The organism is Vibrio sp. Vb1337, assembly GCF_033338715.1.
Classification (GTDB): Bacteria; Pseudomonadota; Gammaproteobacteria; order Enterobacterales; family Vibrionaceae; genus Vibrio; species Vibrio alginolyticus.
The window spans coordinates 375352-432331 of the sequence record NZ_JAWOTD010000002.1; the positions used below are offsets into that span (position 1 = coordinate 375352).

Here is a 56980-nt window from a genome sequence, read left to right on the forward strand (position 1 = left end):
TAGCACTATGAGCAGTTCTGTCCTCTCCCCAAGCTCTAGCGAATCACGCTCAAATTTGGCAAGTACTTGGTTAAAGCGCTTTAAGCCAGCCGTTTGGTTGGCGCCTTTCGCGCTGTTTTTCTACCTATTTCAACTTGCACCTATGATTTGGGTATTGTTAAACAGCTTTATCTACGATGACGAGCTTGCCTTCGATAACTACATTGAAGTGCTCGACTCCGCCTTTATGATGCAGGCGTTTGGCAACAGTTTGTGGTTAGCTGTATGGTCGAGCATTTTTGGCTTAGCCATTGCGACTCTGTTGGTCTCTTCTCTACGCAGAGTCGATTCTAAAGTCCGCGACGGTGTGATTGCGTTTACGAACATGAGCAGCAACTTTGCAGGCGTACCTCTGTCATTCGCTTTTATTATTATTTTGGGCACCAATGGGGCGATTACCCTTTTGCTCAAGCAGTATGGCTTACTCGGTGATTTCGACCTTTATGGTAAATGGGGCCTGCTGGCCATTTACATCTACTTCCAAATCCCGCTGGCGGTGTTGTTGCTCTACCCTGCGTTCGACGCGTTGAGTGATGATTGGCAAGCAGCTGCTGCGCTACTGGGAGCCAAAACATCACAGTATTGGGCGAAAATCGCGCTGCCAGTGCTCTCACCGGCCTTATTCGGTACCTTTATTATCTTAATAGCCAACGCAATCGGCGCATATGCGAGTGTTTATGCGTTGACCTCCGGTAACTATAACGTCATCACAATTCGAATTGCGAGTCTGGTATCGGGAGACCTGTTCCTTGAACCTAATCTCGCCGCTGCAATTTCGGTGATTCTAATGGCGTTACTTGCCTTTATCACAGTGATTAACCAATGGCTCATTTCGAAAAGCTATGCAGGTAGGAAGTAGTCATGCACAACGTTAATACTCGATTCCATAAAACGGTGGTTTATTCCATTGTTGGGATCATGCTCATCCCGATTTTAGCGACCTTTGTCTATTCGCTTTCATCACGCTGGGGCGCCACGGTGCTTCCGGATGGCTTCACTTTTGATTGGTACGTTAAATTGCTGACCGACCCACGCTTTTTGCAAGCATTTGGGCGTTCGCTGTTTATTTGTATTGCTTCGCTAACCCTCAGTGTGATTCTGGTTCTGCCAGCGATATTCGTGGTGTTTTACTACTTTCCGAAGCTCGATAAGCTCATGAACGTACTAATTTTGCTACCATTCGCTGTACCACCAGTGGTGTCATCCGTCGGCTTGCTTCAACTTTATGCTGACAGTGAAATATCTCTTATCGGTACCCCTTGGATTTTAATAGGCACTTATTTCACCATCGCGTTACCGTTCATGTATCGTGCGATTTCCAATAGCTTCGAAGCAATTAACCTTAATGATTTAATGGACGCGGCACACTTGCTAGGGGCAAGCACAACCAAAGCGTTTTTGATGGTCATTTTACCTAACCTCAAAAAAGGGCTGATGGCATCGCTTTTCCTTTCATTTTCATTTCTATTGGGAGAGTTTGTGTTCGCCAATATTTTAGTCGGCACACGTTATGAAACCCTGCAAATCTACTTGTATAACATGCGTCAGACGAGCGGCCACTTTACGTCTGCCTTAGTGATGACCTACTTCCTATTTATTTTTTTACTGACTTGGTTGGCAAGTCGTTTCAGCCGAGGAGTCAAACAATGAGCTACGTAACAGCGAAAAATCTGACTAAACGTTTTGGTGATAACACCGTATTTGAGGACATTCACTTTAACATCGAGCAAGGTGAATTCATTACGCTTTTGGGCCCTAGCGGTTGTGGTAAATCGACGCTACTTCGCAGCCTTGCAGGGCTTAACCCTGTCGATGGCGGCGAGATTTGGGTAAACGGAGAAGATATCACACATCAAGTCCCGCAAGAGCGTGGTATTGGGATGGTCTTTCAATCGTATGCGCTGTTTCCCAATATGACCATTGAAGGCAACATTGCATTTGGCTTAAAAATGAAAAAGCTTGCGAATGATGATATTCGACGTGAAGTGGCTAAAGTCATTAAACTGGTGGATCTGGCAGGTAAAGAAAGACACTATCCGCATCAACTTTCTGGCGGTCAGCGCCAGCGTGTCGCACTCGCCCGAGCGTTGGTGGTGAAACCTCGCATATTATTGCTTGATGAGCCACTTTCTGCGCTTGATGCCAAAATCCGCAAACATCTTCGTCAGCAAATCCGAGATATTCAGAAAGAGATGAATCTCACCACTATCTTCGTAACTCATGACCAAGAAGAGGCGATGATTATGTCTGATCGTATCTTCCTAATGAGTAAAGGGGAAATTGTTCAAGCAGGAACACCTGAAGAAATTTATACTCATCCTGCTAACGAGTTTGTGGCCGGTTTCATGGGACACTACAACCTTGTAGAGGCCAATAAAGCCAAGCAACTCTTCAACATTGATACCGAATGGAAAGTAGCGATTCGCCCAGAGTCTATATATGTAAAAGAGCAAGGTCGTCAATATGATAGCCACATCTCAGCGCCACAAGTAGGTACGATCACCAACCACCAGCTTCTAGGTAATGTTATTCGCTATCAAGTGAACGTTGAAGAGTGTGAGCTCACTGTTGACTTGCTTAACCGCTCTTCAGAACGCTTACTAGCGAATGGCAGCCAACTAGAGCTACTCTTTAACCTAAACGAAATTCAACCAGTGAGAGCCTAAACATGTCCAAGCCTTTGTATGTTTTTGATATGGATGAAACCCTAATAAACGCTGACTGCGCAATGATTTGGAACGAGTTTATGGTTGAGAGAGGCATCGCGACTGATCCTTTATTTATTAAGGAAGATCAGCGTCTAATGGCCTTGTACTCTGAAGGCAAAATGGACATGGAAGATTACCTAGCGTTCTCCATGAAGCCACTAGAAAACATGCCGATTGAAGAAGTAAACGCCTTGGTTGAAGAATGTGTTGAAAGCCATATTCTGGCTAAACAGTTTCCTCAAGCCAAAACCCTGATTGAGCAACTGTCTCGTGATGGTATAGATATGGTTATCATCTCTGCCAGCGTCACTTTTTTGGTGGAAGCCGTTGGTCGCCGTCTTAATATTCCAACCGCACTCGGAATTGATTTAATCGAGAAAGACAACTGTTATACCGCTGAAATCGAGGGTATCCCGAGTTATCGTGAAGGCAAAGTCACGCGATTAAAACAGTGGCTAGAAAATCAGCCTGAGCCTTATTCCGAAATCCATTTCTATACTGATTCAATCAACGATTTACCGCTTTGTGAATACGCGAACTACGCTTGTCTAGTAAATCCATGCCCACAACTAAAAGAACACGCCAACAGACCGAATTGGAGTGTGTTAAGTTGGGGGTGATCTAGCCTCACAAGACCGTTCTTCCTAAGTAAATACTTTTCTATTTGTTCAAAGAGCAGTTCTTTCTGCTCTTTTTTACTTCTCTTCATCACAAATTAATCACTTGATTAAATACTGATTAATTTTTCACATGTCGCATGAGAAATCAGCGTCTTATAATTAATCAAATGTTTAATATTTTGAGAGAAGATTGTGACGGAAGCGCATCGAAGGGCGGGAAGACCCACAGATAATATCGACGCACGGGAAAAACTGATTTTCCACGCGCGCGAACTCTTCACCATTATGGCTTATGACAAGGTCTCTACTCGCCTAGTCGCGCAGAAAGCAGGCGTGAACGTGGCGATGATTCGTTACTACTTTGGCAACAAAGAAGGCTTGTTCGAGACCATGTTGCGCGAAACACTGTCACCGATGCAAAAGCAGATGCAGACGTTGGTATCCAACAGTAACGAGCAAAACTTTCTCGATCTAATGCGCACCTACTACCGCGAAATGATCAAGGTACCACAGTTCCCACGCTTAGTTGCCCAAGTTATGAATATGCCCCCATCGGAAACCCAACGCAAACTGCTCGAAAAAGTCTTCGCAGATATCAGCAAACCAATGCAAGGCGTGATCTTTGATAAGTTGATCGACAGTGGCGTTTTACGAAAAGAAGCCGACCCTCAACTTTGTCGCGTCTCTTACATCAGCTTGATGGTGTTTCCTTTTATGGCACCACCAGCACTGCTCGCCATTCATGGCATTGAACTTTCAGAAGCCTTCTTGAACCGATTATTCGAACACAACATACAACTGATGAAACATGGATTTTTAGACTCGGGCGACCAATATGAAGATAAATAAAAAGCTGCTGTTCTTTCCTGCTCTTGCGGTGGGGGTCGTCATTCTGTTTTTGGCGATTAGCCTCAAACCAGATTTGCCCGTAAAACCCGCAGGAGATCGTGCACGGTTGGTCGAGACGATTCCACTTGAGCTCAAAGCCATTGCTCCAGTAGCCATAGGGTTTGGCAAGATCGCCCCAAAAGTGGAATGGAAAGCGATAGCCGAAGTGACGGGTAAAGTGGTCTACCGCCATCCGCAACTGGAAAAAGGACAAGTGCTGCAAGCAGGGACAGAAATCTTGCGAATCGACCCACTCGATTACGAACTGAAACTGGTTCAAGCTCAAGCCGATCTCAAATCTGCTCAAACCTCTCTGGCTAAGCTGAACCAAGAAGAAGCGAATCTCAAAAGCACACTCAAGATAGAAGCCAACCGTCTGGTTATCGCCAACAAAGAGTTAGACCGTAAACAAAACCTACGTAAGAAAGGCTTAACCTCGCAATCGGATGTAGATCAGCAAGAGCAAAGCGCGCTCTCTCAACGTAAGTTAGTACTGGATATTGAAAATCAAATTGGTTTGATGCCGGATGAGAAACGAGTCGCGGAAGCTCTAGTTAAAGTTAATGCATCAAAAGTGGACGAAGCGAAACGCTCACTTGATAAAACCATTATCACCCTTCCTTACGACTTGCGTATTGCAGAAGTCGAAATTGAGCAAAACCAAGTGGTTAATCTACAACAGACCATGGTGACAGGACATGGTATTGATGTCATGGAAGTGGAAGCTCAGCTTTCCATTCATGACATGCAAACTTTGGCGGCGAGCATCGGTGAGTTTGTCCGCGATGAATCTGGTATTCCACAACCTGATATGAATGCGATTCATGCCAACATTGAACTCAGCAGCGGTAACCTCTCTGCAAGCTGGCCTGCGAAAGTTGCACGCATCAGTGAAACGGTTGATCCAAGCCAAGCGACTGCCGGTGTGATTCTGGAAATTGAACAAGACTACCGTGCATTAAACCCAACGTCTGCGCCTCCATTGGTGAACGGCATGTTTGTGCGAGCCTTAATTGAGGGGCAAGAGAACCCGAGTTGGGTCATCCCAGAGCGTGCGCTTCATGGCGATAAGATTTACCTGATGGGAGATGACAATCGTCTGCAAGTCGTGACGGTTGAAGTGTTATATCGTCGCAATAACCAAGTGGTGATCGATGGTGAACTAGAGCAAGGTCAGAAGCTGATTATCAACGATTTGCTGCCTGCGATTAACGGCATGCTATTGAAAGAGTCACCTGAACAGTCAGAAACGGCTATTGAGGAGTCTGATTCATGATCCGATTCTTCGCCAAGCATCCAACAGCAGCCAACTTGCTGATGCTAACGCTGCTGATATTGGGGATTTCTTCACTTTCCACGATTAAGCGTGAAACTTTTCCTGAGTTTGATCCGCCCTACATCCTAGCTGGTGTGGTTTACCCCGGCGCTTCCCCTCAAGAGGTAGAAGAGAGCATCTGTATCCGAATGGAAGATGCTGTCGATGGCCTTGCCAACATTAAAGAAACTCAGTGTGAAGCGATTGAAGGCTCTGCGCGTCTTATCTTAAAACTGAATGAAGAAGCCGACATCGGCCGCATGCTGGTTGATGTTCAAACTCAGATCAATTCGATAAACGACTTCCCACAAGAGATTGAATCTCCTGTGGTCCAAGAGCTCGATTGGAACGAGCCAGTTGTGGATGTCGCGATCACCGCAGATACCACATGGCCAGCGCTAAAAGCGTATGCCGAACAGCTTAAACGCACGTTAAAAATCGATTACGATGTCTCTTTGGTTGAAGTTGCAGGCTTCTCTGACCACCAATACCGAGTAGAGTTAGATACTCAAGCCATTCGCCAACTTGGCTTGAGTGTGGGTGATATTGCGGAGCAGATTGGCCGTCAAAACGTCAAGTTGCCAAGTGGTAATGTCGAAACGCCAGATAAGAACTTTCTGATCCGCTTTGACGAACGACGCGTGACGCCGGAAGAGCTTGAGACTATCGTCGTGGGCTCTGGTACAAATGGCTCAATCATCCGTCTAAGAGATATTGCGACGATTACCGACCGGTTTGAATTGGACGAACAGAAAGTCCTCTTCGACGGTCATCCGTCTGCCTTATTAAAAGTCAGCAAAAACAAAGAAGATGACGCACTGCGTATCAAGGAACGTGTTGCTCAATTTGTCGAAGAACAACAAGCTATCGCGCCAGACGGTGTGATGCTACAAATGACCAATGACCTTTCATCTGTGCTTTGGGATCGCCTGAACATGATGGTCAAAAACGGTTGGCAAGGTATCATTCTGGTTTTCGCCACCATGTGGTTGTTCTTTAGTTTTCGCTACTCTTTTTGGGTCGCAGCTGGTTTGCCCGTAGCCTTCTTAGGTGGCTTATTTTTGATGGCGCAACTTGGCCTGTCCATCAACATCATGTCTTTGGTCGGGTTACTCATGGCCATCGGTATCATGATGGATGATGCCATCGTTATTGCCGAATCGATTGCCGCTCACCTCGACCGAGGAGAAGAGATCGATGATGCCGTAACTAAAGGGGTGAAAAAGGTACTGCCGGGGGTGATTTCTTCCTTCCTAACCACGGTGTGTATTTTCGGTAGCTTGTTATTCCTGCAAGGTGAAATGGGGGCGGTACTTAAAGCGGTTCCTCAAGTTCTGATCCTCGTTTTGAGTTTGAGTTTGGTGGAAGCCTTCTTGATCCTACCTAACCACCTTTCTCATTCACTGCATAAACAAAAGCAAGAGCGAAAGACACCGAAGTTCAAACAAAAGCTGCTCGCTTCTTTTGAAAACTTCCGCAACACCACCTTGGTCAACGCAGTAGATAAAGTGGTCGAGTATCGCTATGCCTTTATGGGTGGCGTGGTTGCCTTGCTTCTTATCTCCGCGGCCACGTTAGTAGGTGGTTTACTCAAGTTCCAACCCTTCCCTGAATTGGATGGCGACATTGCAGAAGCGCGTATTATTCTTCCTCCGGGTTCTTCTCTGTCTCAAACGGAAGCTGTCGTCGATAAGATCGTCGCTTCCGCTCAAAAGCTAGATAAAGAATGGACAGAGAAAGTGGAAGACGGCAATCCATTGGTTCTACACATCACCAGTCAATTCAACGCTAACGCCGACGCGAATGAATCTGGCCCTCACATTGCCACGGTACGTCTGGATTTGCTGGGTGCAGAGAGTCGTAACACACTCATCGATGAATTTGTCGATGCATGGCGTGAAGACATTGGTGAACTTGCCGATCCTATCTCGCTGGTATTTAAACAACCGACCATGGGGCCGGGTGGACGAGCGATTGAAATTCGAGCGAAGCATGATGAACTGGATGCTCTCAAAGCCGCCTCTATCGACATTCAACAATACTTAAATGAGTTTGACGGTGTCCATGGCGTGTTGGATGACATGCGTATGGGTAAAGAAGAAGTCTTGGTAAAACTGCGTCCGGGCGCAGAAGCTTACGGGATTAACGGCCAACTCATCGCCAATCAATTGCGTGCAGCTTTCTTTGGCCAAACCGCAGACGAGATCCAAGTTGGGGTAGAAAACATTTCCATCGAAGTTCGCCTTGATAAAGCGCAAGCTGGTGACTTACAGCAATTGGCAAACTTCCCAATTATCTTGTCCGATGGAAGTCAAATTCCGCTCGCGACCATTGCTACTTTGGATTTCCAACGTAATTACGTAAGAATCCAGCGCATTGATGGCTTGCGCACCGTGAGCGTATTCGGCGATATCGACAATACGAAAGCCAACTCAACCACCATTATTCGTCAGTTCCAACAGGATGAGGCGCCAAAGCTTATGCAAAAGTATCCTGGTCTTCGCTTTGATTTTGAAGGTGAAGCCAAAGATACCGCTGAAACTGGCGCATCAATGGGTAAAGGCTTCTTGCTTGGTTTGTTTGGCGTGTTTGCGATTCTGAGTTACCAATTCCGCAGTTATTTGGAACCATTCGTCGTCATGCTTGCGATTCCCCTCGCTTTTATTGGCGTGGTATGGGGACACATCCTACTCGGTCACTCATTAAGTATGCCAAGTATGATGGGCTTCGTCTCATTAGCAGGGATTGTGGTGAATGACTCGATTCTGTTAGTTCAGTACATACGCCATCATGTGGATGAAGGGGATAATGTGCATGACTCGGTAGTCAAAGCCAGTCGGGAACGCTTTAGAGCAGTATTCCTAACATCAATGACCACTGCAGCAGGTTTGCTTCCGTTACTGACTGAAACCAGTTTGCAAGCACAGGTTATCCAACCACTGGTTATCTCCATCGTGTTTGGTATTTTCGCATCCACTCTGCTGGTGTTGTTTATGATCCCTGCTGCGTATGCCATTTTAGCTGACTTCGGCCTAGTCCATAAGCACGAAGAAATCTAAAACGACTGATAAGTAAACTTATCAAAATGAACAAGAGCGGCTTAGGTCGCTTTTTGTTCAATACCAATGCGTTAAAAAACACACAATCACTTAACAAACAGAGGGTTATTGTGTCTCATTAAGTGTGAATATGAACAGTTAAGGATTAAGTATGTTGAGTTTTATATAACCAAATCAAATAACCAACACAAGATTTATAATATGTTTTATTGTCAAAAACGGCATTTCACAGAGTAAAAATACACGTAGGCAACACATTCACAATTTAAACTCACGATAATGAAAACATTGATTGAAGAATTAACATTTTAACAATCATTACAACAATGTTAACTTTAGCCTCGTTGGTCGCGCTGGTGGTAAGCCTCTCACCAAGCCTATTGTCAGTTTTATATGGACGTTCGACCACCTCCAAAATGAATAGACACCCAATTTGGTGCCCTTTTTTCGCCCGTGAAGGTATTCTTCGCGGGCTTTTTTCTTTAAGTTAAGTATGAACGCTCTGGATCAACTTTTTTTGCCAACCTTTCGGATTTGGAGGTAGTATGCGAATCAATAAGCGGAGACAGTGCTAGCAACTCTAAAACATTTTTTTCAAAGATTTCATCCGCGTGTCTTACCCAATCTAAAAACTTTTTTTGAGCAAACATAGGCTCGATTTCATATAAAAATTCAATACTAAAGTAAAACTCATTTTTGATAGGCAAATTGTACACTCTTCGATAGTCTTTTTTATACTCCAAATTTCCTTCTACATATTTTGAAAATGTATTTTCACCAATCTTGATATCTTGGCATTTGATTGGAGGATAACCACGAAGAAACTCTCCTACAAGGAACTCTTCTTTCGCTCTCTTTTTTTCTTCGTTTATCGGGTCCATTCCCCAACGATGATTTGCATACGCAATGGCATCATTCATCAACTCTGTATGATCACCTTTTTGAGAACCGTCAGGTGACTCTACAGCATGATAAAAATCCACGTACTCTTTCTCTATAAATGAAGATAGTTGATTAACACTAGTAATATATTTATCTGAAGATTTAATCCTTAACCGAATATATAAGCTACCTTGTTTATTGATTGGTAATAGTGGATTTATTATTTTATTTTGAAAAGAGAAATAAATCGTGGCCAAGTTTATAAACTTTTCATGCCGCTCTACTTTTGAATCAATATTGAATCGTTGTAATTCAATAAAATCTTGGTATACATGACCTTCATATATATTGTTCGGACATTCAAATGATAGTACTAAGTCATCTATCTGGAACGCATTATGTAATAAATTAGAGAAATCCGGCTTTCCTCTAAAACCATCTTTACACATTTTAATAAAACTCATATGTCTATCTCTTATTCTTCAAATATGCATCAATACCTTTAAACGAGAGCCTGCAATATGAGTTCTAATTCAAGTAAAGGTAAGCCACATACTAAGGTATTATGAAGGTCAAAAAGGAGATCGGATCTTTTCAAAATTTTAAATATCTAACATCACCTCCACTTTACTGAAATCTACACTTTTAAAAGTTACATCCGCTCCATCCAGCAATAGCTCATCAAACACGCCAACTATTGATAATAGGCTTGAGGATCTGATCTCCACCCATGAAATGAGAAACAAAAAAGCCAGCCTTAAAAGGCTGGCAAGTAGAGCAACAAGGTCAGTGCTTACTGCTAACTAACACCGAACTCGTATTGGATTCATTTTCGTCTGTTAGTCTCTTTTATCGGCGTTTATGACTTGCTTGCTTTCTCTTTGTGGCACGTTACCTTTACTAACTGTTCTTGCTCATCTTTAATGTTTTTCACGATACGCTCATCACGTGCGTGAATGGCATCCATGTTCATTTGCTGAATATCTGCTATAGCTTCATGTTTCATTTCAGAAAAGTCCTGACGTAAATCTGAGCTCCACTCCTCTTTGTCTAAAGTGTTAGCAGCAGCGATTGGTGATGACATTACAGCAATAAGACTTAGAGTAGATAGAAATACGCTTTTCATAATAAGCTCCTTGAGGATTAGCAGTTAATTTTAATTACAATTCATATATTGCACATACGATGCCAACTTTTATTTTGTTATTTTTCAACAACTTAAATAAAACCTCATATTCAACGTTATCTTCGTCTGGTAAATTTCGCTAACCAAGTGTCAAATTAACCATGCGAATTTAAACATTAGAAACATACATATTAGAAATGCTTTGTCAGGCAGTTTTCTCATCAGATAATTACGTAACTGCCCACTAAAAAATCACTTTGAATCAAAATGCGGAAACAAAAAAGCAGCCCGAAGGCTGCTCCTAATCGTTAACATCAAGCTTGTTAACTCGATACGCTTGCTTCAACGCTCGACGTCACTGGCGACTTTCTGAAACGATTAATCAAACGATGGATAAACCTCTTAATCGATCTGAAAATATTTTTAATATCTTCAAGCATTAAATACAAACAAGGCACCAACACTAAAGTCAGAACCGTTGCGTACAACACCGCAAAGCCCAAAGCGACAGCCATCGGTATGACAAAACGCGCCTGCAAACTCGTTTCAAACATTATCGGCAATACACCCGCAAACGTCGTTATTGAGGTGAGCGTGATAGCTCGAAAACGAGCACAACCCGCCTCAACAACCGCTTGTTTGATGTTCATACCCTTTTCTCTCACTTGGTTTACGTAATCTGTCATAACCAGAGAGTCGTTGATAACCACGCCAGCAGCGGCGATCAAACCAAATGTCGACATCATACTGATGTCTAAACCTAGCCAGAAATGGCCCCAAATCGCCCCCGTCAGACTAAACGGAATGACGGACATTACAATCAAAGGTTGGGTATAACTTTTTAACGGTACAGCTAACAAGATGTAGACGATGATCATGCCTGCAATAAAGAACAAAATCTGTTCATTACGCTGCGCAGCCTGCTCTTCAATATCACCGCCCAATTCTGTTTTCACAGTTGGGAAGGCTTGCTTCATGTCCGGTAAGATATTGTCGTCGATAACTTTCACGACTTCTTGAGGTTCAACCAACTCTTCATCTATAGAGCCATAGACATAAACGGTTTGATAACCGCCTTCACGTCGAATGGTACTCACACCCGGTTGCTCGTTGATCTTCACCACATCACCAAGCATGACCTTTTTGCCTGCTGGTGTGGTAATCACAGCGTAACGCAGTGATGAGAAGGCTTCACGCGTCAGTTGCGGGTAACGCACCATAACCTTAATTTCTTCGCCATCACGAATAATGCGCTGCGCTTCACCACCGTAGAAACTGCCACCTACTTGCTCTGCGATCATCGTGAGATCCAAGCCCAAATCATAAGCAACAGGGGCAAGCGATAGCAGTACCTCTTTACTACCGGAATCAATAGACGAAGAAATATCGTACAAACCTTCTTCTTGCTGTAAACGCTCTATCAAGTAACGCCCAGCCTCGTTGAGCTCATTGATGTTAGAACCAAACAACAAGTAACCAAACTCATCTCTGTCACCACCACCCGCACTCTGCTCGCGGATTTTGATGCTCTTCATACCTGGAATAACAGGCATAGCTTCACGCCAACGTCGAGCCAGTTCAAATGTATTGAACGGGCGTAACTCTTCATCAACCAGAGGTACTAATACACGACCTTCGGTGCGGCTTCTGTTGTACGACAGCACATCACGAATCATTCCTTGACCATGTTCCGCAATGGTCTCAGATTCGATCTTTTGCATGACACGTTCAATAGTCTTGAGTGCACTGATTGTCTGCTCACTTGAAACGGTATCATTCATTTCAATAGTGATCGCAGGATAGTCGGTCGGCACTTTAGGGTTAGGGATCACCCGAACATAATTCGCGTTGATCAAAGCCGCGCTGATCAGCAGTAAACCACAGAACACCGCAAACACTGTCCAGCGCCAATGGGTGCATGTTGTTACAAAGTTACGATATGGACCATTTACAAAACCAAAAAAACGTTGGTTAAATCGGTCACGCCAGCCACCTGGTTTAACTGGCTTAAAATGAGTATGCGCAAGGTGTGCAGGAAGGATCAGCTTCGATTCAATCAAACTGAAGATCAAACAAAGAATCACGACCCCCGCGATACCATAAAAGAAGGCACTATCAATACCGCTAGACAACAAGAAAGGGGCAAACACAGCAATTGTGGTTAACACACCGAAAGTGGCTGGTGTGGCAACACGTTTTACACCACGAACCACGTTTTCGACGCCACCACCTTTTTCTTCAATTTCGCTGTAAGCGCTCTCTCCCATCACGATGGCGTCATCAACTACAATACCGAGCACCATAATGAAAGCGAACAGCGAGACGATGTTCACTGTAATACCCAAAGCTGGCATCATCATCACCGCACCAAGGAAACACACTGGTAAGCCGATCATTACCCACATAGCCAAGCGGAAACGTAGGAAAATGGTCAGCATAATCGCGACTAATGCAGCGCCTTGCAGCAAGTTTTTCAACATCATGTCGAGACGCCCATTTAAATAATAAGTCGTATCAACTAAGACTTTGAGCTTAACATCCTGCGGCAATGTCTTGTTTTTTGCTTCAATATAGTTACGAACGGACTGTGCAACAGGGATAATGTTCTGGTCACGAGTTGCTTCAACAGACATGTAGATCGCATTTTGCCCTGAGTATTCAAAATAGCGCTCTTCTTCCGTAAAGCCATCTTTTATCGTGGCAATATCTTGCAACAGAACCTTTGCTCCATTTGCGCCAAGCTTTACTGGAATATTTCTAAACTCATCACCACGGTAGTATTGGTTTTCAATCCTTACTGCAATCATCCCTGAATTTGTTTTTACTTCGCCCGCAGAAAAGTTAGCTGAATAACGGCTGATCGCGCTGCTGATATCGCTCAACGTAAGGTCGTATTTACGAAGAACAAGTGGGTCAACTTCGATCGCTATTTCTTCTTCTGGCGCACTCAGATACACCAGCATGACGTTTTCTAACTGAAGTAATTCATCTTCGATTTGCTTAGCAAGCGGTTTAAGCTCCTCGAGCGGTCGGTCCCCAACTAACCCCATTTCGATTACATCTTGGCGCCATTCAACTTGGTAGACATTGATTGGTTCCATACCCGCTGGTAAGTTAGACAAGGTATCAATACGTTGGTTTACATCATCTAAGACACGCTTGATATCGGCATTAACGTCTACCTCGATGGAAACATACGCGCTACCTCTAGAGGCCGTTGAGACTGCTTTTTTAATCCCGGTGACGTCTTTAATCGATTCCTCGACCTTAACGAGAATACTCTCTTCTATCTCTTGAGGAGAAGCGCCAGGATAAGTCGCACGAACATCAATGTAGTTCACCTCAATATTCGGAAACATCTGCCTTTGAATAAAGAGAAAACTCACCACACCCATGATAATGATGAACACCATCAAAAGGTTGGCAGCGACGGGGTTATTCGCAAAATAGGCAATCAAGCCCTTTTGTTTAATATCTTCCATGACAAACTCCTACTTACTGTACGACGGTTTCGGAGTCGTCACTCTTTTTTGCGATTTGTACCGCCATGCCTTTTTGAGGGTACTCGGGCAAGGTCAGTACCAACTTATCACTTTGCTCTAAACCTTCGCCCACCAGCAAAAACTCACCTTCTGCTCTCAAAACCGTGACAGTTCTGGGTTGAAGTTGATTATCGCCATTCACTACCCACACGGTACGATTTTTTACTAATTCCTGTGGTAAGCGGTAGATATGCTTAAGTTCCTTACCAGTGAAGCTCACTTCAACGTAGGAGCCGAATTTAATTGGAGGCTGCTGGTTATCGACACCGTATGGGTCCACGATTTGAATGACCATGTTAATCATTCGGGTAGCGCTATCAATCATGCCTAAATCACGAACTACTCGACCTTCTCTAGTGGTAGAAAACACACCTTGCTGCGTCACTGTCGCAGTGAGTTCACCAATGGATTCGGGTAAAAATGCACTATCAAAACCGGCAATGGGTACGTGCACCTCTGCCACTTCGATGTTGTTTAACGTGGCAACTCGAGAACCAGATGTAACAAATTGACCAACACCAATATCACGCTCAACAACCAGCGCATCGTAAGGTGCAACGACTTTGCAATTTTCTAACTCTCTTTTTGCTCGTTTGAGTGCCGCTTGAGCCGACTTCACTTGGGCTTGTGCGCTCAAAACGTGAGGTTTGCGTAAATACAGATCCGTCACTTGCTTATCGCTCAGTCTCTTTGCCTGACGTTTTGCCACTTCGGCTTTCGCTTGTTCCTCAATCAAGTTTGCGCGTGCACTAGCTAAATCGGCTTCAGCTTGTAGAACCGACGCTTCATAGTTGTCACTTTCAATTGTGAAAAGAACCTCTCCTCGTTTCACGATGCCACCCGTTACAAAATTCGGGTGCCAACTTATCACTTCACCACTGACTTGCGCGGAAAGGTGTGTTTTTTCAAAAGGGACTAATTCACCGTGACTGGTAATCACCACTTTGTGATCAGTAGGAAAAAGAGAAGAAGCCTGAACAGTAGGTTCTGTAATTGCATCTTTGGTTGACTCTTTTTCCGGCGCAGTTGCGGCAATTGCAGCATATCCTGCATAAGAGCCTCCAACGACGACGAAGGGTAAAAGCCAACGTAATATGGGTTTTGCTAACATCGAAAATCCTTTTTTATTGTTGTTTTCAACACCACACTTTTATTCAGTCCATTGCTCCCGGTAAGCATGGTGGTGAGAGAATTGAATTTGAATAAACATCAAAGCGGCGCTTGCCTAGTCTTTTAAGCAGCTAACTAGATAGTTATTGCCAATTCAAAGTTAATAAAATTAACAAAAAATTAACCAACTGCGCAAGTTGCTCTGACTTAACTTTTATTCTAAACAGCAAATGACATGCCAAGCATTTATTTATTAAAAATCATATGGTTATATAAAAATCATTATTTTATCCAGTGTGCTATTGGTCATAATCACCAGATATTAGTGATTATGACCAATACGGCCATAATGATAATTAAAATAAATGATTATCTGCGCTCTAAAAGTTGAACTTAGTGCAGGCTCTATGGCAATTCATTGATTAATCGCTCGTTATCAAACGGTTCTGGGTGCATGTGGCGTCAGCTTAAGTCTATAATTTGGAGTAGGTAACACTCTGTAAGACAAGGAAATGTGCTTTGTTACAAACGCTCGCCAAGTTGCTCTTCCCCTCGCTGCTCACTATTTTATCGGCATGCTCATCCGTATCGTTGAATGACGCCAGTGAAAAGTCCACCAGCTTTCAGCTCGGTTATCAAAAGGATTCTGTTCTTGCGAAGTACTTTGAAGCTTATGGGAGAGACCCTAAGTCCATTACTGGCTTTGCACCGTTAAATCAGGGACACGATGCCCTTCTTGCTCGAACCTCTTTGATCGAGTCCGCCCAGAAAAGCCTTGATCTTCAATACTATATTTACCGTGGTGACGAAACGAGTCAGCTAATAACGTGGCGCTTGTATGAAGCGGCAAAGCGTGGTGTTCGAGTAAGGCTGTTGCTTGACGATATGCAAAAGCGAAACGACGATGTGATGGCTGCCCTCAATGCACATCCTAATATAGAAATCCGCTTATTTAACCCGCATCAGTATCGCGACTCCCGTTGGTTCGCTCTTGCTAGCGATTTTGAACGCCTTAATCGTCGTATGCACAATAAGTCTCTGATTGCAGACAGTGTTTCCGCCATTGTCGGAGGTAGAAATATCGGCAATGAATACTTCTCTTTTGAATCGCAAGTTGAGTTTGGTGATTTTGATCTTCTGCTCTATGGTGAGGCGGTACAACAAACTGCCGATCAGTTCGACCTCTACTGGAATAGCGCCTATTCGATACCAATGGAATGGATTACACCGAATTCACAGCAAATTACCGACCAAGCGATTCAAAAGCAGGTCAATAAACTCCGGTTAGAGGAAAAGTTTTCAACCGGCCGCTATGACTTCACTCAACTGGATATGTACCAAGATCTAAAACAAGGCAAACTCAAGCTCTACTGGGGAGAAGCGAAAGTATGGTTTGATCTGCCCGATAAAGTCGCGACCCGAGAGAGCCAACTTATTGATAATTTAACGGAGCTGGTTAAAAGTGTTGAGGATTCATTTGTGCTCATCTCTCCCTATTTCGTTCCAACTGAAGTAGGTACTCAAGCATTAAGTAACGCGGCCAAGCGAGGCGTTGATATCACGATTGTGACCAATAGCCTCGCGTCTAACGATGTGTTTGCCGTGCATGGTTGGTACGCAAAATATCGAAAAGATCTACTCGAAGCTGGAATAAAGCTTTGGGAAGTAAAAGCGAGCGCGAAACTCAAAAGTAAGTGGAGCCTCACGGGGAGTAGCAGAGCAAGTTTACACGCTAAAGCAATGACGATTGATAACAAAACACTTTTCGTTGGTTCGATGAACTGGGACCCACGTTCGGCCGCTTTGAATACCGAAATGGCCGTTGTTATCGAACAGCCAGAATATGTGCAAATGTTTCTAGAACAACTGCCGAGTCAACTGTCGAGTAACGCCTATGCCTTAACTCTGCGCGACGGGGACATTGTCTGGACCGACGTAAAAACAGGCGAAGAATACGACTCCGAACCAGAAGCAGGAGTATGGCGAAAAATGGGCGCTTGGTTCTCCGGAATATTACCGATTGAAGATCAGCTATAACAGCTGCCAATACTGCAAACCTCCCCAGTCAAGCAAAACAAAATGGACGCTAGTTTTGGGCAGGGGACACAACCAACATAAGGAAGTTCAATGCCAGCGCAATGGAATGAATACTATCAGAAAATTTTAAGCCAACCTCACCGCCCAAACGTGGAAAATGCCGTAAACCAACTTAAGATAGAAGGCAAAGTCGCTCTTGATATTGGCTGCGGAATAGGTCGAGACAGCCACTTTCTACTCGAACAGGGATTTAAGGTTCACGCATGTGATAGCAATGAAGATGCAGTAAAAACTTGTTTAACACGCTTTGAAGGTAATAAACGATTTTCGGTTTCGCAGTGCTGTTTTACTGAATTTAATTACCCTCAGTGCAGCTTGGTTATCGCAAATGCCAGTTTGTTCTTTTGCCCTGACACAGGCTTCAAACAAGTCTGGACAAAAATAGACAGCGCATTACAACCGGGCGGTATCTTCTGCGGCGATTTCTTGGGAGTGAAAGACTCCTGGGTTACCTCCGAAATGCACCCAAACATTACCGCATTAACAAAAAAGGAAGTGGAAAGCTTATTCGAAGGTTACGACCTCATTTCATTGCATGAAAGAGATGAAGACGGGACCACTGTAGTCGGAAGCCAAAAACATTGGCACATGTTTAGTGTGACCGCTCGAAAGCGCTAAAAATGGTCTCTCAGTAAAGAAAGCAGCACTTCAAATCAGTGCTGCTATCAGAGATTAATTGACGGGATACACCACTTCAAAACGCTCTAAAACCAGCGTACGTTTCTCATGCCAATCGATGTTCAACTCATCGCATTCAGCTTTAAAAAATGCAGTATGAGCATCACGCCACCAGTTTAAGGTTCTATCACCTTCGCCTTCTGCGTAGGCAAACTCTGCGGTTACATTCTCATATTTGCATGTACTTACGTCAGTAATTCGTATCACGCAAACCGGGTCCCCATCCCAATTCGTCACTACTTGTAAATGACCGACTTGGGGCATGGTTTCACCATGTTCTCGATACCAAAGCTCCAAACTGCACGATGCAGTTTTCTGTCCAATACGAACCAAGTCTGCGCATACATTCGCGTTGTATTCATCGGCACAATAATAGTCAGCACTGACTGATGGTACAGCTTCCCTTTGTTCTGGTGATAATAATTCTAGGAATTGTTCTAAGTAATCCTTAGCTCGCGCGTCCATGCTCACTCCATTAATCATAAATTCGCAAGGAGGATAAAAGATATCACAACAAATAACCACCAGGAACAAACTGAAAAACAACAAGAATATGACTTCTACGAAGACGACTGTTATTTCTTTTGTAATAACTTTGCTAAACGTTTGTGCTATTTGCTATTGTTGCATGGTCTATCTGTACTCTTCTCGTGAAAGGACGTTATATGCGCTTATTTATTGGTATTTTTTTCTCGCTGATACTTGCCTTGCCAACAATGGCATCGGAGGAAAAGTATTCAGAATCGGATCTGTTAGATAGACCATTAATGGAACGCTATATTTTAGATGAACTAAAAGCGCTACGTCAGGACTATCAAAGCCTAGAAAAGCGAATGATCACAGAGATCACCGATCGCGAGCTAACGGTCGCAGATAAATCGTTGAACTATGCCAACGTGACCGTTACATACTTCTTCTACATCATTGCTGGTGTCGCATCGCTGATTGCCTTTGTCGGATGGCAATCTCTGCGCGAGTTTAAACACAACACCAAAGAGATGGCTGATAAACGATTGGAGAAGATCGCCCAAGAATACGAGAAAAAGTTTGTCGCCCTTGAGCGAGATTTAAAACGCAAAACTCGCATTATCAGCGAAAACAACAAAGAGATTGAGAAAATCAACGAGATCCATAACTTATGGCTACGTGCACAAAGCTCTCAAACTCCAGAACAACGTATTGAAATCTATGATGAAATCTTATTAATTCGTCCAGGTGATTTAGAAGCGTTGACTTACAAAGCCGACGCAGCGATGGAAATCAACGAATACCATTGGGCACTTAGCATTTGTAACCGCGTACTTGAAGTCGATTACACCAACGGCCCTGCACTGTATCAACGCGCGTGTGCATACTCTCGCCTTGGTATCGAAGAGCAAGCTATTGAAGACTTGGAACGCGCAATTGAATACAGCCCATCCATTCGTGATTTACTTGCCGAAGAACGAGACCTCGAATTGCTGCACGGTAATGAGCGTTTTGAAAAGCTCTTACATCTAGCAAGCGAATAATGGAATAAACAGCATGAGCAGCCACTTTAATCTAGAAGACGCTAGCCAAGTATTGGTTGGTGCTTTTGCCCTAGCAGTCCCGATCTCATTTTCGGAGGAGGCGTGGCGATTGGGTGAGAGCCTACCAATGGCAAACTTGCTCATGCTGTTAAGTCTTTCTGTCATTTTCCTCAGTTTTTTCGCGTATCAAAGCGTGTTTCAAAGCCACATCAAGAATCGCGTATCCATCTTTATTTTTCGTGTGGTTATCGCGTACCTCATTGCGGCCGTTGTGGTAGCGTTAGTTCTTTTCTGTCTTGATAAGCTGCCACTCATGAATGAGCCTTTGGTTGCGATAAAACGCGTTATCGTCATCACAATGCCTGCTTCGATGGGCGCGATCGTAGTCGACAGTTTCGACAAAGAATAGAGATAATCGCTACTCTTCTTCTAACGTTAAGTTCGACCCCGAGTGGTCTTTCCCTAATACATCTTCTGGGTTTCGCAGTGCGCAGGTTTCTAACGACAAGCACCCGCAGCCAATGCATCCGCCTAAATCGTTTTGCAACGCTTTAAGTTTTTGAATCTTTTGTTCTAACTGTTCATGCCAATGGCTTGCCATTTCTTCCCATTGCGCTTTGTTAGGGGCTTGGTGTTTCGGCAGTTCATCTAACGCATGTTTAATTTCTTCTAACGACAACCCAACTTGCTGCGCTGCTTTGATCACCGCAACACGGCGCAACACACTACGATGGTAGCGACGCTGATTACCTTGATTTCTCCAACTCGAAATCAGTCCTTTTTGCTCGTAAAAATGTAGGGCAGATACTTTCACTCCAGAACGTTTTGCCACTTCTCCTACGCTGATTTCCATCCTTGACTCCCTGTATATCAATTTTGTTAAAAAAACGCTTTACCTCAAGTTTACTTGAGGTTTTAAAGTTGCACCATCTTAATTAACGCTAAACCCCGGCGAGCTCAAGATAATGTGTTCAGCGCGAACGACTTGGTTGTTAAACACAAGACAGTTGGACATCAACCTTTTGAAAGCCATCGGGAGTTAGAGGCAAACATAATGAAAAATAAAACTCAGCCGTACTTAGCTGGCCGCTTCTTCGACAGCATTTCCTCTGGCTTATTCATGATGGCGCTGCCATGGGTCATGCTTTCCGAACCTAACATGGGCACTTTCGTCGCTTTAGTTTCTCTGAGCTGCACCGCGATTTCTTTTCTAGCAACGCCTTTCTTTTCCACTTTAATTGACCGACATTCACGCAAAGTACTACTCGTGCTCAATCAATGGATTCAATCGGGTATGGCTTTGGTGGTGTTCATTGCTTATTGGTTAGGGTTTGAGTCACACTGGTTGCTGGCTTTTGCGCAATTGGTGTATTGGGTTTCGAGTAATTTTGCATGGACGACCAACAACGCCTTCACCCAAGAAAATTATCAGCACCATGAGTATGCGAAAATTTCGGGTCAGCAAGAAATTGTAATGCAATCCACAACCCTCGGAGCTGGCGCGTTGGGTATTGTTTTGCTTGAAATGTGGGGTATGAAAGAGTTTGCTTTGTTTGCGGCCAGCGCCTCTGCGTTAGCAGCGATGTTCTATATTCTGACGCCTTATACCCAACAATTAAGGGCATCAAAATCCGTTGCTTTCATCGCGCAACTCAAAGAGAGCAAACAAATATTCCGTCTCGAACCCCGATTTTATGGCTTTATTCTGCTCTCTTGCCTCTCTTATCCTGCATTGACGTATTTGAGCAAACTGGTGCCGATTTGGTTTTCTGAACAAGGCATCTCTGGCGATTGGTTTGCAGGGTTCAACATCAGTTTTGGCCTCGGCTCGTTGCTAACCGGCTTTATTGTCACCAAAGTGCTAAGCCGTGCCTCCCATAGCCACATTATGTTCGCTTCGATGGTTATGGTCTCTTTTGCGCTTATCGGGATGAGTTTTGCGATGAGCCCGCTGACCATCTTATTGTTTACGGCGCTGTTCGGCGTATTTAACGCGCTAAATCGCATTGCGAGAGTCAACTGGATGCATCACACCGTAGCGGTTCATCAACGAGGTCGCGTCGATGGCGGCATCAGCATGTTTGCCACCACCATTCAATCTCTCAGTTACGTCCTGATTGCAATATTGAGTCATTACGAACTAACACAATACGGTTTTGCAATCGCAGCCGCTGTCATGGTATTAGCAGTGATTTTGATGGGATTACTCAGCCGAGACGTCGAGCCGTTTAACGACCTGCCCCTTCATGCAGCAGCAAAGTGAAGCATAGAAATTGAGAAGTTGAGAAATTGAAAAAGCGAGATAGGAAGGCAACCAACATCGTCTTCCTATTTTTTACGCCAGCACTTTTGCCTCTATCGCTTATCAGCAAGGTTGGGTATTCTGAGGTGACCAACATGAGCAGAGGGAAATCGCAGTGAACTTAAGGCAATTAGAAGTCTTTTACGCCATTATGCAAGCAGGAACGGTGTCAGGCGCGGCTCGCTTACTGCACGTTTCCCAACCTAATGTCACTCGAGTTCTCGCCCATACAGAACAACAACTGAGCTTCGCTTTATTTGAGCGTGTAAAGGGCCGTCTCGTTCCCACTCAAGAAGCCAAAGCCTTATTGCCAGAGGCTGAAAAAGTCTATCAACAACTCGGACAATTTCGCTCTCTGACCAACAAAGTCAAACAGGGAACTCAACATTTACGAGTCGGTGCTCCGCCTGTTTTGGCCGCACACTTGTTAGCGCCGACTGTCGCGTTGCTGTCGAAAGAGCACGGCATCTCCTTTGAGCTCTTAACGGCCAATCGCGATGAGCTGTGCTCAGGTTTACTGAAACATGAACTGGATGTCGCCATTGCGTTCGGTGAAGAAACACCACCAGCGATCATGGGGCACGTGTTATTGAAAGAAAACTTAGCACTGATCGCTCCTAAAAGCGCAGCGATACCCGCAGAAAAAACCGTCATTTTAGAAGAACTCATCAGTCACGATTTACCCATTATCGGTTTAGATAGCCGAGACCCTCTGGGCTTGCTGTTACATCAAACCTTGTCAGCGCGTGACGAGCATTATCAACATGCCATTACCGTCCGCAGCTACTCCGCGGCGGCTGAACTGGTGAAAAACGAAGCAGGATTCGCGATTGTAGACCCTTGGACTGCAAAACAATATCGCCAAGATAATGCCGTTTCCGTGCATGCTTTGGAGCCAAATATGTCCTTCTCTGTCTCTATTTTATTCGCAGAGCACACACCTCAATCCATTGCGACAAAGCAATTTATCACCGCCCTAAAACAACAGATGGTTTAAAGGTATAACCTGAAGTTATACCTGCCTAACAAATAAGCATTCGGTTTCCTAAATCAGTCTGGCTACATTAATGAGCAATAACGATGACGAAGGGAACCATCATGCAAATTGCTCAACCTTACCTACTTTTTCTTGGCGATGTAACCGATCCACTCGCAGCAAAAACCGCGCGTGGCATATATCAATGGCGACCTGAGATTTGTCTTGGCCAAATCCGCCTGACGCCAGAAACCGTATCGCTTAGTTTAACCGACATGACACTACAACAAGCGCAGCAGCAAGGAGCAAAAACGCTGGTGCTTGGCACTGCAAATCCAGGAGGCGTCATTCCCGAAGCTTGGCAAGCAACCTTACTTGAAGCGGCAGAGATGGGATTTGAAATTGCATCGGGCATGCACCAACGTTTGGCGGAACTTTCTCCTCTTGCCGATCTAGAACAACGCGGATTAACCAAACTGTATGATGTTCGTCATTATGATGCCCCGCTCAAGGTCGGCAATGGCAAAGCTCGCGCAGGCAAGCGAGTACTTACTGTAGGGACAGATTGCTCCGTTGGAAAAATGTACTCTGCCCTTGCCATTGAGCATGCATTGAAGCGTAAAAACTGTCGTGCAGAGTTCAAAGCAACGGGTCAAACCGGAATTCTCATCGCAGGCAGTGGCATTTCGATTGATGCTGTAGTTGCCGATTTTATCTCCGGCGCAGTAGAAGCGATCAGCCCTGAGTTCACCGATCACGATTGGGACATCATCGAAGGGCAAGGTTCATTGTTTAACCCTTCATTTGCTGGCGTAAGTTTGGGCTTACTTCACGGCGCACAAGCTGACGCTCTGATACTGTGCCATGAGATTGGTCGCCCGCACATCCGCAACTTACCACATGCGAACTTACCAACCATTGAACAAACGATAGAAGCGAATCTGGCCGCTGCTCGCCTAACAAATCCAAACGCTCAATTAGTGGGTATTTGCTTAAACACTTCGGCGCTCAGCGAAGAAGATGCTGCCCAGTTATGCCAGGATTGGAGCGACAAATACCAAGTGCCCGTCACCGACCCTGTACGTTTTGGCGTTGATGCGGTTGCAGATAGGCTCCTTACGATTTAAGAAACATTTACGGTTTAGAAAATAACTGCGGTTTAGGGAAAACTAGTGAGATGAAAATTCATGTAGAACCTGTCACGATTGCCATGGCGACACCATTTCGCATCTCTCGCGGCAGTCGGACAGAGTGCCACGTAGTCCGAGTGACAATTGAACATCGAGGCATGACCGCCCAAGGTGAATGCACGCCATACCCTCGTTATGGTGAATCGGTTGAATCGGTGATTAAGGCGATTTCTCACGCCGCACATGAACTGCAAAGTTTGTATGCCAAAGGCGAAGCTGATGTCATGGTTCTCAAAAGCCAGCTTCAATCGTTATTGCCCACGGGGGCGGCAAGAAATGCATTGGATTGCGCCCTTTGGCATCTTCACGCGCTTTTGAGCCACAAGCAACAGGTTCACGACCTCTTTACGTTACCAGAGGCGATTGTGACGGCGATGACGGTTTCTATCGACACGCCGCAAGCGATGGCAAAACAGGCACAAGCTTACCTTAGCCAAGGCGCAAAACTGCTTAAGGTAAAACTGGATGGTGAACACGTGCTTGAGCGCGTTGCAGCAGTACGCGATGCTGCGCCGCACGCGCAAATTGTTTTAGATGCGAATGAAGCGTGGCAAGGCCTCGACCTCGCGACGGTATTTGCTCAACTCGAACCGCTAGACATCACCATGATCGAACAACCGTTGCCACAAGACTGCGATGACGTACTCGCCAGCATTCCGCACCCCATTCCACTTTGCGCCGATGAAAGTTGTCACACCAGAGAGCAATTACATCAGCTGGTTGGAAAATATGAAATGGTGAATATTAAGCTAGATAAAACTGGCGGGCTCACTGAAGCACTATTATTAGCCGACGACGCCCAAAAACTCGGTTTTAGCCTCATGTCCGGTTGTATGTTGGGGACGTCGCTTGCGATGCGTGCTGCCTTACCCATTGCTGCTCAGGCAAGCGTTGTCGATCTTGATGGCCCGGTGTTGCTCGGACAAGATGTAACGCCAAGCTTGGTTTATCGCGACGGCGAAATCGTTCTTTCCAAATAGCCTAAACAATCCAGAGGTTTTGCTCCAAAAGTCAGAACCTCTGAGTTTATGATCTCGATTAAAAAACAATCAGCCCCATCATGAAATAAGTCACATAAATTATATGGTTATTGAGGCATGCTAAGATTCCAGTAGTCCAAGAAGGTGGTCTTATGTATCGAGTCATCCGGAAAATGACGTGGAAAACGAATAGGCGGTAATCCCGCCCTACTCCAATGCAGTGCGTGGGTTTCTATAACAACCCACTTCCTAGCAATTCGTAGGTTTTTCACGCCATCTTGCAAGGAGGCTTTATGCCTATCAATAAAATACGCAATATCGCTTTTGTCGGTCAAACCGGGACCGGTAAAACCACGCTGATAGAAAAACTGCTCTTCACCTGCGATGCCACGCACCATTTAGGCAGCGTAGAAAAAGGCGATACCGTTACCGACTTCGACCCTCAATCCATCCAATATCAACACAGTATTGAAGCAACGCCAGTCGCACTGCGCTGGAATAAACACCGGCTCAATATCATCGACACTCCGGGACAAAACGAGTTACTTGGCCGTACTATCAGCGTTTTTCCTGCCGTTGAAACATCTGCCCTTGTCATCGACCCTCAAACCCCACTTAACCAAACTTCCGATCGCTTATTCACCTTTGCTAAAGAGCAGCAAAAATGTCAGATGATCATCATCAATAAGCTCGATAACCACGGTAATCAGTTAGAAAGATTGATGGGGAACATCGTTGAGCATTTTGGTGACCACTGCTTGCCGATCAACTTACCTTCGGCTGACGGAGAATCTGTAGTTGACTGCTATTTCGAACCAGAATTGGGACGAGAAACCTTACTTGCAACAGTAGATGAAGCTCATGAGACCTTAATTGACCAAGTCATCGAAGTCGATGAAGAACTGATGGAACTGTATCTGGAACAAGGCTCCGAACTCACCGCAGAGCAACTGCATGATCCGTTTGAAGAAGCACTGAGAACTGGACATGTGATTCCGGTCTGTTTTGTCTCAGCACAAACCGGCGCGGGCGTCGAGTTGCTGCTGCGCACCTTGGCGGAGATCATGCCCATGCCAAACGAGGGTAACCCTCCTCTACTGGAAAAGAACGGCAAAAAAATCAAAGTAAATTGCGAAACCTTAGAGCACACCGTCGCACACGTGTACAAAGTCAGCGTCGACCCATATATGGGAAAACTTGCCTACTTACGTGTGTATCAGGGTGAAATCAATGCGGGCAGCCAGCTTTATATTGGCGAAAGCAACAAGGCATTTAAAGTTGGGCACTTATATCAACTGCAGGGCAAAGATAGAACCGAGATCCCTCGCGCGCTAGCAGGCGACTTCTGCGTTTTAGCCAAAGTGGATGATCTCGAATTCGATTCAATCGTTCATGACTCTCACGAAGAAGATGGTGTTCAACTCAAAACGTTGGACCTTCCTGACTCCATGTATTCTTTGTGCTTGAAGCCTCTTAAGCGTGGAGATGAGCAAAAATTAGGAGATGTGCTGAATAAAATTGCCAGTGAAGATCCTTCGCTGCGCATCGAACATCGCGCTCGCACCAACGAAACCATCATCAGCGGCCAAGGGGAGTTTCACCTCAAAGTCGCATTAGAAAAGATGGCGAACGTGTACAAACTGGACGTCGAAACCTGCCAACCAAGCGTCGAATACTTTGAAACCATCACCAAACCTGCCGAAGGGCATTATCGACACAAAAAACAAAGTGGCGGTGCAGGCCAGTTTGGTGAAGTGCAATTGAAGGTTCGTCCACTCGAACGTGGTGCCGGATTTAAGTTCATCAACAAAGTGGTGGGTGGCGCCATCCCAACCGCGCTCATTCCTGCTGTTGAAAAAGGTATTTTGCAAGCGTTAGAGGAAGGCGCGATTTCTGGCAACCCAATTAAGGATGTGGAAGTCACCGTTTATGACGGTAAATATCACTCCGTCGATTCGAAAGAAATTGCATTTGTCATCGCAGGTAAGAAAGCCTTTTTAGATGCGATTAACAACGCCGATCCTATTGTGCTAGAACCCATTGTCCAGATGGAACTGCACATCCCAACCGCGAACGTTGGCGATGTTTCTGGAGATTTATCTGGAAACCGAGGCTTAATCGAAGGCACCGAGCCAATCGACAGTAGCTTCACCTTACTCAGAGCCAAGTCACCAGTAAACGAGCTGCAAGATTACGCTCGTCGATTACGCTCCATCACTGGTGGTGAAGGCAGCTTTAGTATGACCTTAAGCCATTACGAGCCCGCGCCACCAGCAGTGCAGAAACAAGTCTGCCAAGGCAGTACACAACAAGGTTAATTCCTTACGATTCAAATCAATCACATAAACAAAAAAGCGCCCTCATTTTGAGGGCGCTTTTAGGTAAAAGAAAAATTATTTATCGAGAGACAAACCTATCTGACTGATTTTGCTTTCAAACTCTTCGATGCTGTTCGCTTTGTAAGTCGGAGCACCGTTAAAGTAGCGCGGTTTCTCTGGCAGCATCGCATTTTTCAGCTCTTGTTCTTGATCGATATTGTCATGGTAAACCGTTACACGATTTGGAATATCCTGCTTCATTACAGCCATTTTGGTTCTCCTTTATTAAGACGAATAGTAAGCGTAGAACGAATTTATCGGAGTACAGGCGTAACTGTGTAAAATTTAGACACCAACGACAAAATCATATTTAAACAGTTGCATTTAATATTTTTGAGGCACTTTGTCGTGGCTATTGGCAAACGTGAGTGCAGCGATTAAGGTGAGCTCTCTCTACATGAAGACAGGAAGTCCGGTGTCGCAGCAAGAACTCAACCAAATGGGCAGTGCCAAAGTTTTTCTCATCGAAAAAGATGGCGTCCAAGTAATAGAAAAACGTAACCCTACTCAAATAGAAGTCGCGTTTTATCAACGCTATGCCGAACAGTTTAACGCGCTTGGAATACACGTACCGCGCTTGATTCAATTCGACGACCAGAAAAACGTTCTGCACATTGAATACGTTCCCCACGCAGTCGAGCAAGCATTCTTACTTGAAGATGATCGAGTCATTGAACAACTCGTCAAACTGCACCAACTTCCACCAACATCAAATGGTGTTTATCACCGCCACCAGTGGACACCACAAGCGACTCAACAAGCACTCGCTACACTTGAACTGGGCTCAGAGACAGAGCAGTTCTTCCACAACCTCCAACAACGATCGGCGCATCTTTTCGATGGACAGAACTTGATCTCCGGAGACTCGAATGCTGGAAACTGGGGACAGCGCGAAAATGGCGAGCTAGTGCTGTTCGACTGGGAACGCTTTTCTACAGGGCATGTCGCGATAGATTTAGCGCCGCTCATCGAGGGCATGGGCACATTTGATGATTACTTGAACGTAGCAGGCAAGTATATAGAGTGCGCAGAGAAAGGTGAAACAACAGAATTGGCGCGCGATATCGGACTAGCAAAAGCGTGGATCGTTGTCGAGGTAGTCAACATACTGGTCTCCAGAGAGAATCCGCAGACCAGCAAATATTTGGACTGGTTTCGGCAAACCTTGCCGCAATGGGCCAAAAGCCTTAGCGCTCAGGTGATGAGTTAGGCTCTGAGATTTGATATAAACGCCTTTCAGGTTCTGCGCATGAGGTTTCACAATTGCACACCTTGTCAACGCCGACATTATTCAAACCACCACAACTCCCTTGAATGCGCTTGTTGTGAAAAATGACGCCAAGTGACATCAACAAAATGATTGCGAGAAAACCAAGAAAGGTAAATAACCAAACCATATTAACCTGCCTTATTAGCCATCGACTCTAGCTTAAGTATAGCAGGGCTAGATGTTGCTTTGAGTAGCGCTTTAGGTCTTGCCAACAAGGAGGGTTTTGATTTTTGGCCACCACAACCACAGGAGCCGCAGCCGCCTTTTTGTTGGTGAACACTTTTCTTATGATTGTTTGATGGGCGTCCTTGAGAGGGCTCAATCAAAGGCTCTCTTGGAACCGCAAGCACATCTTCCAAGGAACTACGAGTAGACAGCCTAAATACTGGCGTGCCACTGCTAAGTAGCTTTGCCAATACACGTTCACCAATATTTCGCACAAGAACAGCATCCACATTGTACCCTTGTAGAGACTGAATCAACTGAGACTTCGCATTGCAACCCGCTTGTGGCATAGAAGCAATGTTCGCTAAGTTTTTTAGCATACCGTCAGTATCAGAATAAATAGCGATGTATGGTGCTTTTACAAAGTGGTTTGCCACCCGCTCACCATCATTAGGAATAGCATAAATCATAAGTTTGACTCCTCATTCGGAAAAACTAATGCATGACCTTCAACTAAACTTTTTGCGACTTTCAATCTTGCACTTTTTACTGTGTTACCAAAAGTTTGTCTAGAAACGCCCATCTGCTCCGCAGCTTGCTGCTGGCTAAGCCCCTCTAAGTCGGCTAAACGTAGCGCTTCTAACTCTTCTGGTAATATGGCGACTTGCTCCAACTGATTAAATGGAATGCCATTGGGCTTAAAGCAGTGGTGAGCCGCACGTCCGCATATTCGTCTTTCTATCTTTGGTCTTGCCATCATTGTCCCTCAAAAACACAGAGTCAAATTACGCCTTAAACTGGCATATGCCAATAACATTTTTAGCATATGCCAATAAACTAAGTTTGCAAAAATCAACACGACAAATACGTAATACATCAGCATTAATTAGACATCTAATAATTTAGGAATTTTGATGACAAACGAACAAAAAGATCAATTCTAATTAACCGGATAATAAAAACGTTAGTTTGCGCAGATTTTTCATACAAATACACGCTAATGTGTTCATTTTATTGAAGAAGAAAAACTATAATCCAAGCAAATCATTAGTTTGAACACTAATGATTGTTTTATTTAAAAGGATGTATACCTAAGGAACGAAAAAGAGAAGTTTGACGACATTGGCCTGAGCTTAAAGGGTAATACTTTCGATACAGAACCTGTCGAACGACCATTACTTGGCCTAGGTGCCCTACTCTTCTTGCCAAATTAAGTTTCTTGAGAGCGCTTAGGTATATCAGAAATAGGAAGTACATATGTCTGACTCAAATTGGCTCAGCGAATTCCCGGAAATGGATGCCTCTGATCTCAGGGCGATTCGCAAAACACTCGACGGCGCCTATAGAGATTTCTCTCGCGAGTATGGTGAACTCATTGAGTCTCTGTTTGATCCGCTCCTTGCTTTTCTTGTCTGGTTTGAAAAACTTCTGATTTCTACACCTTGGTTCATTATTTTAGGTGTCTGCACCACTCTCGTTTATGCCGCCAGCCGCTCTTGGAAACTGGCCGCTGCATGTTTTGGTTCGCTGATTCTGATTGGCTATTTTGGAATGTGGGAAGACACTATGCGCACGCTCAGTATCATCACTGTATGTACTATGCTTGCCATAGCACTTGGTATCCCTATCGGCATCGCTATGGCGCGCTCTAATCGCATTCAGTCGGTGGTAACACCATTACTCGACGTCATGCAAACCATGCCGGCATTTGTGTATCTCATTCCAGTTGTGATGTTATTGGGCATCGGGAAAATTCCTGGCCTTATCGCAGTAGTGATCTACGCGATTCCACCGGTTATTCGTTTAACCAATTTGGGCATTCGTCTAGTTGATAAAGAAGTATTGGAAGCCGCAACCGCATTTGGTGCCAGCACTCGGCAACGGCTTTTTGGGGTTCAGCTTCCGCTTGCAATGCCAACCATCATGGCGGGAATTAACCAAACGATCATGATGGCACTGTCAATGGTGGTCATCGCATCAATGATTGGGGTAAAAGGTTTAGGTCAGCCTGTTCTAAAGTCTATTACCAATCAATATTTCACTCTTGGTCTTCTCAATGGTTTAGCAATTGTCGCCCTAGCAATCCTTTTTGATCGTGCTTCACAAGCGTATGCGAAACGCACTCAAGCTCATTTAGGAGACTCAAAACATGACTAGTCCACTTATCGAAATCAGCGGTCTGTATAAAATCTTCGGCCCCAAGCCCAATAGCGTGATTGAGCGCGTTAAGTTGGGACATAGTAAAGAGCAGGTTTTAGCGGAAACGGGCCATACGGTCGGACTAAAAGACATCAACCTGCAAATTCAAAAGGGTGAAATTTTTGTCATTATGGGGTTATCCGGTTCTGGAAAATCCACCATGATTCGCCACTTCAACCGATTAATCGATCCAACCATGGGGCAGATCTTGGTAGAAGGGGTGGATGTCATGCAACTTTCTAACAAAGAACTTGAACAGTTTCGCCGTCACAAGATGTCTATGGTGTTCCAACGCTTTGGCTTACTGCCTCATCGCACTGTTATCGACAACATCGCATATGGTTTGGAAGTTCAGGGAATGAATAAAGAGGCGCGCTTAGAAAAAGCAAATGAATGGTTAGAAACCGTTGGACTGACGGGTTATGAGCACCAGTATCCTGCTCAACTATCGGGTGGACAGCAACAGCGAGTGGGCCTTGCACGGGCACTGGCTACCGACGCCGAAATACTGTTGATGGACGAGGCTTTCTCAGCATTGGACCCTCTGATTCGGAGCGAAATGCAAGATCAGCTGGTAGAGCTGCAACAGAAGCTGCACAAAACCATTATTTTCATTACTCATGATTTAGATGAAGCGCTTCGACTTGGCGATCGCATCGCGATTCTTAAAGACGGTGAACTTGTCCAACAAGGTTCACCAGACGAAATTTTACTGCATCCTGCCGATGAGTACGTTGAAGCCTTTGTAAAAGACGTCAATAGAGCGCGAGCACTGACGGTCGAAACGCTGATGCAGCCACCTTCGTACTGTGTTCGCGCTGAAACCATTGAAGATGCGCTGAGTGAAATGAAAGGTGTTAAACGTGATTATGCCTACCATGAGACCAATGCAGGCTATCAAGGCGTGATAACACAGCAAGGATTGCTAAACGCAGCGAAGTTAACTCATATATCAGATTGGCGTGATGATATCTATGAAGAGGTGCCTATCATCTCTCCACATTTAGCCATTGAGCAAGTGCTGACTGAAGCCATGTCGTGTGAATATTCACTGCCCGTCATCGATGAGCACGGCAATTTGAAAGGCGAATTAAATCGTCAGGTTATTGCGGAGCTGTTTTCTGATCAACGAAGCACAAAACGAGGCACTTCACGCTCAAGCTTCAATAACGTTTCTTAGATGATGTTGATAATACAACTCACAATAATGTGGGCTGTTATCAATTAACTCGCTCCCACTCCCCTTTTAGATATTTGTCTGTGGGCTCAAGCTTGATACCCAAAGCAACATTTACATTGTTCTGATTTTCCTGACAATTTCATGCTCATATCCGGTTTTATTGACACAGTTAGATCATTCTATTGCTTTTTGATGACGCAAATCCTCGATAAATGTCTACTATTACTCTCATACAAAATCTTGATTTAAAGAGGGATAAAATGAAAAAGACAATGTTGGCACTAACAGGCGCGGTAATCATTCTTGCAGGCTGTCAAGATGAGAAACCTGCCGAAACAAGCGCAGTTGAAGTACCTCAGGCAACGGAAACTGAAGTCACCACCAGTGCAGACGTTACGACTGAGACAATTGACACGTTACCAGTAGAAGAAGAACAGGTAATTACTGAAGAGACATTTGTAGACTCTGAACACAACGCACAAAGTGCTCTGGACTGGAACGGCACCTACAAAGGAACACTACCTTGCGCGGATTGTGCTGGTATCGATATGACCATCACACTAAATCAAGATGGCACTTACGTACTTGAAGAAAGCTACCAAGACAAAGAAGACGGTCAATCAAAATCTGAAGGTCAATTCACTTGGGACGCAAATGGCAGCATCGTAACGTTGACAAATGAAGATGCACCAAACCAATACTTTGTTGGTGAAAACGTACTTATGAAGCTAGACATGAATGGCGAAAAAGTAACGGGTGACCTAGCACCACTATACAACTTAACGAAACAGTAAGAAGTTAGTATCAATACCTGATAAATACCCCAAATCCGAGCCACCCCAGCTCGGATTTTTCGTTATTTTAACGAAAACTATTTCAGCAACCTTTCTATTCTGAAGCAACATTCTGCTTCTTACCCTGATTGTTCATTACATTTCCATACGCTTTGCCGATAGATGCTTACAACATTATTTTGTACAGTGTTCAAAACAAAACAGAACAACTCGGAAAAATGATGAAAAAAACATTAATTGCACTACTTACTTTGACAGCTGCTGGCTCAGCTTTTGCTGGCGATACTTACATTCGTAACGGTAATATCTACAACAACGAAGGCGGTTGGAACGTAGAAGCTGGTGTGGCTCAAGGCAGCGATCTTTTCAAAGATCAAAAGCATAATACAGCACCAATTCTCAACGGTGGTTACCATGGTGACGACTTTAATGCCGACCTAAGTGGCATTAACTACCGCTTCTTCGGTAACACCAATGAGTTAATCAACATGAGTGCCTACCTTGTAGGTAGCGGTGTAATGCGCGACGGTGATACAGCGAAAAGCCTGAAAGGCACAGATAAACGCCGCTTCGCCGTCGATCTAGGTTTAAACGCAGACTTTACACTGGATCAAAACAACGTCATTTCTACGTACCTTCAGCACGATATCAGCGGTGCTTACAAAGGTTACTTAGCGGGCGCGACTTACTTCCACATCATGAAATTCGGTAGTGTTGATTTTGTTCCTTTTGCTAACCTAACTTATCAAAGTGAAGACTACGTAGATTACTACTTTGGTGTAAAACAACGCGAAGCAAACGCAAACCGCAAAGCATACAAAGGTGATTCAACGGTAAGCTATGGTGTGGGCTACAAACTTGTTATGCCAATCAACGACAACTGGCAAGTAAGCCAAATGACACAATACACGCGCCTAGGCAGCGGTATCAGCGACTCTTCTATCGTTGATAGTGCAAACCAATGGGTTGTTGGCGCAAGTGTGTCGTACAACTTCTAATCCGACACGCCCTTATAAAGCCATCATTTCGATGGCTTTATGCGTTGGACATTTGCATAATCTTGAACACAGACTCTAGTGTGAATGAGCAATCCATAACCTATGTAAATCGCTATAGCCTGTATTCTTCACCTGCACACCTCGCACTTGCTGTGTTTTTGTCACTTCTTCGTAGCCAACAAACAAAGGCAAATATAGGTACTGATCGCGCAGCGCTTTCTCTAGGTTTAATAAAGACTGTAGCGAGTGATCATCTGCCATCGCCCTGCGAACCTTTTCTCTGTGGCTTAACATCTGGCTTTGATCAAAACTAAAACGCAGTCCAGTTGCTATCGACAGCCATTCGAAGATGCCATATTCAAATGGTGCTTCCATGACTTCCTCAATGAAGAGCAAATCTGCTTGGTGAGACACTACCTCAGGAAAACTAATGTCATCAATAACGACGATCTCCAACTCCAATCCCGTTGCACGAATCACACTGTGCAACCATTCGGAATGGCGAATTAGACTCGGTATCGTCCAAACAGGTTCAGCTAATACCACTTTACCTTTCAGTTTAGGTATCACACCACCATCTGTTATTGATAAATCTTGCTCATGAGTCTCTAACTGAATGCTGTCAACGGCACTTGGCGCATCATAAATTCGCTTTTGCACATGGATGTAATCAGCGAGTTGATACCAAGTCTCTTTTGTGAGTTGGGATTCCACGCGTTCGCGGTAGGTCAGATATGAAAATGCGCTAATTTTTTCCACTTCAACGTGATCGGAGCTTTGGTTAAAGCTCAACATATTTAAGGTTTTAACATCACCATGAGACAGCGTTATTTGATCTAACAATGCGCGTGCTGAAAAATACTCTTTGTGCGCTTCAAGAGTCATACTCTCCTGGTTCCAGCCGCTGATTTTAAATGGTCCAGTCCCTATGTGGTAGGAATAACTAGAACCGAAAGAGACGACATCTCGACACAGAATAGACGCATGAGGAGTTGCTAGCATGTATGGAAACAACTTGTTCGGATGCTTCAATATAATTTTTAAGCAGTTAGATGTTTCTGCAACCACGCTATCAATGCATTGCCAGAGCTCGTGAACTGGTCCTTTTATCTCCCTGAGTCTTTCTATACTCCAAACCACATCCTGTATGTTAAGGGGCTCGCCATCATGGCGATATATGCCTGGCCGCAACCATAACGTCATTACCTTGCCTTCCATTTTCCATTCGTGTGCTAACGATGGCTCGATACCACCATTGGAATTTTGGGTCAGCAATACGTCATAAACGCTTTTCGCGACGTGTAATTCAGTGTGACGGTAAGTATTCGCAGGGTCGATTTTGGATACCCAAGGGTAAGAAGAAATCAAAATAGCGTTATTTGATTCATTCAATCGATTCACTTTTTCAGATGCGATAGTTAGTGCTCTAACCGCGGTTTGACCGAACCAATCAATAAGTTTCGTTATTGAGTTCATTCTTCCTCTGCCAAGCTCCTCAACCAAAAACTCGGTCATCGCTTGTTGGAGGGAAATATTAATACTGAGACGGCTAGCGTTACTTCGGCCAATCGCAGGTTGCCAATCGACCCAATCGTAAGTGGCAAGCTTTTTCATCACAATAGAAACATTGCGCCTCGACGTGCAAATCACCGCTTCTAGCTCAGAAAGCGTAACAAGGTGATACTGGTGAGGTTCAAAGTGCTTTAACAGTAGATCCAGATACCTAAGATTGACATCGTTCACAAAGATTCCTAAGAGTTATTCCAAAGCAAAAAAATAGCACAGGACGCTTAGCAACTAAACTTCCTGTGCTATATCTAAACAAATTCAAAGCTTGGACTCAGCTCGACCAACAGAAGTCAAAAACGTTTACTAAGCCAAGAGGTAACTTGAATAAGTATTCTTAGAAACGGTAGCTCATACCTACAGAGAACACATTGATGTCTGCATCAACCGTTACTTTTTCATTGCCAAATTTCGCAATGTCTAGCTCAGGCATCATGTATTCCCATTCAACTTGTAGAGCAAAGTTTTCAGTAATAGCGAACTCTGCGCCTAAACCGTACATGCCTGTTACAGTGCTGTCAGAAATGGTGGTATGGCCTGCGCTACCGTCAATCACAGAGTTGCTAATTTTGAATTCAGCATTGAAGTAAGAAAGACCAGCTTTAGCAAAAAGGTTGAAACGATCGCCAATCGGTAGAGTCGCTTTTGGCTGAATCGATAGATACTTCATATCACCAACAGTAACAACTTTGCCGTCTAAAGCATCGTAGCCACCAATGGCTGCTTCTAGAGAAATGTATTCGTTGAATTTGTAACCACCGAATACTTTGCCTGAAAGGCTTGAGTCATCTTCAAGTTTAAGTTTAGTGCTAGCGTTAGTACCACCACCATTGATAGAGCCATTAACATCACCAAACGATGCTTGACCTACAGATGCACCAACGTAAGGAGCTGCGTTTGCAACAGAACATGTTGCTAGAAGGGCTGTCATTAGCCATGTTTTTTTAAACATTGTATTTCACTGCCTGTTAATTATTGAGGTTGTGTTTTGCCCATCCTTAAGCATGCCATGCTATCCATTTCACTTGGTTTCAAAACCAAGTGGATGTTAATGAATAAAAACTCAATAAAACATGAAATATTTAGACACAACTTTGCCACTTTCTTTCTTAATTTTGACAATTTAGTCATTTCACAAGCATTGCTGCTTCAACCAGTTAGTGAGCTTGATGATTTCCGCTTGCTTGGCTCGACTCTTTTTATGAATAAAATAAAAGCTGTCTCCGGTTTCCAATCCATGAGAAGGGATGTACACCAAATCGTGCGCTTTATCTCTTTCATTGAGCATAAAATCATTCGCAAATGCGATGCCTTGATCATAACGCGCCGCCTCTATTGCCAACAACATATGACTAAAATGTTGAACATCGACATCTTTCGGCAAGGTGTAACCGCCCGCTCTGCACCACTCAGCCCAATCTTTTCCTCTCTCTCGATAAATTGAGTCTGTCGACAAAATAGGGTATCGCCAAAGCGCTTCTGGAATCGGTTGATCTTGCAACTCTTTCCAAATTTTATGGCTGCAGACCGGATACAACGTCTCCGCGTATAACTTTACCGACATGTAGTTTCGCTTTGGCTTCTCTACCGTGATAAAACAATCGCCAACGCTGTCTGTCTGTTCAGGATCACCAACGACCATATTGAGTGTCAGATCGATTTCTGGATGTAAGCGCTTAAAATCAGACAAACGCGGAATAAGCCACTTTACGGCAAGCGAGCTATAAATCGCCAACCGTATGCTGCCTTTGTCCCCTTCTCGCACCTTTTGGCTGGCCATCGCAATTGAGCTAATTGCTGGGCTAATATCCTCTAAATAGCGTGCGCCCGTATCGGACAAAGAGAGCTTTCTGCCTTGACGGATAAATAATGATTCACCCAAATAATCTTCTAATAATCGTATCTGGTGGCTAACGGCACTTTGCGTCACATTGAGTTCTTCAGCAGCAAGCGAAAAGCTAGAGTTTCTGGCAACAGATTCAAAACAGTGAACCGCTCTGAGTGGTGGCAATTTCATTATCTAAAAATCTCATACTTAAACTAATAAATATCACTTCACTTCATCCTATGACATCACCTACTCTTTGGCAAAGAAAGAGGAGAGGAAAAAGTGAAAGTTACATCGGTCGGAGCAGCGATGCTGCTATTAATTGTTGGAAATCTCATTGCGGTGCTTTCGGACTCTTTAATTAAAAGTGTCGGAAATGAAGTGCCTATTTTTCAATTTGTCTTTTTCCGACAAATTTCAGCGGTGCTTTTCCTGCTGCCAGTCTACTTGCTAACAAAAAATGCGCCTTTTCTTGAAGGGTTTAAGTGGCATGCTGTTCGCGCTCACGTATGGTTACTTGGTGCAATATTCATGGTTTTGGCGATCTCATCTTTACCGCTCGCAACTGCGAACGCGATCTTTTACGCCGCGCCATTAATCATGCTGCCGCTTGCCGCGATATTTTTTGGCGAACAGCTATCTAAACAATCGGTCGCGGCTGCGATCATGGGCTTTGCTGGAGTGTTGGTCATCATTCGTCCAGATCAAATCGACTGGGCAGCGATTTCGGCTTTAGTTGTTGCAATTACTTTAGCAATCAATAACTTGCTCATTCGAAAACTGCCAAAAAATCAGTCTGTGATGCAAACGTTATTGATGACAAACTTGGCAGGTATTCCAGTAGCCTTCTTGCTTGTTCTGATCGAAGCAGAACCTTGGGACTGGAGTGCTTTCCCTGTTGCTGCTGGCTCAAGTTTGTTCATCATGATTTATGCAGCAACATGTGTCATCGCTTACCGCTCGATCGATAGCAACAAAATTGCCAGCGCTGAATACAGTGGCTTAATTGGTGCCGTGTTTGTGGGATTGATTTGGTTTGGAGAAGTGCCTGATATATTTATGGCAATAGGAACCATTATGATTGTTGTGCCTCTGGTTTGGCTTTCTAAACGAGAGCGTCGCAAGAAAAAGTTGCAAGAGCAACAAGAAGCGCACGTTACTTAAAGTTGTGCTCTAACCCAAAGACTAAAAAACCGAGCCGTAAGTGCTCGGTTTTTTTATGTGGCTCTAATCGGTTTTTACGTAAGCGACTACGTGAGATAAAAACTGCCTTGCAAAGCGATCATTAAACCGGATGCGATATTCATGCTCGGCTTCCGACACTAGACGCCAGCCTTCAGCAAAGTATTCTTTGATATCATCAACCGCCTCTTCTTTATTTTTGATGTGTTTCGCGTTCCACTGATAAGTGCAAGAGACAACGATCAGCCCACCCACATTGGTGGTTTTTTTTAGAGCATTGATCACGCTAAGTGGCGACTCACATTGATCAATCACATTTAAACATACGACTAAATCAAAGCGAGATTGGAGAGTATCGAGCTCAAAAGGCTGGTTAATTAGCGTCAAATCAACATGAGCACATTTCTGTACGATACCTCTATTCTCTACCTCTAAAGTGTTTAAGGTGTTCACATCGTGAAGGTAAGTAAGCCCGACGCGCTGTTCTTCTATTAATAGTTGCTTCAAGCCATCCATTAACCTATTTGAAGGCTCCACAAGCGTCGCTTCTTTAAGGTTAGGTAAGCGTTGCACTAGCTCATAATAATTTCTTCCCAACGCCGCGCCAACCTCAAGTAGGGAATACGGCTGAACGCTGCTTTCGATTACCGCCTGCGCAATAAAATCAGCAACTTGGGAGCAGTGAGGTGATGACAAAAAAGAAAGTGGGACTTGTTTTGAGCGACTGGTTATCATCTCAATCTGTTGATCCTCAATGAACTTGTCGAACCATTGCGCTTCGAAATAACCAGCCAGACCGTGCTCGGTCAGGTAAAAATCTTCCATGCTTTTTCCGTTCGTACTTTAAGAAAAGTGATTGTATCGAACGCGGAAATTAACGGGTATTTCTGGCCGCACATTCCAATGGGAAAACAGATGAAAACGCCGCTTATGTGAAAAAGCCCTTTCGTCTCAAAGATAAAAGGGCTTGTTAATTACTTCGGTTGAGGAGCTAGTTATTGCGGAAGAACAACTTTGCCATCTTGAATTGGGAACGTTTTTGTCGCTGGCTTGCTCGCCAAGCGAACCGTCGTTGGTGCACCTGAAACTTCGTAAGTGACGTCGTAACCCACTACTTTATCAGATGTCGTATATTCTGTATGACACTGTTTTTTCGTCGTTGTTACTACATCACCTTTTTGCACATTTTCCTGGATCTTACGACCTGTCAGTGCACCAGCAATCGTACCAGCTGCAGTTGCAATCACTTTACCTGAGCCACCACCGATTTGGTTGCCCAGCGCAGCTCCAGCTGCTGCGCCACCAACCGTACCAATAATTTTATTGTCATCCGCAGGGGCAACTTGCTCGGTTACTACCACATCTTTACATACTTGGTGCGGCTTTTTCACCGTTTCAGTCACCGCTTCAACCAAAGTAATGTTTGCTTGAGTTGGAGCTGGTGGCGTTTTGTCTTTACAGCCTGCTAGTACAGCAACAACTGCCGTTGCAATTGCGATAGATTTCATATTCATGATTTACATCCCAGTATGGTTTGCTTTGATGAGCGTTATGGTAAATCGCAAAAGGGAAATCACATCAGACGAAAACAAACCCTCTGTTATTAACAAGTAAAGAAACACTGTTTTATAAGAGGTACGTCAAGAAACACTCAGCAGAATGTCAACAGAGATAAAACTGTATCACTACTGATTATGATTGGGCTGGACTAGTCTATGAGATTTATTTTTAAGCCAAGCTCAAAAATAGTTCGTCATCCGTTAAATACTTATGACGGTGGCTTAGATTACGCACGTGCATAAACATAAAATCAGGGAAACCAGGCGCTATAATGTTATTTGGTTCCCAGCATACACCGCCAACAAACACATATCGCCCCTGCTTGTCATCTTCGTGAAGGGGGTTATTAAGAGGAGAAGAAAACTCTGCTCGGCAACCTTCAACCACACAAACAATTTGTCCTTTAAAAAGGCCAATCACGCGCTTTACAAGATTTGCCTTGATACCACACCTCCATGCTTGGCGAGTGGCCATCTCATAGCCATATTTTCGGATCGCTTTCTTTTGCAAATGTACTACTAGGTTCATTTTGACTCCTGATTCAAGCAACTACGTGAAGCCCAAAGTCATAAAAGCAGATAGACGTCTATACCCGAGTGAGCTCATGGTACGTGGGAATAAACTACGTGATTAGACTGAGTTTAGTGTCGGATGAGATACACCGTCCACGATGCTGTAACGTATCGATTTACACTAATCAAAGGCAGATAACACATCAACTTTTGAGTGCTTTCCTGCGCTGTATCTGGTTACTTCTGTATATTACTATAACGAAATCACCCTCCACGTTTACCTATATAAATTTGTCGTAACGATAGAGGGTGCTTATCAAGGAGAGAGGATAACGCCTACGCGTCAATGAGATAATTTTGACCTTCAGTTTCTAAACGATCGATCATTTTACGACACTCATTTAAATCAAGAGGTTGTTCAAAGCGGCGCTTGAGATTCATCAAAAAGAAGATATCTTCACACATGGCTTTCTCAGGTTCGTCACTGATTTTGGCGACCGGTGAACCATTGCACGTGACCATTTTTATCACGATAGAAAGTGGCTGGTAGGCTTCACCATCTTTATTGACATAATCACCCATATCATTGGCAAGAAAAGTACCTATACCAAAACTCACCTGAATACGTCCTTGGAAATACTCGCAAATATCTAACGCTTGTTCGAAGTTAAGTCCGTCGGTAAACACCAGTGTTTTTGTTAATGGGTCTATATTCAGCGACTGGTAGTGTGCAATCATTTTTTCACCCCAGCTATAAGGGCAACCACTATCGTGACGTACACCGAAGTACGCGTTACTTAGTTCTTCATCAAAGTCTTTAAGGAAAGCATCGATACCAATCGTATCGGTTAACGCAATACCTAGTGCACCATTAAACATTTTTTGCCAACGTTGCAACGCCACTTTTTGCGAATCTCGCACATTCACCAGAGCTTGGTGTCCCATAAACCATTCATGAGCAACGGTGCCGATAGGCGTCAAGTTTAGCTCTTTTGCTAAGTGATAGTTGCTTGTTCCTGTCAAACATTCCGGCACTTCCTGGCACAAATATTCCAGCATAGTGCGCTGAGCTTGGAAGGAAAAACGTCGACGCGTCGACATGTCAGAAAATTTAAAGTTAGTGATGTTACGACGTTTTAGTTCCGACTTTAGGTGCCGAATTTTCTCTTCTAAAACAGTGGTAAATTGCGCAACAGGGATATCTGACCAACGCTGACGGCTACGAACTTCAGACACGATGCTCATGATGATCGTTTCGTACAAGATGGTATCTCGCCACAAGCCGTTAATGGTAATTCTTAACTGGCTTGAGCCATCAGCCATGGCTTTATTATGGAAAGAGACATCACTTTGTGGGTTGAAACGGAAATGGCGCAGTGCATCAACAAAGTCAGGATTCAGGTAAGGCGCGACACGCTTAATATATTCAATTTCTTCTTGCGTAAATTGAATATCTTGCAGTTTAAGGACTTCGGCTTTTACCTCGGGCAAAAGCTCAGAGAGGTCTTCCTCACTGCGCACGATAAACTTATATGACACCATCGCATCAGGGTAAAGCGCTGTTACAGCGCTCATCATATTGACTTTGTAGACATCGAAATCCAAAGCGCTTTGAATGATGCGGGAAGAAAATAGTTTGGTGGTCATTAGGTGCCCTTCTACATGCCCTTCCTGGGTATATAACTTTTTGTTACTAACTAATTTGCGTAAACAATAAACACCCATCTATAGTTTGTCAACTTTTGTTACTAACCACTCATTTTTATAAGGTTTTTTTGTCTAGAATTCGAGCAAGTATTGTGAATAAGTCAGAGTCATCCGTAAATTTATGCTCTAACCGTATTAAGAACACTACCGAAAACGTTTCTAACAACTCGTTACTTACCCATTGATTGACCACTTGTTATGCGCTAGATTACTTACAAATCAATATTAGGACCCAACCATGATCGTATCTGTCGACATTATTCCATTCAGGCTATCTGGCTGTGCCGATAAGGGATTGGAAGTGTTGTTGATTAAACGTTCAAATCCAAATCGGCCATACCATGGAGTCTGGGCACTACCGGGCGGATTTGTCTTTGATAAAGACTTAACCAGTGAAGGCGGACGCCCGGCCGATGAAAACTTTGAAGCGGCGCGTCGCCGAATTTGCCGTGAGAAAATCCATACCTACCCTCGCCATTTTAGCGAAGCGTTTATCGACGGTGATCCAAAGCGCGATCCAGAAGACTGGAGCTTAAACATTACGCACTACGCCTTAGTTGATCGTAACAATGTAGAGCAAATAAATAATGCAGGTGTACCGGAATGCCAACTTAAATGGTTTTCGCTACAGGCTATTCTCAATGGAGAAGAAACCCTCGCATTTGATCATCAAAAAACCATTGAAAAAGCGTGGCAAAAGCTTCGTGCATCCATTGAATACACATCGGTTCTTTTGTTTGCATTAGACAAAGAGTTTTTGGTTGCGGACATCATTTCTGCTTATCAAGAGTTTGGTATTGATATCAGCCGAATGACGATTAAGCGCCGCTTGATAGATTCGGGCGTACTAAAACCCACTAATAAAGTCGCTTCTACCAACAAAGGTAAAGGTGGAAAACCCGCAATGGTATATACGCTGACTAGCGACGAAGTAACCTTTTTTCAAAACTGTTTGCGTGGATAAACGCAGACAATCAGACAGACAAGGAGTCTGCCATGACTGTTCGAGTAAACTATCAAACTACAGCAGTGATCGACGTTGATCCAGAGAAAGGTTTTAGTGAGTTATGTCCAAATGAACTGCCCGTTGCAGGTGCGTTGGAAATCGTACCGGAGCTTTTGAACAATCATGCCAAAGGCCGATTAAAACTGGTCAGTCGTGATTTGCACCCACCGAAAGCAAAATGGGATGCAGAATCGCCAGCCAATATGCTTGAGCCCGTTGGTTTACCGAATGTGGATATAAAGTGGAACCGTCACTGTGTGCTTGGCACAACAGGTTCTGAGCTGCTAGATGGCTTACCACCCGTGTTGGACTATGATTTTCAAGTTAATAAAGGTATGGATCCTGACGCACACCCTTACGGTATTTTTTTCCATGATATTACCGACACCAAAACGACAGGCGCGCATGAATTTCTAAAGTTCAACGGGATTAATACCTTAGTTATCGGTGGCCTTGCCTTAGACTTTTGTGTGAAAAAATCCGTCATGCAAGCGCTGGAACTTGGCTACAATGTGGTAGTTAATCTTGCTTCAACTCGTGCGGTGCTGCCTGATAATGTAGAGAATGTGCTGACAGATCTCAGAGATAATGGCGCATTATTTGTCGAAAAAGCGGACGACATCATCGTAGAAAAGTTCGCTTAGAAACGATAGTAACCGAGAAGGATTTCACCATGCATCAACATGAAAAATTGAATTACGTTGAATTTGGTTCCACTAATGTCAGTGCGACCAAACAATTTTTTGAGCGTGCTTTTGACTGGAGCTTTACCGATTATGGTCCAGAATATTCTGCATTTTCAGGACAAGGGTTGGATGGCGGATTCTTCAAATCTGAGTTTATAAACCAAACCGCAAATGGTGGCGCACTTTTAGTATTTTATAGCTCAGACATTCAGGCCACTCAGACAAAAGTAGAGCAGCATGGTGGAAAAATTATCCGCCCTATTTTCGAATTCCCCGGCGGCTGTCGATTCCACTTCACTGAACCGAGTGGAAATGAATTCGCAGTATGGTCAGAGAGCCATTAAGTCATCACAAATCAACAACACACTATCAACGTGAGCCCAAGCTAGCCAGATCCGGAACTGGCATTACATTTCTGGTTGACCTCATCCTTGGTTTAATTCACTGTTAGCGCAACAATTAATCGATGAGGCGCTAGACCTCGACCAAGGATGTCAAATGACTGCCGTCAGTTTTTTTCGCTTACTCTGCCTCGCTGCTATTTGGGGTGGCTCGTTTCTGTTTATGCGAGTCGCCGCCAACACATTCGGGCCGGCTTACTTAATCGAATTTCGAGTTACATTTGCCGCCGTCGCTTTGTTATTGATCGCCGTATATTTGAAGAAGAAACTCACGTTAACTGCGCATACTAAACACTTCTTTATTATTGGCTTATTCAATAGCGCAGTTCCATTTTTACTCTTTGCGTACGCAGCCCAGACACTGAATGCATCAACTTTAGCAATATTGAACTCAACCGCCCCAATATGGGGAGCACTAGTTGGCTTTGTTTGGTACCGCAGCCCACTCACAGCGAAATCTGTTCTCGGTATGCTAATAGGCATTGGAGGCGTTGCAGTCTTGGTCGGCTTAGATACTTCAACCATAGGTGAAGAAGCCATGCTCCCTATTGCCGCCAGTTTGATGGCTTCTTTCAGCTATGGCATTGCTACCAACTACACTAAAAATGCGCCACAAGTACCTGCTTTTGACAATGCTCACGGCAGCATGTGGGCGGCGGTTATTTGGGTACTGCCGCTGCTACCATTCTTACCAATGCGTACAGAACCAAGTCATTTCGAATGGAGCTCTGTTGTCACGCTCGGCGTTGTATGCACAGGGTTCGCTTATTTGCTCTATTTCCGCTTAGTTTCTGATATCGGCCCAGCGTCAGCACTGACTGTCACTTTTCTTGTTCCTGTTTTTGGTATCTTATGGGGCTACTTGGTGCTAGATGAGCCCGTCGGCTCTAACACCATCATAGGAACAATTCTAGTGCTTAGCGGCACTATGCTAGTCACTGGTTTCTCCCCAACAGCAATGCTCGCGAAGCGAAAACGAAGCGTGGCTTAATCAGCCTAATATAACTTCCACACCTCGCTTTTTGATTTGTTCAAGGTCGCTTTTCGGAGCGGCTTTGTCAGTCAGCAGCAATGATATTTCGTCAGTCTTACCAATTGATGAGGGATAAATTTGCCCAAATTTACTAGAATCCGTTAGAACAATATTGCGCCTTTTTTTCGCAATGATGGTTTCTGCGATCTCAGCGCGCATCATGTCGCGGCTAGTAAAGCCAGTGTCTTGATGGAAGCCGTCAATACCCAAGAAGGCCGTGCTGAAATGAATGTTCTCAATACACAACTTAGTCAGCGGTCCGACCAAGCTCTCGCCTTGGTGCTGATACACGCCACCAAGCAAGATAATGTTGGCAGAAGTGTTACGGATGAGATGGGCGATATACGCCGATGGCGTAATGATGGTCACATCGCCGCGCTCAGCCAATGTCCGAGCCAACAACGCATTGGCACTGCCTCCTTCAATCAGCACTGTCTCATTCGGTGCGACCAAATCCGCAGCTTGGTTTGCGAGCGATTGTTTAATATCGAAACGTACTTCTAGACGGGCATCAATGTCATCACTTTGCAACGCGGTAGCTGCGCCGTGAACGCGCTTTAGGTAGCCCTGTTGCTCCAGAAAGTTCAAATCCTGTCTGATGGTCACACCCGACACGCCAATGATGTCAGAAAGCTCTGTGACTTGAACGCGTTTACGGTCGTTCACTAATTGCAGGATTTCATTTTGTCTTGGGTTCACAGGTTCGCTCCTTATTGATGAGCTTACAGTATACTCACCTGATGTTTCATATGAAAAGAACTTGAAAGTAAAAAGGAAAAAACGCGTGGTCTGATTAGCCAAGCTGTACCTTGCGAATATCGCTCCCATCAACAGATAATAGGGCAACGAAAATGGGATGGAAGAAGAGGGGTTAACTCCCTACATCCCAACAACGATAGAGACTAGGATCAAAGTAATGGAAGAAATTTACTTCGCAGGCGGCTGCCTTTGGGGCGTGCAAGAATTTATGCGCCACCTTCCGGGCGTAATCAACACAGAAGCCGGGCGAGCAAATGGCACAACGGATAACACTCAATCCGAATACGATGGCTACGCAGAGTGCGTGAAAACCCAGTTCGATGCTGAGCAAGTTTCGGTTGAAACTTTAATGGGGTATTTGTTTGAGATAATCGACCCTTACAGCGTTAACAAGCAAGGTGAAGACGTAGGTGAGAAGTACCGTACTGGTGTTTATAGCCAAAACGAACAGCATCTCACCATCGCGAAAGCGTTTATCGCAGCACGACCGGACGCCGACAAGATCGCCGTAGAAGTACTGCCACTCACAAATTATGTGCCAAGTGATGATGAGCACCAAGACAGACTCACAAACTTTCCGAATGATTACTGCCACATCCCATTAGATTTACTACATAAATACAGGGATAACTCGTAACCATTCAGTCAGCATCGCTTTAAAAGGCAAGATGCATATCAGTTTAAATCGATGCCTTCCACTAATGACAATGTCATTTCTGCCGCCGATATTTCCTTACAACCCGACGAGTTTTGTCCGCACCACAACGGTGTGAATTCATCTCGGTTTTGCTTTTCCATAAGCGCTCTTAGTTGAGCCATTTCAATGGAGGCGTATGGGAATTTCGGCGCAAACTCACTGATGTAGCCTAGCTCCGACATCGCGCGATTCACAATGCCTCTCGCTGGTCGGCCCGAGAAAACATTGGTCACAGCGGTATGTTGCGCGCGTTCACTGGCAATGGCATATCGATGTAAAGACGATGTTTTCGCCTCATCACACAACAAATAGGCGCTGCCAACTTGAACGGCACTCGCTCCTAATCTCAACGCGGCTTCCACCCCACTTCTATCAGCGATTCCGCCTGCAGCAATAACAGGCAAATTCACCCGTTTGGCGATTTGTGGTAATAACGCAATCAAACTTAATTGAGTAGTTAAATCATCCGATAAAAACATACCTCGGTGTCCACCAGCCTCCAAGCCTTGGGCGATAATACCGTCAACGCCTTTTGCTTCTAGCCAAAGTGCTTCGTCCACCGTAGTCGCTGACGAAAGGATCTTCCCTCCCCACCCTCTAATTCGAGCTAACAGATCATCGTCTGGCAAACCAAAGTGGAAACTGATCACTGGCGGTGCAAATGGTTCAATCGCGTCAGCAATATCATGATTGAAAGGCATCCTTGTCGGAGCGTTTGGCTGAGCCTGAACGGTTGCATCAACCTCGGAAAAATACGGTTGCAGCGTTTGTTGCCACTTTTCGTGCTTGTTGGCGTCATACTCCGGCATTTCATGGCAAAAGAAATTGAGGTTAAACGGTCGGTTAGTTGCCTGCTTGATAAGTTGAAGTTCTTTTACGATGGCGTCTTTGTTCAGCATTCCACAAGGTAACGAGCCAAGCCCGCCAACATTACTGACGGCTATGGTCATTTGGCTGTCTTGCACACCGGCCATTGGCGCTTGAATAATCGGTAACTCTGTTCCCAAAAGTGTATTAAATACCTTATTTATCATGACCTTTCCTTGAAAACTTAACCTTTACCTGTGATGGATCTGCGCCATCGTTATCCAGACTAGACTTTCACATGATTAACCACTTATAAAGTTAAAGTGATGCATTTGTGCGCTATGCACTTTTGATAGAAATGACAAAGGGAGCCTATGGCTCCCTTAATATGCTGAATAACAAGAATCAGAGTGACTATCGTACGACATCTGATTCAAGCTCTAGCTCTGCTACAGACAGCATGGCAAACTCTTCCTCGGCGGTTGCTGCCACCAATTTGTTGCGGCTGTATAACCCATAATAAACACCACCGATAAGAAACAATCCCATTGTCATGAAAAAGGCCGAGGGATCAAAAGCATAAACACCTGTCATTGCGATCAAAGAAAGCACCAGAGAAATACTCGAAGTAATTATCCCACCAGGCGTTTTATATGGACGAGTTAATTCCGGCTGTTTAATTCGCAATAAAATATGGCTCAAGGACATTAATGCGTACGATACAGTCGCACCGACAACAGCCATCGCCAAGATTAAGTCCCCCTCACCCGTAAGTGAAACCAAGAACCCAAAAACGCCCGGAACCAAAAGCGCACGAGAAGGCACTTTTTTGTCACTGGTTAATGACAAAGTTTGCGGTAAATAACCCGCGCGGGAAAGCGCAAACACCAAGCGACTGTAACCATAAATGATTGAAAAGAAAGAAGCGATAAGGCCAGCCAATCCAAGTAAGTTCACGGCCATTGCTACCGTTGAATTGCCCGTAAGCTTTAGGGCGTCAACTAATGGCACCGCGCTATCGCCTATGGCCTTTGAGCCAACCGCACCAGCCAAAAGGACGACTACGATAGTTGCGGTTAGCAATAAAAACAGCATCGCACCAATGATGCCTTTGGGAACATCTTTTGCCGGATTTTTTGCCTCCTCTGCCGCTAAAGGCACACCTTCAACCGCAAGAAACAACCACATTGCAAATGGCAACGCAGCCCATACGCCATACCACCCAAACGGCAAGATTTCTGTTGCCTGAGCCGTCGCCGGAGCAATATCGAATAAGTTGTTAACATCAAAATGACCAATAAGCACAGCAGCAGTAATGAGAATAGCTAGCACAGCCAAACCGCTGATGACCATCATTACTTTGAGAGCTTCGCCAACCCCTGCCATATGAATAGCGATAAAGACGGCGTAGAAAAGTGCGTAAACAACAGGGCCATCGATACCAACCAATTCATTCACTGCTGAGCCAATAAAAATCACTATCGCAGCAGGCGCGAGCGCATATTCAATCAAAACCGATAAGCCAGTGAAAAAGCCACCTGTCGGCCCCATCGCCTGTCTTGCGAAGCTGTAACCACCACCCGCAGCAGGAATAGCCGCAGACATTTCAGCTAAAGACAATACTAGCGTGAAATACATTACTGCCATCGCGATAGCAGCAATAAGAAAGCCTCCCCATCCTGCTTGAGCGATGCCAAAGTTCCAACCGGCGAAGTCACCAGATATAACATACGAGACACCTAAGCCAGCAAGTAAAATCCAACCTGCGGTGCCTCTTTTTAACTGCCTTTTGGCCAAGTACTCCTGATGTTTAGACATAGTAAATCCTTCTACTTTGATGAAATTAAAAAGTTGTCGCTGTGTTTATCTTCAACGCTTGCGCCACTTGGCTCATTGATATCGGAGCGATCTTTCAGGTTCACTCCTGACAGTTGTAATTTTCGAGCCTCCTTGAGCAAGTAAAATGCGCGTTCACAGGCATCGTCATAGTTGAGCCCCTGGGGACGCACATTGGAAATGCAGTTTCTTTGGGAATCTTTAGAGCCTCGTTTAGCCCCCCAAGTGAGATACATACCCATGCTATCCGGAGAAGTTAGACCGGGTCTCTCTCCAATTAAAACCAGCACGGCCTTGGCGTTAAAACATTCACCAACATCATCCCCTACCGCTACTCTTCCTTGCTTTACGATTGTGATAGGTGCGAATTTCCATTGATGTCCATCATCAGCGCTTAAAAGAGAAATCAATCGAGTAACAACAGGCACGGCATGGTTTTGAATTGCGACGGAAGAAAGTCCATCAGCAATAACAATCGCAAGATCAATGTCAGTGTTATGCTCATTTGCTATCAAGTTGAGCGTTTGCCAAGAAGATTCATCGAGCTGCCTTCCCAAATCGGGCCTTTGCAGGTACATAAGCCGGTCACTCACTTGACTGCTCACTACCACTGGAGGTTCTAAGGTATTTTCAAGAATCGAGTAAGAGTCCGACAAACCAGCAACGAGAGACTCAATATTCAAACTGCAATGCACTGCATCCATAGCTTGGGCATGATCCAGCTGAAATGAGAGTAACTCGTTGGTTGGTACACTGTTTCCGCTGCGACCCAGAGCGATCCGAGCAGAGGTGAAGTCGCGTAACTTGCCCCAAGGGTTGTGTGTGACAACTCCAGACTCATCTTGTGGGGACTGAGCAATGGTGATTACTTTACCCATGAGAATACCCCTTATTCAGTTGGTTAATTGCTCCCGAAAACGAGCGAGAGATTTGCTCACTTAACCGAACGTCTTGCACGCTCTCGAAAATCTGCATCTCCATTAACCATTTTTCAAACTCTGGTGCTGGCTTCAAACCGAGTACTTTTCTTGCGTAAAGGGCATCGTGAAATGAGGTAGTTTGATAGTTGAGCATGATGTCATCAGACCCTGGAATACCCATGATGAACGAGCACTCGGCCACACCTAATAGTGTCAGCAAGTTATCCATGTCATTCTGATCGGCATAGGCATGATTGGTGTAACAGATATCGCAACCCATAGGTAAACCAAGCAACTTCCCACAGAAATGATCTTCAAGCCCAGCACGAATGATCTGTTTGCCATCAAACAGATACTCAGGGCCAATAAACCCAACGACAGTATTAACCAACAAAGGATCGAACTGTTTCGCGACAGCATAAGCGCGGGCTTCACAAGTCTGCTGATCGACCCCATGAAATGCATTCGCAGACAGCGCTGTACCTTGTCCGGTTTCAAAATACATCACATTGTTTCCTACGCTACCTCGATTCAAAGACAACGCGGCTTCGTGGGCCTCTTTCAAAATCGACAAGTCGATTCCGAAGGTATCATTCGTCCCTTGCGTGCCGCCTATCGACTGAAAAACGAGATCGACTGGTGCACCCATTTCAATGGCTTCGATCGTGTTCGTGACATGAGTTAACACACAAGACTGAGTCGGTATTTGATAGTGTTGAATCACCTCATCCATTAAGTTCATTAACTTAATAGCTTGAGGTACATTATCTGTTGCCGGATTGATACCGATAACCGCATCGCCATTTCCGTACATCAGACCATCAAAAATGGTCGCTGCGATACCGTTGAGAGAATCAATGGGATGATTCGGCTGTAAGCGAGTAGACAGGCGACTCGGCAAACCTATCGTATTCCGAAAAGCCGTGACAACTTGGCATTTTTTAGCAACGAGAATCAAATCCTGGTTGCGCATAATCTTACTGACTGCGGCCACCATTTCTGGTGTTAAACCTTGACGAATTTTAGCCAACGTTTCACCATCGGCTTCTTCACTCAGCAGCCAATTTCGAAAATCTCCAACCGTCAAGTGCTCAATCGGCTTAAAGGCTTCAAGGTCATGCGTATCGATAATTAGGCGAGTGATATCGTCGCTTTCGTATGGAATAACCGCCTCGTTAAGAAACGTTTTAAGTGGTAACTCAGACAGCGCCATTTGTGCGACTACACGTTCTGCCGCTGACTGAGCACAAACCCCGGCTAACGCATCGCCTGAGCGCTCCGGTGTCGCTTTCGCCATCAAGTCAGCTAATGACTTAAAGGTATAGACTTTACTTCCTTGTTGCCGACGATAAGTTGCCGTCATTGCTCTTCCTCTTCACTATTTGGTTCGCTTTTTGCTGAACTATCAATAAGCTTTAAGAAAGTATTGCCAAATGTGTTCCGTAGCGTTATCAAAAACTGGCAACATTTATAAACCAATAATAAACAATGAGTTATGTAAATACTGCTCCAACATGACTCACAAAAAAGGAATGAGCATCACAAGGATGAGTAACCAAATGCCCCAAACTGCACCAATGCTGTGCATCCATCACACTAAGGATGCAAACCAACAAGCTGCGAGTCTGATAAACTGGCAACAGGAATATGACCAACTCAGCGATGGTCGATTTTTAGGTCAAATTCGAGAACGACGATTTCCCAATTTCCATGTGTTTCGTGAAGACAGTAACCGCTCGCTAAGACAGCAATGCAGGGTTGAAGAGGGAGGTATTTGGTTGGGTTTGAGTGCGGAAAATAAGCCGCTACACCTAAATCACAGTCAGTTTAATTCAAGCCAGCTTTTGCTTAGGCAAGGTGGCGCTGATTTTGAGTTAATGACACCGGAGCAGTTTTCTATCTATGGAATAGTGCTCGACAAAAACTTCGTTCACATCATAGAAAATCAACTTGAGCTTGGGAGTATCCAAAACAACACATTTCACTTAACGGGTTTGACGGAAAAACACATTCAACAACTTAAATACTACTTAGGCACGTTACTTGGTTCCGCCGAGCCAAGATGGTCTGAAACCACACATCAAGCAATCTTAAAAGACATTGTGCTGGAGTTGTTCTCACTCAGTTCACTGCACACGAGCCATCCGATATCAATCTCTCATCGTCAACACGTGATGCAGCGTATAAAACAACAGCTACAGGATCTAGACTACCGTACACCAATAACCGTCAGTGAACTGTGTGACGCAGTACACGTCAGTCGTCGCACACTACAGTACACCTTTGAACATTGCTGTAATACTTCCCCAAAGCAGTTCATACATCGAATGCGCCTGAATCAAGTACGTAGAGTGCTACAAAGCCCTGAAGATAATCGAACAATTGCAGAAATTGCTTTTGACTTTGGTTTTTTCCATCTCGGGCAGTTCAGTCAAAGCTACAAGCGGCTATTTGGTGAGACGCCAACTGAAACGAGAAAATGGGAGTCCAGCAAATAAAATGACAGGCAGTATATTCTTTCAGATCCTGCGTTGGGGCCATGTTATGCAGTCGCAATGATTTGCTGAAACTTAGCATGAAGCTCTTCAAGTGCCGCTTCAACATCCGGTTCTGCACGGCTCAAGTGCGAGATTAACGTCATAAAATAGCAGTCAAAAATCAGCGGTATTTTTCCCTCAAGGACGGAGCTTCCGTTTACAGATTGAAACAAAGCTTGGTTAAACGACTGATAATAATCCAAATCCCAAATCACTTCTTTCAACAAAGCTCGGCTCAGCTCAACGTTCGCAAAATAGTAGCGATAGTATTTCTCCGTCAGCGCCAAACCAATGTCGATATCGGTTTTACCTTCCACACTGACTAGCGTTTCTTGGCTGATCTGTTGCAGTTGCGCCAGCATCCCTTCGCGCAAAATCGACAGTTTAGTCGGGAAATGGCTAAACACTGTGCCATCGGCTACTCCTGCTTCTCTCGCTATCTGCCTTGTGGTCGTCATGTCATAGCCATTTTGAGCAAAAGATGCCCATGCGGCTTTTAGAATTTTATCTCTGGTTTGTTGTCGCTTCGTCATTGATGTGTCTGCTTAATGAGCCTGAAAGGATCATACCTTGCGTGGTTGAGATTGACAAATTGAGCGCGCTCATTTATAAAATTGAGCATGCTCATTTTATATAAAAACAAAAGGAATCGCTCATGTACGTATTAAACAAACTAGGCCAAGGATTGATTTTCTTCCCGACCATCTTCTGCTTTTCGTATATTTTAAGACCGATATTAATGGTCATCCTTATTCCAGGAGGACTCGTACTTTTGGCGTTAATCGGTGGCGCAGAAGTCAGAGCGGAACTCAAAGCCATGCTGCTTGAGGAGTTTTTTGGCGTTAGCTCATCGCACACCACCTCGAAAAAGGCGTGAGTGCGCTACAAACGTTGGCAAGGCTAAGTAAAAAAGAAAACGCGCAGATATCGAGATCTCAATACCTGCGCGTAGATGCGGTGAAAATAAGACTGGCTTTAGTCAGTATTCATGTTCTGGCCAATTCGCCATAAAACGCCACTAGGGTCAAACAAACAACATTCGCGTATGCCCCAAGGTTGCTCGACTAGCTCTGTCAAACGCGAACCAAATTCCTCATGACCCACTTTGGATAAGTGCTGATGCCAACTTTCTGCGTCTTCTACGAGCAAGTGCATCATGAAGTTATTGCCGTGTTCTGGCTCATAAAAATTCTGTAAAAGAAACGCGCAGCTACCTTGAGAGAAGTATGCTACATCACCGAAGTCCGACGCCATTTCAAAGCCAATCGCCTCATAAAAGCGTTTTGATAGCGCGTAATCTTTCGCCGGAACAAATGATTTGATTTCAACAATATTGAGGTTTTCCATTTCCAATTTCCTAAGCCTTTTTCCATAAAACTGACTGACGTAATCTCGCTCTATGCCTTCTATTCGCCTTGCGTAATCTGCTGTGATGACAGTGGCACACACTCTGCCATTTGCGTTTGTAACCACGTGATAAATTTATGTTCGAGTTCTGTACGCTTTTTATCTTGACTCAATAAAACGTAATTGCAACTTGATGGAGAAAACCCAAATGGTGCGACCAAATTACCACGCTTAATATCGTCCATGACAAAAGGATACGATCCCATTGCGACGCCTAAGCCATCCACCGCTGCTTGTATGCAAAAATAAAAATGCGTGAATGATTGCTGAGTGTTGCCGTTGAAAGTTTCACAACGTGTTGATTGCTGCCAATCCGCCCAAGCATTCGGTCTGGTTTGGCTATTCAACAATCGAGCTGCTTTCAAATTGTCTTTAATGGATTGCCAATACTCAGGAGAAAATACCGGCCCCACCCACTCTTCCACAAGAATGGTTTTGTCGTAATCGTGATGCTGCGCAAAATCGTCTCGACGAATCGCCATCGAAAGCCCAGTTGATCCTAATGTTACCGGGCCACCAGCCGTCGACAAACGAACATCAGCACGGTGTTCATCATTAAACGCGGCCAACCTTGGCATCAACCAGCGCATGGTTAATGTCGGTTCACAAGACACTTCAAGATGCTGATGCTTCTCTTGAATAAGCGTATTCACGCCTGTTTCTAGCGTTTGGAATGCCGTTTCTGTGTATGTCTTGAGTAATTCGCCTTCTGCCGTCAACACGACTTTCCTGCCCTCTTTGAAGAACAAAGGTTGAGACAGATATTGCTCAAGTTGCTTGATCTGCTTACTCACGGCTCCGTGGGTAATGTTCAGTTTGTCAGCCGCTTCAGTGTAGCTTGAAGAACTCGCCGCAACGTGGAAGACATAAAAAGATTTCAGGTGACGCATCTGTGAGTTTTTCTCACCAATATGGGAATGTTTTTCGATTATAGTCAGTAATAAAGACGCCTACAATTCCGCTACATCCCAGACTTCATCATTCAAACAGGAAATCGATATGGAATTTGTAACTCTTGCGTTATTAGGTGTGCTTATTGTCATTAGCCCTGGCGCAGACTTTGTTTTGGTATTAAGAAATAGCTTAAATCAAGGACGAAAAGCAGGCGTATACAGTGCGATTGGTATCAGCATGGCGATCAGCATCCACATCGCTTACTCCATGCTAGGGATCAGTTACTTAATTTCACAAAATGAATGGTTGTTTAATCTCGTGCGCTATCTTGGGGCCGCTTATCTTGTCTACCTTGGGATTAAAGGAATATTCTCCTCGCAGCCTGCGTCAAACTCAGAAACCATTCAACAGAGCGAGTATTCAATGTGGCGATTTTTCATTCAGGGATTTCTGTGTAATTTACTCAATCCCAAGACGATGCTGTTTTTTCTGAGTATTTTTAGCCAAGTGATTTCTCCCGACTCTAGTCAGCAACACATCGCCTTGTTTTACGGGATTTATATGATTGCGCTGCATGGTATTTGGTTTTCTATCGTTGCTGTTTTATTCACGTCACCCCAACTACAAGCTTTCTTGTTGAAGATTAAGCATCGACTCAATCAAGCATGTGGGGCGGGATTAATCATTTTCGGCGCGATGCTGGGCTTAAAAGTGTAGTACGCTTGCGGTCCGATTACCCCAGTTCAAATTGATCATTGAACAAGTGGCAGTAATCAAATAAAAATCTGCATTATCAATACCTTAAATTAGAAAAAACAGCCAACGTGCGCTGGCTGTTTCGATACAGTTAATGGATGACCCGAGCGTCCCCTTTAAATAACTGAGACAGATCGATAGTGAATATCGTCACCGTCGGACGTTTAGGCAGAGCATTTTCGATCGAAAACTCTGGCCCAGCTGGAACGAGGGGGAAGTGAATAGCAGTCGGCCACGTTGACGAAGCTTCATTACCGCCCGGCTCAGATATTGAGAAAGAAAACTCAGGTAAACGGGTCATAACACTTACCTCAAATGACTGATTAGCGGGCTCAAGCGAGCCCGCTTAGGTTTTGCAATGTTATTGTTATTTTAACGCTTACTTAATCACTAACGGTTGATGACGTTAGATATCAAGTTCTTTGTCTTCAACGTGGTTGGTGATCATCGCTTCAGTGGTGATCATCAAGCCAGCAACAGACGCTGCGAATTGAAGCGCTGAACGTGTTACTTTCGCAGGGTCCAAGATGCCCATTTCGATCATGTTGCCGTATTCACCTGTTGCAGCGTTGTAACCGTAATCGGAATCACCAGCTTTGACAGCGTTCGCCACAACAGAAGCTTCGTCACCTGCGTTAGTTGCGATTTGACGAAGAGGCTCTTCCATTGCACGTAACGCAACTCGGATACCCACGTTTTGGTCATCATTGTCGCCTTTTAGATCCGCCAATTCTTTCGCGATCTTAGTTAGGGCAACACCACCACCAGCAACAATACCTTCTTCAACCGCTGCGCGAGTAGCGTGTAGTGCATCGTCCACGCGATCTTTCTTCTCTTTCATCTCAACTTCGGTTGCAGCGCCGATCTTGATCACCGCTA

General features: G+C 44.6%; 58 protein-coding genes (2 of these 58 running past the window's edge). 31 read left to right on the plus strand and 27 right to left on the minus strand.

Annotated elements, in window-relative coordinates; all coding sequences use genetic code 11:
• The 8 genes from R7E42_RS03450 to R7E42_RS03485 form a co-directional block, all read left to right on the plus strand.
• On the plus strand, positions 1 to 11 hold the 3' portion of the coding sequence (locus R7E42_RS03450) for an alkaline phosphatase family protein (RefSeq protein WP_053808073.1). Its footprint begins 814 nt before the window's first position; 11 of the gene's 825 nt are visible here — the last part of the coding sequence; the start codon falls outside the window, past its left edge; it ends in the stop codon at positions 9 to 11.
• Positions 8 to 898 carry an ABC transporter permease gene (locus R7E42_RS03455; protein ID WP_318072346.1) on the plus strand — a complete coding sequence of 297 codons (891 nt, stop codon included), beginning with the start codon at positions 8 to 10 and terminating at the stop codon, positions 896 to 898. Before R7E42_RS03450 ends, R7E42_RS03455 begins: the two co-directional genes overlap by 4 nt.
• Before the next feature lie 2 nt (positions 899 to 900).
• Positions 901 to 1689 carry an ABC transporter permease gene (locus R7E42_RS03460; protein ID WP_258686678.1) on the plus strand — a complete coding sequence of 263 codons (789 nt, stop codon included), beginning with the start codon at positions 901 to 903 and terminating at the stop codon, positions 1687 to 1689.
• Positions 1686 to 2705 (plus strand): ABC transporter ATP-binding protein, encoded by a 1020-nt coding sequence (locus R7E42_RS03465; protein ID WP_318072347.1) that lies wholly within the window; start codon positions 1686 to 1688, stop codon positions 2703 to 2705. The genes R7E42_RS03460 and R7E42_RS03465 overlap by 4 nt, the downstream gene beginning before the upstream one ends.
• Positions 2706 to 2707: 2 nt before the next feature.
• On the plus strand, positions 2708 to 3367 hold the full coding sequence (locus R7E42_RS03470; protein WP_318072348.1) for an HAD family hydrolase: 660 nt from the start codon (positions 2708 to 2710) through the stop codon (positions 3365 to 3367).
• Between the two features lie 192 nt (positions 3368 to 3559).
• Complete coding sequence (locus tag R7E42_RS03475; protein WP_318072349.1) at positions 3560 to 4216, plus strand: TetR/AcrR family transcriptional regulator; 657 nt, start codon at positions 3560 to 3562, stop codon at positions 4214 to 4216.
• Positions 4203 to 5531 carry an HlyD family secretion protein gene (locus R7E42_RS03480; RefSeq protein ID WP_318072350.1) on the plus strand — a complete coding sequence of 443 codons (1329 nt, stop codon included), beginning with the start codon at positions 4203 to 4205 and terminating at the stop codon, positions 5529 to 5531. Before R7E42_RS03475 ends, R7E42_RS03480 begins: the two co-directional genes overlap by 14 nt.
• Entirely contained in the window at positions 5528 to 8629 is a 3102-nt protein-coding gene (locus R7E42_RS03485; protein WP_318072351.1) for an efflux RND transporter permease subunit, read from the plus strand. The genes R7E42_RS03480 and R7E42_RS03485 overlap by 4 nt, the downstream gene beginning before the upstream one ends.
• A gap of 482 nt (positions 8630 to 9111) precedes the next feature.
• Here the strand turns inward: R7E42_RS03485 and R7E42_RS03490 are convergent, their stop codons facing one another.
• The 4 genes from R7E42_RS03490 to R7E42_RS03505 form a co-directional block, all read right to left on the minus strand.
• The gene (locus tag R7E42_RS03490) at positions 9112 to 9975 is read right to left on the minus strand and encodes a DNAase (protein WP_318072352.1); all 864 of its coding nucleotides are present in this window, start codon (positions 9973 to 9975) and stop codon (positions 9112 to 9114) included.
• 395 nt (positions 9976 to 10370) lie between these two features.
• A complete protein-coding gene (locus R7E42_RS03495; protein ID WP_005373876.1) occupies positions 10371 to 10637 on the minus strand; it encodes a hypothetical protein in 267 nt (88 codons plus the stop codon).
• A 323-nt stretch (positions 10638 to 10960) separates the two neighbouring features.
• Positions 10961 to 14119: an efflux RND transporter permease subunit gene (locus R7E42_RS03500; RefSeq protein ID WP_262666480.1), complete on the minus strand. Its 3159-nt coding sequence runs from the start codon at positions 14117 to 14119 to the stop codon at positions 10961 to 10963.
• Positions 14120 to 14132: 13 nt separating this feature from the next.
• The gene (locus tag R7E42_RS03505) at positions 14133 to 15290 is read right to left on the minus strand and encodes an efflux RND transporter periplasmic adaptor subunit (RefSeq protein ID WP_318072353.1); all 1158 of its coding nucleotides are present in this window, start codon (positions 15288 to 15290) and stop codon (positions 14133 to 14135) included.
• Between the two features lie 518 nt (positions 15291 to 15808).
• Here R7E42_RS03505 and R7E42_RS03510 point away from each other — a divergent pair.
• Both R7E42_RS03510 and R7E42_RS03515 read left to right on the plus strand, forming a co-directional pair.
• Positions 15809 to 17326, plus strand: a complete 1518-nt coding sequence (locus R7E42_RS03510) for a phospholipase D family protein (protein WP_318072354.1) — start codon at positions 15809 to 15811, stop codon at positions 17324 to 17326.
• 90 nt (positions 17327 to 17416) lie between these two features.
• Entirely contained in the window at positions 17417 to 18004 is a 588-nt protein-coding gene (locus tag R7E42_RS03515; RefSeq protein WP_017819795.1) for a class I SAM-dependent methyltransferase, read from the plus strand.
• A gap of 54 nt (positions 18005 to 18058) precedes the next feature.
• Here R7E42_RS03515 and R7E42_RS03520 read toward each other — a convergent pair whose 3' ends face one another.
• A complete protein-coding gene (locus R7E42_RS03520; RefSeq protein ID WP_017819794.1) occupies positions 18059 to 18529 on the minus strand; it encodes an ASCH domain-containing protein in 471 nt (156 codons plus the stop codon).
• Between the two features lie 200 nt (positions 18530 to 18729).
• Here R7E42_RS03520 and R7E42_RS03525 point away from each other — a divergent pair, with 200 nt between their 5' ends.
• Both R7E42_RS03525 and R7E42_RS03530 read left to right on the plus strand, forming a co-directional pair.
• On the plus strand, positions 18730 to 19575 hold the full coding sequence (locus R7E42_RS03525) for a tetratricopeptide repeat protein (protein WP_005373890.1): 846 nt from the start codon (positions 18730 to 18732) through the stop codon (positions 19573 to 19575).
• A 13-nt stretch (positions 19576 to 19588) separates the two neighbouring features.
• Positions 19589 to 19984 carry a DUF2391 family protein gene (locus R7E42_RS03530; RefSeq protein WP_005373896.1) on the plus strand — a complete coding sequence of 132 codons (396 nt, stop codon included), beginning with the start codon at positions 19589 to 19591 and terminating at the stop codon, positions 19982 to 19984.
• A 9-nt stretch (positions 19985 to 19993) separates the two neighbouring features.
• On the opposite strand, the gene soxR is transcribed toward R7E42_RS03530, so the two are convergent.
• A complete protein-coding gene (gene soxR / locus R7E42_RS03535; protein WP_005373898.1) occupies positions 19994 to 20428 on the minus strand; it encodes a redox-sensitive transcriptional activator SoxR in 435 nt (144 codons plus the stop codon).
• Between the two features lie 201 nt (positions 20429 to 20629).
• Here soxR and R7E42_RS03540 point away from each other — a divergent pair, with 201 nt between their 5' ends.
• The 5 genes from R7E42_RS03540 (at position 20630) to fusA (ending at position 27341) form a co-directional block, all read left to right on the plus strand.
• Entirely contained in the window at positions 20630 to 21838 is a 1209-nt protein-coding gene (locus tag R7E42_RS03540) for an MFS transporter (protein WP_062731075.1), read from the plus strand.
• Between the two features lie 154 nt (positions 21839 to 21992).
• Entirely contained in the window at positions 21993 to 22874 is an 882-nt protein-coding gene (locus R7E42_RS03545) for a LysR family transcriptional regulator (protein WP_025767997.1), read from the plus strand.
• A gap of 101 nt (positions 22875 to 22975) precedes the next feature.
• A complete protein-coding gene (gene dgcN, locus R7E42_RS03550; RefSeq protein WP_054574532.1) occupies positions 22976 to 23980 on the plus strand; it encodes an N-acetyltransferase DgcN in 1005 nt (334 codons plus the stop codon).
• Between the two features lie 50 nt (positions 23981 to 24030).
• Complete coding sequence (dgcA, locus tag R7E42_RS03555) at positions 24031 to 25023, plus strand: N-acetyl-D-Glu racemase DgcA (RefSeq protein ID WP_318070583.1); 993 nt, start codon at positions 24031 to 24033, stop codon at positions 25021 to 25023.
• A gap of 293 nt (positions 25024 to 25316) precedes the next feature.
• Positions 25317 to 27341 (plus strand): elongation factor G, encoded by a 2025-nt coding sequence (fusA, locus tag R7E42_RS03560; protein WP_203507846.1) that lies wholly within the window; start codon positions 25317 to 25319, stop codon positions 27339 to 27341.
• Between the two features lie 75 nt (positions 27342 to 27416).
• Here fusA and R7E42_RS03565 read toward each other — a convergent pair whose 3' ends face one another.
• Positions 27417 to 27611: a hypothetical protein gene (locus R7E42_RS03565; RefSeq protein WP_005373920.1), complete on the minus strand. Its 195-nt coding sequence runs from the start codon at positions 27609 to 27611 to the stop codon at positions 27417 to 27419.
• A gap of 187 nt (positions 27612 to 27798) precedes the next feature.
• Between R7E42_RS03565 and R7E42_RS03570 the strand changes: the two genes are divergently transcribed.
• Positions 27799 to 28611 carry an aminoglycoside phosphotransferase family protein gene (locus R7E42_RS03570; RefSeq protein ID WP_195723030.1) on the plus strand — a complete coding sequence of 271 codons (813 nt, stop codon included), beginning with the start codon at positions 27799 to 27801 and terminating at the stop codon, positions 28609 to 28611.
• Here the strand turns inward: R7E42_RS03570 and nqrM are convergent.
• The 3 genes from nqrM to R7E42_RS03585 are packed head-to-tail and all read right to left on the minus strand — an operon-like array spanning position 28589 to position 29593.
• Positions 28589 to 28798, minus strand: coding sequence for a (Na+)-NQR maturation NqrM (gene nqrM, locus R7E42_RS03575; protein ID WP_017635136.1), 210 nt, complete (start codon positions 28796 to 28798; stop codon positions 28589 to 28591). The two genes, R7E42_RS03570 and nqrM, sit on opposite strands and share 23 nt — an antisense overlap.
• Before the next feature lies 1 nt (position 28799).
• Positions 28800 to 29306 carry a NifB/NifX family molybdenum-iron cluster-binding protein gene (locus tag R7E42_RS03580; protein WP_137282820.1) on the minus strand — a complete coding sequence of 169 codons (507 nt, stop codon included), beginning with the start codon at positions 29304 to 29306 and terminating at the stop codon, positions 28800 to 28802.
• Entirely contained in the window at positions 29303 to 29593 is a 291-nt protein-coding gene (locus tag R7E42_RS03585) for a DUF134 domain-containing protein (RefSeq protein WP_005373924.1), read from the minus strand. Before R7E42_RS03585 ends, R7E42_RS03580 begins: the two co-directional genes overlap by 4 nt.
• A 500-nt stretch (positions 29594 to 30093) precedes the next feature.
• Between R7E42_RS03585 and R7E42_RS03590 the strand changes: the two genes are divergently transcribed.
• The 4 genes from R7E42_RS03590 to ompV all read left to right on the plus strand — a co-directional run bounded on the left by R7E42_RS03590 (position 30094) and on the right by ompV (position 34007).
• On the plus strand, positions 30094 to 30993 hold the full coding sequence (locus tag R7E42_RS03590) for an ABC transporter permease (RefSeq protein ID WP_005373926.1): 900 nt from the start codon (positions 30094 to 30096) through the stop codon (positions 30991 to 30993).
• Positions 30986 to 32215: a quaternary amine ABC transporter ATP-binding protein gene (locus R7E42_RS03595; RefSeq protein ID WP_154204190.1), complete on the plus strand. Its 1230-nt coding sequence runs from the start codon at positions 30986 to 30988 to the stop codon at positions 32213 to 32215. Before R7E42_RS03590 ends, R7E42_RS03595 begins: the two co-directional genes overlap by 8 nt.
• 260 nt (positions 32216 to 32475) lie before the next feature.
• Positions 32476 to 33009 carry a copper resistance protein NlpE gene (locus R7E42_RS03600; protein WP_005373930.1) on the plus strand — a complete coding sequence of 178 codons (534 nt, stop codon included), beginning with the start codon at positions 32476 to 32478 and terminating at the stop codon, positions 33007 to 33009.
• Positions 33010 to 33230: 221 nt separating this feature from the next.
• On the plus strand, positions 33231 to 34007 hold the full coding sequence (gene ompV / locus R7E42_RS03605) for an outer membrane protein OmpV (RefSeq protein ID WP_017635134.1): 777 nt from the start codon (positions 33231 to 33233) through the stop codon (positions 34005 to 34007).
• A gap of 75 nt (positions 34008 to 34082) precedes the next feature.
• On the opposite strand, the gene R7E42_RS03610 is transcribed toward ompV, so the two are convergent.
• The 3 genes from R7E42_RS03610 to R7E42_RS03620 form a co-directional block, all read right to left on the minus strand.
• Positions 34083 to 35750: an ABC transporter substrate-binding protein gene (locus R7E42_RS03610; protein ID WP_130546440.1), complete on the minus strand. Its 1668-nt coding sequence runs from the start codon at positions 35748 to 35750 to the stop codon at positions 34083 to 34085.
• 160 nt (positions 35751 to 35910) lie between these two features.
• On the minus strand, positions 35911 to 36525 hold the full coding sequence (locus R7E42_RS03615; RefSeq protein WP_005373936.1) for an outer membrane beta-barrel protein: 615 nt from the start codon (positions 36523 to 36525) through the stop codon (positions 35911 to 35913).
• 180 nt (positions 36526 to 36705) lie between these two features.
• The gene (locus tag R7E42_RS03620; protein WP_005392662.1) at positions 36706 to 37590 is read right to left on the minus strand and encodes a LysR family transcriptional regulator; all 885 of its coding nucleotides are present in this window, start codon (positions 37588 to 37590) and stop codon (positions 36706 to 36708) included.
• 93 nt (positions 37591 to 37683) lie between these two features.
• On the opposite strand from R7E42_RS03620, the gene R7E42_RS03625 reads away from it, so the two are divergent.
• Positions 37684 to 38565, plus strand: a complete 882-nt coding sequence (locus R7E42_RS03625; RefSeq protein WP_005373940.1) for a DMT family transporter — start codon at positions 37684 to 37686, stop codon at positions 38563 to 38565.
• 63 nt (positions 38566 to 38628) lie between these two features.
• Here R7E42_RS03625 and R7E42_RS03630 read toward each other — a convergent pair whose 3' ends face one another.
• The 4 genes from R7E42_RS03630 to pncB form a co-directional block, all read right to left on the minus strand.
• The gene (locus R7E42_RS03630) at positions 38629 to 39408 is read right to left on the minus strand and encodes a class I SAM-dependent methyltransferase (protein ID WP_262652639.1); all 780 of its coding nucleotides are present in this window, start codon (positions 39406 to 39408) and stop codon (positions 38629 to 38631) included.
• Positions 39409 to 39578: 170 nt separating this feature from the next.
• Positions 39579 to 40097, minus strand: a complete 519-nt coding sequence (locus R7E42_RS03635) for a glycine zipper 2TM domain-containing protein (RefSeq protein WP_262652638.1) — start codon at positions 40095 to 40097, stop codon at positions 39579 to 39581.
• Positions 40098 to 40311: 214 nt separating this feature from the next.
• Positions 40312 to 40671, minus strand: coding sequence for a hypothetical protein (locus R7E42_RS03640; protein WP_017819785.1), 360 nt, complete (start codon positions 40669 to 40671; stop codon positions 40312 to 40314).
• 320 nt (positions 40672 to 40991) lie between these two features.
• Positions 40992 to 42302 carry a nicotinate phosphoribosyltransferase gene (gene pncB / locus R7E42_RS03645; RefSeq protein WP_047102848.1) on the minus strand — a complete coding sequence of 437 codons (1311 nt, stop codon included), beginning with the start codon at positions 42300 to 42302 and terminating at the stop codon, positions 40992 to 40994.
• A gap of 298 nt (positions 42303 to 42600) precedes the next feature.
• On the opposite strand from pncB, the gene R7E42_RS03650 reads away from it, so the two are divergent.
• The 4 genes from R7E42_RS03650 (at position 42601) to R7E42_RS03665 (ending at position 45446) form a co-directional block, all read left to right on the plus strand.
• Positions 42601 to 43326 (plus strand): NUDIX domain-containing protein, encoded by a 726-nt coding sequence (locus R7E42_RS03650; RefSeq protein ID WP_005373953.1) that lies wholly within the window; start codon positions 42601 to 42603, stop codon positions 43324 to 43326.
• Between the two features lie 32 nt (positions 43327 to 43358).
• On the plus strand, positions 43359 to 44012 hold the full coding sequence (locus R7E42_RS03655) for an isochorismatase family protein (protein ID WP_222712026.1): 654 nt from the start codon (positions 43359 to 43361) through the stop codon (positions 44010 to 44012).
• A 29-nt stretch (positions 44013 to 44041) separates the two neighbouring features.
• Complete coding sequence (locus R7E42_RS03660) at positions 44042 to 44398, plus strand: VOC family protein (protein WP_042523322.1); 357 nt, start codon at positions 44042 to 44044, stop codon at positions 44396 to 44398.
• Between the two features lie 154 nt (positions 44399 to 44552).
• On the plus strand, positions 44553 to 45446 hold the full coding sequence (locus R7E42_RS03665; RefSeq protein WP_222712025.1) for a DMT family transporter: 894 nt from the start codon (positions 44553 to 44555) through the stop codon (positions 45444 to 45446).
• Here the strand turns inward: R7E42_RS03665 and R7E42_RS03670 are convergent, their stop codons facing one another.
• Complete coding sequence (locus R7E42_RS03670) at positions 45447 to 46187, minus strand: DNA-binding transcriptional regulator YciT (RefSeq protein WP_222712024.1); 741 nt, start codon at positions 46185 to 46187, stop codon at positions 45447 to 45449.
• A 217-nt stretch (positions 46188 to 46404) separates the two neighbouring features.
• Between R7E42_RS03670 and R7E42_RS03675 the strand changes: the two genes are divergently transcribed.
• Entirely contained in the window at positions 46405 to 46884 is a 480-nt protein-coding gene (locus R7E42_RS03675; RefSeq protein ID WP_005388723.1) for a peptide-methionine (S)-S-oxide reductase, read from the plus strand.
• Positions 46885 to 46922: 38 nt separating this feature from the next.
• Here the strand turns inward: R7E42_RS03675 and R7E42_RS03680 are convergent, their stop codons facing one another.
• From R7E42_RS03680 to R7E42_RS03695, 4 genes are all read right to left on the minus strand, one after another.
• Complete coding sequence (locus R7E42_RS03680) at positions 46923 to 47978, minus strand: NAD(P)H-dependent flavin oxidoreductase (protein WP_213903200.1); 1056 nt, start codon at positions 47976 to 47978, stop codon at positions 46923 to 46925.
• A 187-nt stretch (positions 47979 to 48165) separates the two neighbouring features.
• On the minus strand, positions 48166 to 49569 hold the full coding sequence (gene eat, locus R7E42_RS03685; RefSeq protein ID WP_318072355.1) for an ethanolamine permease: 1404 nt from the start codon (positions 49567 to 49569) through the stop codon (positions 48166 to 48168).
• An 11-nt stretch (positions 49570 to 49580) separates the two neighbouring features.
• On the minus strand, positions 49581 to 50465 hold the full coding sequence (gene eutC / locus R7E42_RS03690; protein ID WP_171344256.1) for an ethanolamine ammonia-lyase subunit EutC: 885 nt from the start codon (positions 50463 to 50465) through the stop codon (positions 49581 to 49583).
• On the minus strand, positions 50458 to 51870 hold the full coding sequence (locus R7E42_RS03695; RefSeq protein WP_213876823.1) for an ethanolamine ammonia-lyase subunit EutB: 1413 nt from the start codon (positions 51868 to 51870) through the stop codon (positions 50458 to 50460). The genes eutC and R7E42_RS03695 overlap by 8 nt, the downstream gene beginning before the upstream one ends.
• Before the next feature lie 184 nt (positions 51871 to 52054).
• Between R7E42_RS03695 and R7E42_RS03700 the strand changes: the two genes are divergently transcribed.
• Positions 52055 to 53005, plus strand: a complete 951-nt coding sequence (locus R7E42_RS03700) for a helix-turn-helix domain-containing protein (RefSeq protein WP_031781237.1) — start codon at positions 52055 to 52057, stop codon at positions 53003 to 53005.
• Between the two features lie 44 nt (positions 53006 to 53049).
• Here R7E42_RS03700 and R7E42_RS03705 read toward each other — a convergent pair whose 3' ends face one another.
• Positions 53050 to 53577: a TetR/AcrR family transcriptional regulator gene (locus R7E42_RS03705; RefSeq protein ID WP_005373975.1), complete on the minus strand. Its 528-nt coding sequence runs from the start codon at positions 53575 to 53577 to the stop codon at positions 53050 to 53052.
• A gap of 122 nt (positions 53578 to 53699) precedes the next feature.
• On the opposite strand from R7E42_RS03705, the gene R7E42_RS03710 reads away from it, so the two are divergent.
• Positions 53700 to 53921: a hypothetical protein gene (locus R7E42_RS03710; RefSeq protein ID WP_213876821.1), complete on the plus strand. Its 222-nt coding sequence runs from the start codon at positions 53700 to 53702 to the stop codon at positions 53919 to 53921.
• Positions 53922 to 54019: 98 nt separating this feature from the next.
• Here the strand turns inward: R7E42_RS03710 and R7E42_RS03715 are convergent, their stop codons facing one another.
• Both R7E42_RS03715 and R7E42_RS03720 read right to left on the minus strand, forming a co-directional pair.
• Positions 54020 to 54391 (minus strand): VOC family protein, encoded by a 372-nt coding sequence (locus R7E42_RS03715; RefSeq protein ID WP_053304622.1) that lies wholly within the window; start codon positions 54389 to 54391, stop codon positions 54020 to 54022.
• A 59-nt stretch (positions 54392 to 54450) separates the two neighbouring features.
• Positions 54451 to 55341, minus strand: a complete 891-nt coding sequence (locus tag R7E42_RS03720; RefSeq protein ID WP_213871471.1) for a LysR family transcriptional regulator — start codon at positions 55339 to 55341, stop codon at positions 54451 to 54453.
• 109 nt (positions 55342 to 55450) lie between these two features.
• Here R7E42_RS03720 and R7E42_RS03725 point away from each other — a divergent pair, with 109 nt between their 5' ends.
• Positions 55451 to 56062, plus strand: a complete 612-nt coding sequence (locus tag R7E42_RS03725; RefSeq protein ID WP_213871472.1) for a LysE family translocator — start codon at positions 55451 to 55453, stop codon at positions 56060 to 56062.
• Positions 56063 to 56192: 130 nt separating this feature from the next.
• Here R7E42_RS03725 and R7E42_RS03730 read toward each other — a convergent pair whose 3' ends face one another.
• Entirely contained in the window at positions 56193 to 56402 is a 210-nt protein-coding gene (locus tag R7E42_RS03730) for a hypothetical protein (protein ID WP_115386481.1), read from the minus strand.
• A gap of 105 nt (positions 56403 to 56507) precedes the next feature.
• Positions 56508 to 56980, minus strand: partial view of a chaperonin GroEL gene (gene groL / locus R7E42_RS03735; RefSeq protein WP_053304624.1) — the 3' portion only. Its footprint extends 1126 nt past the window's final position; only the last 473 of its 1599 coding nucleotides appear in the window; its start codon lies beyond the right edge, outside the window — the gene reads right to left on this strand; it ends in the stop codon at positions 56508 to 56510.

What these genes read in the sequence shown, in the direction of transcription:
- R7E42_RS03515 (WP_017819795.1), top strand. Translation starts at nt 17,417, where the DNA reads ATGCCAGCGCAATGGAATGAATACTATCAGAAAATTTTAAGCCAACCT.
- R7E42_RS03580 (WP_137282820.1), bottom strand. Translation starts at nt 29,306, where the DNA reads ATGATTTATGCTATTCCTAATGATGGTGAGCGGGTGGCAAACCACTTT.
- R7E42_RS03480 (WP_318072350.1), top strand. Translation starts at nt 4,203, where the DNA reads ATGAAGATAAATAAAAAGCTGCTGTTCTTTCCTGCTCTTGCGGTGGGG.
- R7E42_RS03615 (WP_005373936.1), bottom strand. Translation starts at nt 36,525, where the DNA reads ATGTTTAAAAAAACATGGCTAATGACAGCCCTTCTAGCAACATGTTCT.
- dgcN (WP_054574532.1), top strand. Translation starts at nt 22,976, where the DNA reads ATGCAAATTGCTCAACCTTACCTACTTTTTCTTGGCGATGTAACCGAT.
- R7E42_RS03470 (WP_318072348.1), top strand. Translation starts at nt 2,708, where the DNA reads ATGTCCAAGCCTTTGTATGTTTTTGATATGGATGAAACCCTAATAAAC.
- R7E42_RS03730 (WP_115386481.1), bottom strand. Translation starts at nt 56,402, where the DNA reads ATGACCCGTTTACCTGAGTTTTCTTTCTCAATATCTGAGCCGGGCGGT.
- R7E42_RS03620 (WP_005392662.1), bottom strand. Translation starts at nt 37,590, where the DNA reads ATGAAATTGCCACCACTCAGAGCGGTTCACTGTTTTGAATCTGTTGCC.
- R7E42_RS03675 (WP_005388723.1), top strand. Translation starts at nt 46,405, where the DNA reads ATGGAAGAAATTTACTTCGCAGGCGGCTGCCTTTGGGGCGTGCAAGAA.
- soxR (WP_005373898.1), bottom strand. Translation starts at nt 20,428, where the DNA reads ATGGAAATCAGCGTAGGAGAAGTGGCAAAACGTTCTGGAGTGAAAGTA.
- nqrM (WP_017635136.1), bottom strand. Translation starts at nt 28,798, where the DNA reads ATGGTTTGGTTATTTACCTTTCTTGGTTTTCTCGCAATCATTTTGTTG.
- R7E42_RS03650 (WP_005373953.1), top strand. Translation starts at nt 42,601, where the DNA reads ATGATCGTATCTGTCGACATTATTCCATTCAGGCTATCTGGCTGTGCC.
- R7E42_RS03455 (WP_318072346.1), top strand. Translation starts at nt 8, where the DNA reads ATGAGCAGTTCTGTCCTCTCCCCAAGCTCTAGCGAATCACGCTCAAAT.
- R7E42_RS03630 (WP_262652639.1), bottom strand. Translation starts at nt 39,408, where the DNA reads ATGGAAGATTTTTACCTGACCGAGCACGGTCTGGCTGGTTATTTCGAA.
- eat (WP_318072355.1), bottom strand. Translation starts at nt 49,569, where the DNA reads ATGTCTAAACATCAGGAGTACTTGGCCAAAAGGCAGTTAAAAAGAGGC.
- ompV (WP_017635134.1), top strand. Translation starts at nt 33,231, where the DNA reads ATGAAAAAAACATTAATTGCACTACTTACTTTGACAGCTGCTGGCTCA.
- R7E42_RS03720 (WP_213871471.1), bottom strand. Translation starts at nt 55,341, where the DNA reads ATGCGTCACCTGAAATCTTTTTATGTCTTCCACGTTGCGGCGAGTTCT.
- R7E42_RS03495 (WP_005373876.1), bottom strand. Translation starts at nt 10,637, where the DNA reads ATGAAAAGCGTATTTCTATCTACTCTAAGTCTTATTGCTGTAATGTCA.
- R7E42_RS03660 (WP_042523322.1), top strand. Translation starts at nt 44,042, where the DNA reads ATGCATCAACATGAAAAATTGAATTACGTTGAATTTGGTTCCACTAAT.
- R7E42_RS03485 (WP_318072351.1), top strand. Translation starts at nt 5,528, where the DNA reads ATGATCCGATTCTTCGCCAAGCATCCAACAGCAGCCAACTTGCTGATG.
- R7E42_RS03600 (WP_005373930.1), top strand. Translation starts at nt 32,476, where the DNA reads ATGAAAAAGACAATGTTGGCACTAACAGGCGCGGTAATCATTCTTGCA.
- pncB (WP_047102848.1), bottom strand. Translation starts at nt 42,302, where the DNA reads ATGACCACCAAACTATTTTCTTCCCGCATCATTCAAAGCGCTTTGGAT.
- R7E42_RS03635 (WP_262652638.1), bottom strand. Translation starts at nt 40,097, where the DNA reads ATGAATATGAAATCTATCGCAATTGCAACGGCAGTTGTTGCTGTACTA.
- R7E42_RS03525 (WP_005373890.1), top strand. Translation starts at nt 18,730, where the DNA reads ATGCGCTTATTTATTGGTATTTTTTTCTCGCTGATACTTGCCTTGCCA.
- R7E42_RS03695 (WP_213876823.1), bottom strand. Translation starts at nt 51,870, where the DNA reads ATGACGGCAACTTATCGTCGGCAACAAGGAAGTAAAGTCTATACCTTT.
- R7E42_RS03585 (WP_005373924.1), bottom strand. Translation starts at nt 29,593, where the DNA reads ATGGCAAGACCAAAGATAGAAAGACGAATATGCGGACGTGCGGCTCAC.
- R7E42_RS03595 (WP_154204190.1), top strand. Translation starts at nt 30,986, where the DNA reads ATGACTAGTCCACTTATCGAAATCAGCGGTCTGTATAAAATCTTCGGC.
- R7E42_RS03520 (WP_017819794.1), bottom strand. Translation starts at nt 18,529, where the DNA reads ATGGACGCGCGAGCTAAGGATTACTTAGAACAATTCCTAGAATTATTA.
- R7E42_RS03640 (WP_017819785.1), bottom strand. Translation starts at nt 40,671, where the DNA reads ATGAACCTAGTAGTACATTTGCAAAAGAAAGCGATCCGAAAATATGGC.
- dgcA (WP_318070583.1), top strand. Translation starts at nt 24,031, where the DNA reads ATGAAAATTCATGTAGAACCTGTCACGATTGCCATGGCGACACCATTT.
- R7E42_RS03500 (WP_262666480.1), bottom strand. Translation starts at nt 14,119, where the DNA reads ATGGAAGATATTAAACAAAAGGGCTTGATTGCCTATTTTGCGAATAAC.
- R7E42_RS03680 (WP_213903200.1), bottom strand. Translation starts at nt 47,978, where the DNA reads ATGATAAATAAGGTATTTAATACACTTTTGGGAACAGAGTTACCGATT.
- R7E42_RS03715 (WP_053304622.1), bottom strand. Translation starts at nt 54,391, where the DNA reads ATGGAAAACCTCAATATTGTTGAAATCAAATCATTTGTTCCGGCGAAA.
- R7E42_RS03705 (WP_005373975.1), bottom strand. Translation starts at nt 53,577, where the DNA reads ATGACGAAGCGACAACAAACCAGAGATAAAATTCTAAAAGCCGCATGG.
- R7E42_RS03505 (WP_318072353.1), bottom strand. Translation starts at nt 15,290, where the DNA reads ATGTTAGCAAAACCCATATTACGTTGGCTTTTACCCTTCGTCGTCGTT.
- R7E42_RS03725 (WP_213871472.1), top strand. Translation starts at nt 55,451, where the DNA reads ATGGAATTTGTAACTCTTGCGTTATTAGGTGTGCTTATTGTCATTAGC.
- R7E42_RS03490 (WP_318072352.1), bottom strand. Translation starts at nt 9,975, where the DNA reads ATGAGTTTTATTAAAATGTGTAAAGATGGTTTTAGAGGAAAGCCGGAT.
- fusA (WP_203507846.1), top strand. Translation starts at nt 25,317, where the DNA reads ATGCCTATCAATAAAATACGCAATATCGCTTTTGTCGGTCAAACCGGG.
- R7E42_RS03465 (WP_318072347.1), top strand. Translation starts at nt 1,686, where the DNA reads ATGAGCTACGTAACAGCGAAAAATCTGACTAAACGTTTTGGTGATAAC.
- R7E42_RS03590 (WP_005373926.1), top strand. Translation starts at nt 30,094, where the DNA reads ATGTCTGACTCAAATTGGCTCAGCGAATTCCCGGAAATGGATGCCTCT.
- R7E42_RS03570 (WP_195723030.1), top strand. Translation starts at nt 27,799, where the DNA reads ATGAAGACAGGAAGTCCGGTGTCGCAGCAAGAACTCAACCAAATGGGC.
- R7E42_RS03460 (WP_258686678.1), top strand. Translation starts at nt 901, where the DNA reads ATGCACAACGTTAATACTCGATTCCATAAAACGGTGGTTTATTCCATT.
- eutC (WP_171344256.1), bottom strand. Translation starts at nt 50,465, where the DNA reads ATGGGTAAAGTAATCACCATTGCTCAGTCCCCACAAGATGAGTCTGGA.
- R7E42_RS03700 (WP_031781237.1), top strand. Translation starts at nt 52,055, where the DNA reads ATGAGTAACCAAATGCCCCAAACTGCACCAATGCTGTGCATCCATCAC.
- R7E42_RS03710 (WP_213876821.1), top strand. Translation starts at nt 53,700, where the DNA reads ATGTACGTATTAAACAAACTAGGCCAAGGATTGATTTTCTTCCCGACC.
- R7E42_RS03655 (WP_222712026.1), top strand. Translation starts at nt 43,359, where the DNA reads ATGACTGTTCGAGTAAACTATCAAACTACAGCAGTGATCGACGTTGAT.
- R7E42_RS03530 (WP_005373896.1), top strand. Translation starts at nt 19,589, where the DNA reads ATGAGCAGCCACTTTAATCTAGAAGACGCTAGCCAAGTATTGGTTGGT.
- R7E42_RS03540 (WP_062731075.1), top strand. Translation starts at nt 20,630, where the DNA reads ATGAAAAATAAAACTCAGCCGTACTTAGCTGGCCGCTTCTTCGACAGC.
- R7E42_RS03665 (WP_222712025.1), top strand. Translation starts at nt 44,553, where the DNA reads ATGACTGCCGTCAGTTTTTTTCGCTTACTCTGCCTCGCTGCTATTTGG.
- R7E42_RS03565 (WP_005373920.1), bottom strand. Translation starts at nt 27,611, where the DNA reads ATGGCTGTAATGAAGCAGGATATTCCAAATCGTGTAACGGTTTACCAT.